The following is a 57,671-nucleotide window of genomic DNA, read 5'->3' as shown; positions in this document are numbered from 1 at the left end:
ACCGCTCCAGTGGCAGCACAACATGGCCGAACGGTTCGGAATCGAGCCGCAGCATATTTTAGACACGTATGGCTCGATTGAAGTAGGAGCAATCGCCTCCTATTCACATGAGCTTGGGCTATATGTCATCGCTGATGGCATTTATGCCGAGGCAATACCGGCGGAGCAAATCGACGACAGCTTTGAACCGCTGAAAGAGAACGAAGCCGTTCTCGTATTGACCTCTTTTGTACGTTCATTGTTCCCAGCTATGAGGTACGTCACCTACGACGTCGTGCGTGATTTTCAAACCATCTGCATAGACGGCAAGCAGCTGCAATGCTTCAGCTGTATCTCCAAGCGAATCGGCACGGATTTGAAGCATGGGGAAAAAATCAGCCTATACGATATCGAAAATGTCGTACACCAATACATCCATGACGCACAGCTTCGAGTAAGACTCCGTGAGAATAAGCTGCTTGTTCATATTCAAAGCAAATCGCTGAAAGATGAAATGCTTGTCCATATTAAGCATGCTATCGAGCATAAAATTGGGGACATTGGACAAATGATTCAAAATCGCATGCTTGAGGGCATTTCGGTAACACGCGCAGCGGAAAATGAACAACTTGAACGCGGGACGGTGAAATCCAAAAAAATTTATTTTTAAGGGGTGTTAGCCTTTGGAGAGAAATTTGTTGTCCATCATCGGGAATACGCCGCTCGTTCAGCTCTCGAAGCTGTTTGCGAACGATCGCGGCATTAAAGTATTCGCAAAGCTTGAATTGCTAAACCCAGGAGGCAGCGCCAAAGACCGATCCGCCGCCCGTATTATTAATAAAGCATGGGATGAAGGCTTGATCGGGCCCGGCTCCGTCATCATTGAGTCCAGCTCAGGGAATATGGCGATTAGTCTCGCTGCCATCAGCTCCTACCTCGGCATGAAATTCGTAAGCGTCATTGATCCGAAGGCGACGCAGCAAAATATCCGCATCATGCGTGCTTATGGCGCAGAGATCGAACTGGTTGAAGAGCCTGATATTGTGACAGGTGAGTTTCTGCCCGCAAGGTTAAATCGAGTACAGCAATTATTAGAGCGCATTCCCAATAGCTTCTGGCCGAATCAATATGCGAATAAAAACAACTATTTGTCTCACAATGAGGGTACGATGCACGAAATTGTTGAAGAGCTGGGCCATGTCGATTTTGTTGTCGGCGGCGTCAGCACCTGCGGCACCATGTTAGGCTGCTCGCAATATGTGCGCGAGCATAAGCTATCCACGAAAGTGATAGCTGTCGATGCGGCAGGTAGCGTTATTTTCGGAGGAGTGAACGGCAACCGCCGCTTCCCGGGACTTGGAACAGGTATCATACCGCCCTTTGCCCAGACGAGGTTTATGGATCAAGCTATAAAGGTAGCCGATAAAGATATGGTCGATGGCTGCAGACTGCTCGTTGTGCAGGAATCGATTTTGGCAGGACCTTCCTCTGGCGCGATTATCCATGCCTTAAAATCGATCGAGCACGAGCTGCCCGATGATGCCATATGCGTCGTTATTATACATGATCGCGGAGAGCGATACATGGATACCGTATTCAACGATGAGTGGGTAAAGCAGCAATTCGGCTGAATCCGCTCTGAAATTTAGCACACTCCCTAATCCAAAAACGAGAGGAACATGACCGTGCTATATCTCGGCGATGAACATATTCGCACTATCGGATTGCACTGGGAAGAGCTTGTTGACAGCATAGAGGTTGCGGTGCAAATTATCGATTCAGGCGATTATGCACAGCCGATAAAGCCCTACCTGCGTTATCGCAATCCAGCTAATCGCATCATAGCTATGCCTGCTTACATCGGCGGGTCGGTAAAGACTGCCGGTATGAAGTGGATCGCCAGCTTCCCAGGCAATATCGACGCCGGTTTGCCAAGGGCACACAGCGTCACACTGCTCAACAACGCAGAAACAGGCATTCCTTACGCCATGCTGGGCACCCCGCTGCCGAGTGCTGCCCGGACAGCTGCAGTCAGCGGTTTATTCATCCGCCATTATCTAAAAACACGCACCGCATCAAAAAGCTTAAAGATTGGAATCATCGGCTTCGGACCTGTAGGCCGGCTTCATTATGATATGTGCTGTCGCCTATTCGGAGAGCATTTAGAGGATATACAGGTGTATGATATACGCGGATGCGAGCTGGATAACCCTGACCTCGCTGCTGTGGACGCTGCTCTGCGCCACCGTACGCGTCTCGCCAGCAGCTGGCAGCAGTTATATAACGAGTGCAATCTCATTATTAATTGCACAGTAAGCTCTCAGCGTTATATCGATACTCCTCCCGCTGAAGGCACTCTTCTGCTCGATGTTTCTTTACGGGATTATACAGCTGCAGCTATAAGCAGCATTAACGCGATTATCGTCGACGATTGGAATGAGGTTTGCCGCGAAAATACTGACATTGAGCTGCTGCATCTTGAGAGCGGCTTAACAGAAGCACAAACCAGCTCCCTAACCGATGTGATCTGCCGCGAAGCGCTTGCCAGCATCTCCGATTCGGAGCCTATATTATTTTGTCCGATGGGTATGGCCGTGTTTGATATGGCGATAGCCGATTATTTCGTCCAGCGAGCGCAAGCGCTTGGAATCGGACTACAGCTTAAGTAATGCTCCCAGCGGCAAGATGGCTATATGCCGCTTCACGGGTATACAAAAAAGGATGACACCAGCGGCACGCATGGCATCATCCTTTTTTTCGTTGGTGCTATGATGTGATAGGAGGCAAGCCTGCTCGATTAAGCAGATTGACCAAGTCGATTGACTGGAAATGAATATACCCTCGAACGTTCTCCAGCCTCAGCCGCTTCTTCGCTAGCTTTCTTCGCATTGGTCAGCTCCATAAACCAAGCCTCGTCCCATGTATCTAAAGCTAAGTCAATTGCATTTTGAAAAACCTGCGCATCATTTATAGTAATTTCGGATACGTTTTTGAGCCATGATGAACGAACGGCTACAGTTTTCCCTATAACCTCTACGTTATCCGACTTTACAACGCTCACGGTTACAAATCCTTGCAAAATATCGATGGTTTCGACAAAACCATGAATGAGCTCGCCATCTTTTGTTTTACCTTGTACCCAATCGCTTATGTTGAATTTCATCTCCAAACACCACCTATCCCTAATAGTAAGAATACCCGTTTAACTGTAACTTTTTTTGGTACACTTGCTTTAAAAAAGTAGACGCTTCTTTTATGATTAAGCTACGTCCTATTGGTGACTTCCATACTGTAAGTTTAATGATTACAGTTACCTTTGTCAAGTTGTTCATGAGAAATGGACGTTATGGCTTTAACGCCCAGCTTCCCACTACAATAATATGCGGTTTAGCTCCAGCCCCAGAAGAAACCGTCTCTCTCCCAAGCGGCCTTTCCCTTATGAAGCTTACGGAACATTTTTTTCACTTCTTTGTCGATTGAAGCGTTGCCGTGCTCATTCACATATATAAACGATTCGCCAAAATGGCTTTTTATATGCTCAACTGCGGCGCTTTGATGCAAAATCCCTTTTTCCTTCAATTCGTTCAGCATCCATTCTGCAACCTCATTAGCAGTATAAGACATCGCTCTCACTCCTCCATTAAATAAACGCTGTAACTATAGCACACTTCGTCCTCCCTCTACAATATAAGGAGTCGCTGTGCGCATTGACAGTGTATTGTCCATTCCTCTATATTATATTTATCACAATTTAATTTTGTTAAACTTAGAACATTAGCTCATTGCCTTTTAAACAAACAAATTCACCTTCCCACGGAGGACAACAACATGGACAGCAACGAAATTTTAAAACTGGACAATCAAATATGCTTCGCTTTTTATGCCTGCTCTCGAGAGATCACTAAGCTTTATCGCCCAATGCTCGAGAAGATCGACCTTACCTACACGCAATACGTTACAATGCTCGCCCTATGGGAGCAGGACCATGTTACGGTAACCGCGCTTGGCAATAAGCTTTATCTCGACTCAGGCACGTTGACCCCGCTTCTTAAGAAGCTGGAAGCTGCAGGACATATTACGCGTACGCGTGACCGCAACGATGAACGCAGCGTATTGGTGGAACTCACAGCGCAAGGCCGAGCATTAAAGGAACAAGCCGTCGATATTCCTCATCAGCTCGCATGCAAGCTTGACGGCACACCTGAAGAAGGTGCTGCATTGCTGGAACAAATGCATCAGTTCCTAGACCGAATACAGCAAGGATCAGCTAGAGCATAACGGAAAAAGACAGCTGCCCATTACTTATTCTGAAGTTCTGAAGGGAGCAAGCCATGACATCATCTACGGTTAGGCCATTTGGCCAAACGAGTTTGCAGTTATCTCCGCTTGGCCTTGGCTGCTGGCAATTCAGTAATGGCAAAGGGCTCGTCGGAAAGTTTTGGCCCGCTCTGAAGGGCGAAATCATTAATGATATCGTAAAAACAAGCTACGAAGGCGGCATTAACTGGTTTGACACCGCTGAAATTTACGGAAACGGCCAATCCGAGCAGCTGCTCGCCAGCGCTTTGCGCGAAGCCCTGCCAGCAGAGGATAAGGTCTATATTGCGACCAAGTGGTGGCCGGCAATGCGTACCGCCAGCAACATTGGCCGTACAATTGATGTGAGAATTAAACAGCTTGAGGGGCGTACAATCGACCTTTATCAAGTCCATCAGCCCTTCTCCTTCTCTTCAGTGAGCAGTGAGATGAAGGAAATGGCGAAGCTGGCCGCTGCCGGAAAAATCAAAAATATAGGTGTAAGCAATTTCTCCGCTAAACAAATGCGCGAGGCCGATCGCGTTCTGCGAGAGCATGGCTTGCAGCTCGCCTCCAATCAAGTAAAATACAGCCTACTTGACCGCCGCATCGAGAAAAATGGCATTCTCCAGACGGCGCAAGAACTTGGTTGTGCAATCATTGCTTATTCTCCACTTGAACAGGGTATATTAAGCGGGAAGTTTCATCATGATCCTTCTTTGATCAAAGCAATTAGCGGCCCGCGCAAATGGAGCTCCGCTTTTCAAACAAACGGCCTAAAACGCTCTAAGCCGCTTATTGATTCGCTTGAGCAGGTAGCTGCTCGTTATGAGGCTACCGCRACACAAATCGCGTTAAATTGGCTCATCCACGCTCATGGAGATACTGTATTCGCGATTCCCGGAGCATCAAAAATTCACCACGCCGAGCAAAACGTGAAAGCTATGCGTTTTAAGCTGACAATAGATGAAATTAACGAAATTAGCGAAGCTTCAGCACTTGCAGCTCGCTAATCCAGCCTCTCGATTCAAAGCAAGGAATGCAGGGTATAAGTACATGTAACCTCATTCTAGCTTAGATACGAGAGGAGAACTCCCCTATGACGACAGCCATTGGAGTATTTGACAAAGAAGAAGGTGTCTTGGAAGCGATCAAACGGTTTCAAGCAGCGAGAACAAATAGACATAATCTTAGAATCGTTCTGAAGAACAAGGAATCGGCTCCGCTTCTTGTTTCCGATTCAAGCATCCCTATTGAGGAAGTTTATGAAATTCGAGAAGCGCAAGAGGTGAACCAATCCGGAACAATTACTCCGCTTAGCGCCGCTCCATTTGCAGCAGGTTCAGGTTATACCGCCGGAAGCACTGGCCTAAACGGCGGCCCTACCGGCATTGCCGCAGGCGCCGTGAAGCTCGATAATGAGCCTGATACTAAAGACGTACTCCACGATATTGGCATAGAAGACAAATTCATCGAACCGTGCAAAGAAGCTGTCGATCAAGGCTACTACTTGCTAGTGGCTGACACTGATAACGAAGCCGCAGCAGGAGCCCTGCTACTTCAGTCGGGTGCATATAAAGTTCTTTATTAAAAGCAAGCCAGAGGCTGTCCCTAGCAAATAGGGGCGGCCTCTTATTCATTTACAGACCAATAAAAACAGCCTCTGGGCACAAGCTAACTCACCTCTATTTATTTCATTTGACACCTCTATATAGATTGAGTACAATTAAATTACAAAAAATATAAAATCGGTTGATGGAGGTTGTTCCTATGTCCTTATACAATATTGAAGTAAAGACCATTAGAGGCGAAAATCAGACTCTAGCCCCTTATAAAGGCAAGGTCATGCTCATCGTAAATACAGCTACCAAATGCGGCTTCGCCCCGCAATTCAAAGGTCTTCAAAAACTTCATGACACCTACAATAAACAAGGCTTTTCTGTACTAGGCTTCCCCTCATCGCAATTCGCCAATCAAGAGCTTAGCGACGACAGCAAGGTTGCAGAAGCGTGCGAAATCAATTTCGGAGTATCGTTCCCTTTATTCTCCAAAGTGGATGTAAACGGCAGCACTGCGCACCCTTTATTCCAGCACCTGACGAATGAAGCACGCGGCTTCCTCGGCACAAGGTCGATCAAATGGAATTTCACCAAATTTCTTGTCGACCAGAACGGCAAGGTATTAAAGCGCTTCGGATCAAAGGATACGCCTGAGAAAATCGAACGATATGTACAGAAGCTGCTGTAAAGTTCTGCTTAGGTCTTAACCGCTTCAGTTAATATATCCCGCAAATAAAGAAGCCTTCTTCCCCACTCAGAGCGTGGATAAGAAAGCTTCTTTTTTAATTGCCGCAATATTCGCGTTACTGCTGCGAGCATGAAAAAACAATCGGATGATCACTTCTTTTAGCGATTAACCACTACCTTTGTCAGCCGTGCAGGAGAGCATGTTTTCGGCACGAATAACTCTAGTAATTAATAAGCGAGGTGATGACAATGGCGTTGTTAAAAACCAAAGAAGCCGCTCAGCTTCTTGCTGTCAGTGAAACAACAGTCAGACGTTGGATATCCCAGTTCCCCTCTTCTTTCGGCAAGGATACGCTCGGTCACTATACCTTTGATGAGACGGCTCTTCATAACCTGCAGCTGATTAAGCAAGAATTGGAGGAAGGGATCAGCCTGCAAGACATTAATCTTTCTCCCATTCCACAAGATCTGCAGGCATCTGTACCTGTATACGAGGATCGCGAGGAACTGCTCCACCGACTGAGCCGTTTGGAAGCTTCCCTGTCTCAGAAAGCGGATGAAGTCGTCACTTACCAGCTGCTCAGCCACCGGCAGGAGCTCGACGAGCTTAGGCTCGTTCTGACTCAGCTAACCGCAAGCATGGACGCACTGCAATACCCTCAGCAGCATATCGCCGCCGCATCGCTCCCAGCAAAGGATCGTACCAAACGACGCAAGCTGATCAGCATCCTATTCCCTTTCCTATAACGACTATTCCTCTAGCTCTCGTAATGTCATGACGGGCAGCCAAGATAAAGAAGACGAGTACAACTTGGCTGCTCCAATATAAAACTTTTTAACTTATCGATCCTCATCCACTTACCTTTTCTAAAATATAAATAGCTTCATCGACGCTCATTTCCCTTTCGACCCGCTTCTCCATATCCTTCAAGCGTACTAAGCCTGCCTTCCATTCCGCCTCTCCCACCAGAAGAGCGTAACGTATACCGCTGTTCGCTACCGAAGCAAGTATATTTTTCAGCTTTCGTCCGCTAGAATCGAGCTTCACTCGAATGCCGCTCGCACGCAAATCCGCTGCGGTTTGCAGCAGTTCTGCCGCCGTTACGCTTACGGGAATGAGCACTACGTTAACCGAAGCCTTCGCTGCAGCTGCGTAACGTTCTTCAAGCAAAGCCATAATTGACTCCATCCCAAACGACAAGCCGACCGCTGCATACTCAGCATCATCCCTGCCTATAAGCTGTCCAATAATGGCATCATACCGACCGCCGCCGCCAAGGCTCGATGCGAAGCCGTTCGAAGCATCAAATATTTCATAAACCGTACCTGTGTAGAAAGATAACCCGCGTGAGAGAAAAGGGTCAAACACACAAACAGACTCTAATCCAAGCTTGCACAAAATATCACGAACCTCGATTACTTCCTGCGCCCCAGCACTATATTGCAGGTCATATTTATCTATCAACGTCTCTAGTGTAGGCTCCTCCAGCTCAATCAACTCTAAAATCGCAGCAATGACCCCGCCAGCCAAACCCTTCTCAGCAAGCTCCGCCTTCACACTGTCTATTCCGATTTTTGCGAGCTTATCCAAAGTCAGCATAACCGACAACGAATCCGCCCCCTCGACGCCAATTGCTGTAAGCATTTCGCCAAGAAACCGCCTATTATTCCATTTTAATTGGATATCCAGCTCCAGGGTGTGAAACACATCGACAGCCAGCTGCATCAATTCCACCTCAGCTTCCGGCCCCTTCACCCCAACAACATCCACATCACATTGCAAAAATTCTCGCAGCCGCCCGCGTTTAACGGGACCGTCACGGAACACCTTCCCCATTTCATATCGCTTGAAAGGCAATTCAATACTCGGATTTAATGCCATCACCTTGGCAAAAGGGATCGTCAAATCATAGCGCAAGCCTAATCGTCGTTTTCGCTGATCTGTAAGCTGGTACATTTCCTTAACAATCTCATCGCCGCCTGCATATTTGGATGTCAAGAAAGCAAGATCAGTCAGCTCGGTAGACACCATCTCATCAAAGTCATATAGCTCAAACTTTTCCCGCAGAGTCTCCTGAATCTTTCTTCTAAGCGCTTGCTCCCTGCCGTAATAATCATAGGTTCCCTTTACATTTTGCATCACGATCATTCCTCTCACTACGTTATTGGAATAAAAAAAACGCGCAGGACCTCTTGGTCCTGCGCGCATCGTATGCTGCAGGGAGGCCAACGCGAGAAGCGCTAGCCCACCCTGAATGTTGATCAGGGGTGCTAACGCTTGGTGAAATGATGAAGCTGATTCAATTGGAATGTGTACATAAGACCCAATCCCTTCGACTGAATTAATGTGATTATAGCGAATCAGCGCTTGTCGCGCAAGACCTTAAGCTTATTAGAGACTTTCAACACAATGATAACTCCAATGGATTCGCATTTAAATCACGCAATATGATATTATACAAGTTGGATATAAAAGGTGAATGCTGCGCGAACCGGATCGTCTCAAGGTCATTTGCATTCGCAAATTTAAGGAGGATATTGAAATGCTGTTTAAGAACAAACGTCTTGGGATCATGCTTCTTCTTGCACTAACTCTGATTATTGTAGCATCAGGCTGCGGCGCAAACGGGAGTAATGAGAAAACAGGATCAGGCAGTGGCAACACAAGCACAACTCCCCCTACTGAAGCACCTGCTGAGGAAGGCCCTGAGCTTCTTGGCTCGGACAAGCATCCTGTTGTAACGATTGAACTTAGCAATGACAAAATCATTAAGCTTGAGCTTTACCCAGAGGTTGCACCTAATACCGTAAACAACTTTATTTCTCTTATTAATAAAGGCTTCTATGATGGCGTTATTTTTCACCGCGTGATTCCAGGGTTTATGATTCAAGGCGGAGATCCAGAAGGTACTGGCACCGGTGGTCCAGGATACAGCATTCCAGGCGAATTTAACAGCAATGGTTTCGAGAACAAGCTGAAGCATACTCGCGGTGTTATCTCCATGGCTCGTACGAATGATCCAGATTCTGGGGGCTCGCAATTTTTCATCATGCATGCTGATGCACCTTCACTCGATAATGAATACGCAGCTTTCGGAAAAGTAACCGAAGGCATCGAAGCGGTCGATGAGGTTGCCAATCAGAAGGTCGGCCCAGGCGATATGCCGGAAACACCGATTTCGATGAAAAAAGTAACTGTAGACACGCTCGGCATGACGTTCGAAGAACCAGTTAAGACGAAATAAGAGAAGGGCTGAGCCCTTCTCTTTTTTTATTACCTAGAATATAATATATTCATTAATCAATTAATGTTTATAGTAATAACCCGATGTTAACCTAGGAGGATTTTCTACTTGAGAAAACAAACCATTATTTTGTTAACGGTATGCATAATGACATTTATGAGCGCTTGCAGTGGAAATAACGCCGGAAATGCAGCTCCACCAGCGGAGAGCAATCAGCCATCCGCAGCTAGCCATACTTCAAACCAACCAAAAACGGAAGCGGTTACAGTGGAGGAGCCTCTATTCACTAACGCCTCCGTTCATGATCCGTCGATTATCAAAGTTCGTGATACCTTCTATATTTTCGGCTCGCATCTCGCTGCGGCGAAGTCGAAGGATCTCATGGCCTGGGAGCAGCTGAACTCCAGTGTCTATGAAGGGAATCCCATCATACCGGATGTACTGACAGAGATGAGCGAGGAGCTAGCTTGGGCCGAGACTGATACGTTCTGGGCAGGCGATGTCATCCAATTGCCGGACGGCAAATTTTATATGTATTACAGCATGTGCAAAGGCGACTCGCCTCGGTCGGTGCTTGGATATGCGGTTGCCGATCAGGTTGAAGGGCCTTATAAAAATAAAGGCACGATTCTCAAATCGGGCATGTGGAATGAGTTGAGCGAGGATGGAACGTTGTATGACGCGGCAGTACATCCAAACGTAGTCGATCCAAATTTGTTTTATGATAAAGACGGCATTCTATGGATGGTTTATGGCTCATACTCCGGCGGTATTTTTATTATGAAAATGAATCCAAAAACAGGTCTGCCCTTTCCCGATCAAGGCTACGGCAAACGACTGCTCGGCAACAATCACAGCCGCATCGAGGCGCCTTATATGATGTACAACAAAGAAACGGACTATTACTATTTATACCTTTCCTATGGCGGACTAGACTCCACAGGCGGATACAACATTCGTGTGGCACGCTCAAAAAATCCCGACGGCCCGTTCCTCGATTCAGAGGGCAAGGAAATGATCGACGCATTTGGCGCCTTCGGAACGCTGTTTGATGATGCTTCTATTGTGCCTTATGGAGTGAAGCTCATGGGAAATTTCCAAATGGACAATGTCGACGGAGAAATTGCTAATATTGGGACGGGTTATACTTCACCTGGCCATAACTCCACTTACAACGAGCCTGACACGGGTAAAATGTTTATTATTTTCCACACTCGTTTTCCATCTCGCGGAGAAAGCCACGAGATAAGAGTCCATCAAATGCTTATGAACACGGAAGGCTGGCCTGTTGTCGCGCCTCATCGTTATGCAGGCGAAACCGCAGAGAAAGTGAAGACCGAGCAAATCATCGGCGAATACAAATACGTGAACCATGGCAAAGACATTACGGCTGATGTAAAACCAGCAACACTGCTTTCTCTCAACAAAGACGGCACAATCTCCGGAAGCACAAGCGGCTCATGGAAAAGCACCGGCGCTGTTACTATCGATCTTACAATTGATGGTTCGCTGTATCACGGCGTCTTACTCCGTCAGTGGAATGAAGGCACACTCAGCTATGTGATGACATTCAGCGCACTATCCAAAGAAGGAGCTGCCGTTTGGGGCAGTCACGTCTCCAAAGAGTAGCTTTTATATTACTTTGACAAGTCACTAACCTGATTCTTTGGCCTGATCCCCGTTAATCTTCATCTCCTTTGGGTGGTGGGAAAGGGCGCATGCGTGTATTAGGATATGGCGTAAAAAAAGCGGTTCTTAAAGGTTCTAATCAACCTTTAAAAACCGCTCTTTTTCTGTTTAAGCCATTATTTGTTTTTAAGCATATTCATAATAACCGTAATCGCGTCTGCCCGCGTTGCTGTAGCTTTTGGCGCAAAGACATTGCCCGTACGGCCCTGAATGATGCCTTTATCGCTAACCGCTTTAATCGCACCCTTCGCCCATGCCGGGATATCCTTGTTATCAGCAAAGCTGGTTGTCGCATTCGGATCTAACGTTAATCCAGCACCGCTTGCAATCATTGACACCATTTCCATACGCAAAATGTTTGCGCCCGGACGGAAGGTTCCATCTGGATAGCCGCTAATAATGTCCGCTTTGACCGCTTGTGCAACAGCTTCCTTTGCCCAAGTCGCAATTTTATCATTATCAGCAAAGGCAAGCACCGAGCCTGCACCATCCGCTTTCAACGCACCCATCAGCATAACGGAAAATTCCGCACGTGTTACGGTTTTATTCGGTTTAAAAGTACCGTCTTCATATCCCTTCACAATTCCGGATGCGACCGCCTCTTTAATAGCAGCCTCTGCCCAGTGCTTTGATATATCTGTAAAAGAAGGCACTTCTTCAACTTTCTTGTCTACAGCGAATACAGCAAACTTAGTAAAATGATCAGATTGTACAGTAATAAAGTTATCCTTTACCGTACCACCCATCTCTACCCATTGCTTCTTCACCTCATCGTAATAGAATACGGACGCCGTCTGACCACTCTTGATCAAAGCGGTATCAAACTTAAAGGTCAGCGTGACTGGAACGAAGAAATCAGCTGATATCGACTTGAGTATTTCAAAAATAGAAGACACTCGCTTGCTCGATGGCTCAACAATGCCGCCCGTTTCAGTCAGTTTCTCGATAGAAAGCAGCATTTGCTCCTTCGTCGCACCCGCTGGAATAGATACAGTAACGCTATCATCCAAGCCAAGCGTACCTGCGCTGCCCGCACCAATCGAGACCTGTCCTTTATTTGGTACATTGCCACCCGAACCACCTGTACCACCTTCTACTGGAGGAGTTGGAGTTGGAGTTGGAGTCGGTGTAGGTGTTTCAGGCGTTTCAGGCACATCAATCTTAATATCTTGCGTCCCTACCGTTTCAAACCAGTTCTTCACTGTAGCAAAATCATTCGAGAATGCCAGCGAAAGCATAAGCATGATGCGTGCATGCTGCGGGTTTAAATTATCTCCGGCAATAATGCCGTTTCCGCCGCCAGTGATCGTTCCAGAACCCGTTCTAGTCGTCGATACGAATGTAACGCCATGATCCTTAATCGCTGCGGACCGCGCCGCGCTCATCTTCGACGAAATACCAGCCGCCCCAGTGCCGGCTGTTACAATCCCTTTGGCTCCATCAGCTACTAAAGCACGAATGGCACCGCCGCCGGCTTCTTGGTAGCTATAAACGATTTCAACGATAGGCAAATTGTCCTTCGAAATATTTTTCAATGCAAACGGCGTTTTCCAATCCGCTTGTCCAGCTTTGAGCGCCCTAGCATTCAGACGATACATACGTACCGCTGCATCATCAACGTAACCAAGCACGCCGAACATCGGTGTCTCAAACGTATCCGTCCGGTGCGAATTGCTCTTTGTTACTTCGCGTGCCGCATGAATGACATCGTTTAGCATAACGACCGTGCCGAACCACTTTGTTTTGCCGCTCCCCGCCACCTTAATTGCTTGATACAGGTTGGCCGGAGCATCCGTTCCAACGACATCCCAAGGCCGCATTGAACCCGTGACAACTACCGGCTTCTCGCTTTGAACAGTTAGATCGAGAAAATAAGCAATTTCCTCCATCGTGTCCGTACCTGTCGTAACAACTGCACTATCATAAATTTCAAGCGCAGCATCCACCGCAAGGGAGAGATCATACAGGTCCTTCATACTGTAGCCGCTCGAGCCCTTGTTGCCGAATTGATAAGTAGAGACATCCGCTATTTTATTTTTCCCAGGCAGCTGAGCTACCATATCCGCCATTTTATACGTTCCTGCAGCATAGCTTTGGAAATTAGTAGGATCATTATTACTCGCTTTACCAGCAATCGTCCCGCCAGTCGCCACTACAATGACATTTGGCAATGGAGAAGCTTTATGCTCCTCGGATAATGCCGGGATATCAAAGGTAGGCAGCTGAGGTGCTGCAGTCTCGGCACGAACTGAGCCGGCATAGCCAGTCAGTATCGTACTGAGGAGAGCCATAATGAGGAGGGGAATGAAAACTTTCTTTGCTGTAGTTGATTCACTTCTTATGGTCATAACCGTACTCCTCCCCCTAATTATGGCGTCACTGGTGCTGTTTCAGGCGTTGTTTCTGTAACAGCCGGAACTTCTGCTTCCGGTGTAGGAACAACAACGACAGGTTCCGTTACAACAGGCTCTTCGATTGGTTCTTCAACCGTCGTGCTTAGTACCGTATTTTCATCAACTGAAATTTCTACATCCTGTGTGCCAAAAGTCGTGAACCAGTTTCTAATCTTGTTTACATCGTTTGTAAATGCTAGGGACAGCAACAACATCATACGAGCATGCGCCGCATTCAAGTTGTCTCCGCCAATAACACTTCCGCTGCCGCTATCATAGATAGAGCCTGAGCCTGTTCTTGTTGTCGATACAAATACGACACCTTTATCCTTAATGGCCGCGGAACGTGCAGCACTTAGCTTCGACGAAATGCCGCCAGCGCCTGTTCCTGCGGTTACAATTCCCTTCGCTCCGTCTTCCACCAAGCCGCGAATAGCGCCGCCGCCCGCCTCTTGATAGCTGTATACGATTTCTACTATCGGAAGACTATCTTTGGAGATGGTTTTCAAATCGAATGGTGAAGCCCATGCTGGTGTGCCTGCTTTTGCCGCTCTAGCAGGAGCACGGTAAATACGAACAGCCGGGTCATCCACATAACCTAGTGCACCAAACATCGGAGCATCAAAAGTATCGGTACGGTGTGAATTTGACTTCGTAACTTCACGCGCCGCATAAATGACATCATTCAACATGACCACTGTTCCAAACCATTTTGTTTTACCGCTGCCAGCTAGTTTAATAGCTTGATAGAGATTAGCAGGCGCATCCGTTCCAATAACATCCCATGGACGCATAGAGCCTGTAACAACAACCGGTTTTTCACTGCGAACGGTTAGATCGAGGAAATACGCGATTTCTTCCATCGTATCCGTACCCGTCGTTACAACTGCACTATCATAAATCTTAAGAGCTTCGTCTACCGCAAGCGATAGATCATAAAGATCTCTAATACTATAGCCGCTCGAACCCTTGTTACCGAATTGGTAGGTAGAAACATCAGCTATTTTATTTTTCCCAGGCAGCTGAGCAACCATATCTGCCATTTTATAAGTACCAGCCGCATAGCTCTGGAAGTTAGTAGGATCATTATTGCTTGCTTTACCCGCAATCGTTCCTCCTGTTGCAACAACAATAACATTAGGAAGACTTGAAGCTTGATGTTCAGCGGATAGGGCCGGAATATCAAATGTCGGCAATTGCGGCGCTTCCTCCGCGCGTACAAAATCCGTTTTTGTCAGTACCCCTACCATCGCTGCAAGCAATGAAAGTACAAGCAGTGGAATTAAAATCTTTTTCGCTATCTCGCTCTTTACAACTCGTGTCATGTTTAACTCCTCCTATGCGATATAATTCTCTCTTTCTTCTACATCAGTCTATTTCATGTTATATAAGTTAACAAATCATTAAAGTAGACAAAAAAGCGTAACCATCGAGGTATAACTCTACTTTTCACTCATTTGTGCTCATATCCTTACTAAATTGAAGAAAACATATGTTAGTTTTATTTACATGAATTAACGAGATTACTAGATTAATGCTCAGTATAAAAAAGGATTCTATAAATCAGTTTCAGTGTAAGAATTAGTAAGATAGACACTGTTTTTTATTCTCTATTTGTATTTAGGAGGGACATATGTCACTTATAATGGCGACACCTATGTAGCCAAATGGTGGACGATGGGAGAAAGGCCTGATCAAGGCGGCGTCTGGAAAAAAGCTAAACAACCCATGTAGCCGAATAGGGGCAGCTTCGTTATTTTAGCGAAGCTGCCCCTATTTTCTTTGTCTAAAATGGATCATTAAATCTCCCTGTTGACACTTATAGTACGCAATGCTATGGTGGACGTCAGAAGGCATTCTGCTATCGACGCGGGGTGCCTATCTGTATATTTATTTGGTAAGGGAGGACACAACGAATATGATTCAAGTAAAAGAATTTATTGATACCGATTCTGTTTTTGCTGAAAAAAGAGCAAATGAGTTTTTGGCAGAACTGAGCGACGATCAAGTCATTAATATTTGCTACGGCTCCATGATCAAAACAGCCACTTCAGGCAACACTTATCAGCGCAGCACTATACTTGTCGTTTATAAGCAAAGCAAAGAGAAGGAATAAAGAAAGCGGGTGATCCCATCATTAAGCCTCGTCAAGATAATCTAGAGCATCATGAGACGCAGGGGAATGAGGACAAGGACATTCGAAACACAAAAAGAGATAAGTGGGAAATTTTTTTCCGTATCCTTTCCTCCACGGCAGCATTTGGTTTGGTAGCTATCGCTATCGGCTATGTCACCTATTCATTTTTCATAAAATAGAGGCTGCTGTCTTGGAACCGTTATCACTTATTTTTAAGGTGGAGGTTTGCCATGAAATATTTTACTTATAATCGATGGCGTTTATTAAAGAGCGGAATATTCACAAAACCTTAGTCCCCCCTTCCCTGTAACAACGGTAAAGAAGCAAGCAGCCGTCGCCTAATCATGGCGCCACCTGCTTGCTTCTTTGCGTTTTTTTCACTATTGCCGCTCAGCTCTTGTTACGCTTGTTCTTGTACCACAGGACGTTTGTTGCGGAAATGCCCTTCGCTTGGACGTTCAAGTCCAAGATGGTCACGAAGGGTATCTCCCGTGTAATCTTCACGAAACAGTCCGCGCTGCTGCAAAATCGGTACGACATAATGAACGAAATCGTCGAGCCCTCCAGGAAGAACCGGAGCCATGATATTGAAGCCATCGCAGCCATAGTCCTCAAACCACAGCTCGATAAGGTCAGCCAGCTGTTCGGGCGTACCAACAAACTGCAAATGTCCCCTCGCTCCTAGCATTCTGCTTCCAAGCTCTCGCATCGACAGCTTATCTTTGCGCGCCATATCCATAATAAGTTGAACACGGCTCTTCATGCCGTTGGATGCTTCAACAGGATCAGGAATATCCGGCAGCTGATCATCAAGCGAATAGCTGCTTAGATCTACGCCGAGGAATCCTGATAAGAAGCCGACAATATGCGCAGCAGGAATAAGCTCCTGCAGCTCTTGGTAACGCTGCTTCGCTTCCTCTTCCGTCGCACCAAGAATCGGGGAGAGGCCTGGCATGATTTTTAGACTGCCGCGTTCCCTTCCACACTCTCCAAGCTTGCTGTTCACACTCTCATAAAAGATTTTTGCCGCTTCCAGCGATTGCTGCGCCGTAAATATAACCTCGCCAATGCTGGCCGCAAAGTCTTGACCTGGACCTGATGAGCCTGCCTGAATTAGCACCGGATAACCTTGAGGAGATCTCGGCACATTCAGCGGTCCTTTCGTGGAGTACCATTCCCCGCTGTAATCAACTGGCCTTACTTTAGACTCATCGGCAAACTGACCCGACACCCGGTCAAGCACAAGCGCGCCATCCTCCCAGCTATCCCATAAGCGGGTTGTGGCATCCACAAATTCACGAGCCATCTTGTAACGCAGGCCGTGCTCGGGATGTTTTGGCTGCCCGTAATTATGAGCTTCCAGATCAAGCTGCGAGGTTACAATATTCCAGCCTGCCCGCCCGCCGCTAATATGATCAAGCGAAGAAAACTTTCGTGCGACATTAAAAGGGGTGTTGTATGTGGTTGAGACAGTTGCAGTCAGCCCAATCTTCTCCGTAACAGCCGATAATGCGGACAATAGCGTAATAGGCTCCAGCATGCCTGCAACCGCTTGCCCCACATTAGTGGCATACAGCAGATCTGCGAAGAAGAGCATGTCGAACTTGCCGCGCTCCGCGGTTTGCGCAAGCTTCTGATAAAACTTCACATCAAACATTCCTTCAACACCCGACTCCGGATGACGCCAGCCTGCATGATGATGGCCTGTATAATAAATAAATGCTCCGAGATGGAGCTGCTCCTGCCGTTTCCCCATAACCCGTTAACCACCTCTCCAAACGATTCATTTTGTCATCCTTTATACGTATCTCGCCAGCGAAGCCATTTGGTTTCTAGCAGCCGAATGGCCGAATCCGACAACTTGCCAAATACAGCGAACAAAATTATGCCTACAAATACAATTTCCGTTTGCGAGTATGCTCTTGCATCCTGAATCATATAACCGATACCTGCACTCGTCCCCATCATTTCTGCAACAACAAGCAGCAGCCATGAAGCGCCAAGCGATAGCCGTACGCCTAATAAAATATTCGGCAAGGCCGCTGGTATAATAAGCTTTGTTACCTGCTGAAGCTTCGTATATTGGAAAATACGCGAAACCTCATACAGCTTCACATCCGTATTTCGAATACCAAGAAATGTGTTCACATAAACCGGGAAAAAAGCGCCAAGCCCAATAAGCAGCACCTTCGAAAACTCTCCGATCCCGAACCACAAAATAAACAACGGAATAACGGAAAGCAGCGGCACCGTTCTCAGCATTTGCAGCGAAGGATCAAGCGTCCTCTCCATCACTTTGCCAAGACCCGCCGATAAACCGAGCAGCAGCCCGAGCGCTCCGCCAAGAAGAAACCCAAAACCAGCGCGGTACATGCTAATACCGAGATGCTTCCCCATCTCTCCCGATTCACACAATGACACAAAGCTCTTCACAATATTTGACGGGGCCGGCAGCAGTGTTTCAGACAACAAACCAAGCCCGCTGACCGCCTGCCAGACAATCACAATGAAAGCCGGAACAATCCAGCCATGAAGCGGCTTCGGAATAACGCTTAACCAGTCCCGACCAGCTGCCTTTGCGCCCATTTCACGCGAAGCGGTTCGTTCGCTCATTACTTGCTGCCTCCTTTGTAGCTGTCCTGCCAATTTAGCAGCCTCTTCTCAAGCAGCTTAACAAGCGAATCCGTCAGCTTACCGACTGCGGCAAAAATAATAATGCCTACAAATACAACCGAAGTAATCATGAGATAACGCGCATCATTAATCAGAAAACCAATTTCTGAGCTCGAACCCATCATTTCCGCTACAACAAGCCCAAGCCATGCCACACCGATAGAAAGTCGCACGCCGAGAAAGATATTAGGAAGCGATGCCGGAAGAACAAGCTTCGCAATCATTTGCCAGCGGCTAAACTGCAGCACACGAGCAACGTCAAACAGATTGCCATCTACGGAACGAATACCAAGAAAGGTATTGACGTACAGTGGGAAAAAAGCACCTTTTGCAATCAATAACACTTTAGATGTCTCATCAAACCCAAACCACAAAATAAACAACGGAGCTACTGCCAAATGGGGCAAAGTACGAAGCATTTGCAAGGAAGGATCAATGAGCCTTTCCGTCTTATAGGAGAACCCCACCCATAATCCCGCAGCTAAACCTAATCCTCCGCCTAGCAAAAATCCAAGCAGCGCACGTCGAGCTGAAATACCGAGATGATAAACCAGCTCACCAGATAAAGTTAAATGAACGAATTCCTCCACAATTAAGCCTGGTGTTGGCAGCAGCGTTGGATTAAGCTTCCCCATCATTCCGGCAATTTGCCAGATAGCTAATAAGCCGACTGGAAGCAGCAAACTGAGCAGCAGATTAACCATTTGAATAGAGAGACGGCTCCTCGGCCGCCTCTTCATTACTTTGATGGGCTTATGCAATGCGCTTTCTGAGCCAGCTCCAACCATAAGAAACGCCCCATTCCTCTTGTTCAGTGTATTATTTCAACGCTTCTTCAATAAATTTGTTATCAAATACGGTGGACACGTCGATTTTCTTGCGAATGACTTTAATGTCGAACTGGAAGTCCGCCGTCTTTTGCTGCTCTGCAATAATTTCATCCGATACAGGGATATTAATTGTCCTGGAGCGATTGAAGATTGCTTCAATTAATGCCGCAGGCACTTTACGCTCTGCCGCATAACGCTCGGTGGATTCGGCACGATTATCATTTTCCCAAGCAAGCGCTTTGTTCCATACTTTCAGATACAGGGTAACGAGCTCAGGATAATCATCAGCAAATTGTTTTCTAACAATGTTGAAGGAAGGAGAAAGCACGCCCAGCTGTTCGCCGTCCGCAAGCACCTTCGCTTTATCCTGCAGCGTGTTCAGCGTAATGTTCGGCTCCCATGTCGCCCATGCATCAACCTTCCCCGTCTCAAAAGCAGGCTGTGCTTCATCCGGCTGCAGTTGAATAATTTCCAAATCCGATGCTTTAAGCCCCGCACCTTCAAGGCCGCGGTAAAGGAAGTTAAATGCGTTGCTCCCCTTGGCAACAGCTACCTTCTTGCCTTTTAAGTCAGCAACCGTTTGAAACGGGCTATCTTTAGGCACGATGATCGCGACATTGTTTTTGCCTTCGAGCGCCTGAGAAATGACTGTGAATTTAATGTCCGCAGCTTGTGCTGCAATGATCGGCATATTGCCAAGTCCAGCGAAATCAAGACGGTTAGAAGCAATTGCCTCTGTCATTGGAGGGCCGCTCTGAAATTCCGCGTACTCCACTTTCACGCCAAGCTTGCCAAATTCATCTTCAAACCATTTCTCCTCAATCGCCTTGCCCATTAAGCCGCCGCTGCCCTGATATCCGATTTTTACAGTAACTCCGTCATAGCTCTTTGCTGCTTTGTTGCCCGCGTTGCCTGTTTCTTTCTTGTCTGAATTTCCATTGCCAGAAGCCGCGCAGCCGCTAATAAATACCGCTAATACAATAATTGCTGCCGTAAGAAGGCGTAATCTGTTCATCTTCATTCTCTCCCCGACGATCTTTATTTTTGGTGAAAAATAGTTTATTAAATATCCGCGCCTTGATCGATTTCCGGCCCCTCAACCTTCTCAAACTCACCCAGCACCTTGTGCCGCATCTCTTGAAAAGCATGGCCTGCTCGTTTCCGAGGATACAGCAAATCAATCGGCAATATTTTTCGAATATGACCCGGACGCGGATTCATAATGACGACTCGCTCGCCCAGAAATACCGCCTCATCCAAATCATGTGTCACAAACAACATCGTCGTTTTGTTTTTCTGCCAAATATCAAGCAGCACCTCTTGCATATGCGACCGAGTAAAAGCATCCAATGCGCCAAACGGCTCATCCAGCAGCAATATATCAGGACTGCGAAGCAGCGCTCTTGCAATAGCTACACGCTGCGCCATGCCTCCAGATAACTCGCGAGGATAAGAGTGTTCGAAGCCCTTCAGCCTTACAAGCTCAATGAGCTCATCCACTCGTTTACGAACCTCCGGCTTGCGAAGCGATAAATTTGCGGCTATATTTTTCTCCACCGTCAACCAAGGGAACAGCCTCGGTTCTTGAAAAATAAATCCTTTTTCAATACTCGGTCCTTCAATCGGTTTCCCATTCAGCAATACCGTTCCTTCATAACCGGTATCGAGCCCTGCTACAATTTTGAGCAATGTGCTTTTGCCGCAGCCGCTCGGTCCAATAATCGTAATAAATTCCCCTTGTTTCACCTGAAGCCCAATGCGATCAAGCGCAATGACATCTCCCGAGGGTGTTGCAAATGTCTTATTAAGTTCATGTACTACGAGCATCTCCGCCGCCATAAGCTGCCCCTCCTATTCAATATTGCATTATTAATACCTGATTACTTGGTATTATGGTAAAATAAAAAGACTTAACGCGTATAATAACTAACGTTAAATCTCCAGTGGTCTGGTCGATTCGCCATATGTCAAACCAATCTACAATTTGAATGTTCATTCGGTTTGTTATGTTGCTTATTTTGCGGCATCATTTCAACTTTGTCAACATTTTTTTCGCATGCCTAAAAAAGCTATTTTTTGATCTCAAATAATCGAATAATCGCCTCAACATTCATCTCCACCTTTACCTCATAATCGGGCGGACGCTGGAGTGTCAGGCCTTGTATAAGGCTTACAAAATAAAAAGCAAGCTGCAAGGGATCTTCATCAATGATGATTCCCCTACGTATGCCGTCACTCATAATATCAGCGACAGGGCCTAGGTTTACTGTAAAACGGTCCGTGATCGCCTTCTTAATGTCTGGCGGAGTAGACTCGGATAACCTTGCCGTATGCATGAGAATCGTGAACGCCCAGTTTGTCTCCAATGAGAGCCAAGAGGTAAGCATTACCCTAAGCTTAGCGATCGGTTCCATATCCATGGCCGCTAAATCGGTTACATACTTCCCATAATTCGTCTGCCCCGAGCGCAGCACCTCGCTGAATATCTCTTCTTTCGAAGCATAGTAGTGATAGACATTACCCACACTAACCTTTGCTTCTTTCGCTATATCTTGAATGCTCGTTAATTGAAAACCATTAATCGCCATAACCTTCAGCGCGCAGTCGAGAATATGCTGCATCTTTTTTTCACGCATCATTTTATCTTTTTCTACATTTCTAGGTGACAAGCTAAGTCCTCCTTACAATAAATCACACTTAACCTGCATTATACATGCAAATACGTTTTGCGGTCATTTTAGCAATAAAAAAGAAGGCAGTCTTGTCCTCACGACAAGACTGCCTTCTGCACCATTTAAGCGCTAATAATGCTCTATTTTACACCTATCCGCATGCGGTAGCTGAACATGACATCAAGTGTTCTTCCCGCAAAATAACGCTCGACACTGGTGCGATAGCTTTGCAATTGCTCTTCCAGCGCCTTCGAGCCAAGCTTGAAGACCGCTTGAATGCCGCCTTGGCTAATAGCCAGACCAATATAACGCTCTGCGTCGCAGCGCTCCATGTTATGGAACACGATTTCTTTGGAGAAACGGAAGAGACCACTGTTATGAATTTGTGTTAAATGCTGTTCCTTATCTCGTTTGCTCGCTTGATCCTTCTCTGGGATATGAGCAGCAATAATCTCCTCAGAACGATCCATAAGCTGCTTATACTCTAATTCAACAGCCCAGTGCAGCGTTGGAGGCCAATCGCAATCATAGGCGGCAAACACACCTTCCGGCTTCAGAACGCGGGCAAATTCAGAGAGCGTGCTGACAGGCTCCATCCAATGAAAAGACTGCGAGCAGGTTACAATATCAACACTGCCCGCATCTAAATTAAGCTGGTCAGAATACCCTTTGATGAACGAAATTGACTGATCCTCGGGGATCTTAGACAAATGAGCAAGCGCTTTGCTTCTCATATCGTCATTTGGCTCAAAACCAATAATTCGCTCCGCATTCCCGAGCCATATAAAGGAGGACAGCCCCGTTCCGCATCCAACATCCGCCACAACGCTTGGCACTCTTCCCAAATAGCTTGTCAAAATATTTACAACTGCGGCAGGGGCTTTCGGACGATGCTGGTCGTAATCGTTTTGAAAGCCTGAGAAACGGTCTACATTATTTTGCGAGCGGTTTTCCAAAATCATTGTACAGCCTCCATTCCAGCGATAGGGAATTTTGCTACTTATTACTCACTACTCATAATAATAGCATTGTATTCACTATCAAAAGCAAACAAAAATGAAGCGGCGTCAGCTAAATATTGCGCATCTACGTATAAAGTGCCTTTTTCAACAATAACCGTATGCTTCGCATTTACTTTTAGTGAAAGCTTCCAGTTGTTTTTGGTCAGCTGCACTTCCTTGGCCGCAGCATTCCACTTTATGTTCGCTCCCCATGCACCAAAGACAGCTCTCACAGGAAGATATGTTTTTTCTCCGCTCTTAAAAGGCTTTTGCAAAGCAGTGAATTTCACTTGCTTGTTATCCAGCCATACTTGAATATCTTTGCTCGCCGGCAGCAGCTCCGTACCTGCAATCAGTTCTTCTTTCGTACGAATAGGATTGAGAGCCTTAGGGTTCACCGCCAGCACCTTAACGCTATTGTTTAACGTGTCGGCTACGTACAGTTTTCCACTCAAATACAGCAAGGAAGACGGTTGATTGAACTGCGCTTGTTCAACCTCTCCAACTTTATCGCCAGGCGCGCCTTGGCCTGCAATTGAAATGACTTTTCCATCCGCTTGCAGAGCACGAATTCGGTTATTCAAGCTGTCTGCAACAAACAAAACCCCATCGGCAAATGCCAGCCCGCGCGGCCGATTAAACCGCGCTTCAGCGCTTATGCCATTCCCATAGCCGCCTGCCATATAACCGGTAAGCGCATCGACAGCTGTCGGTTTTCCAGCTACCGTCTTGACCTTGCCATCATAAATATAACGAATAAGATGATTGCCGCTGTCAGCTACATATAAACCGCCCTTATCATCGAATACAAGTCCCATCGGTTCATTAAATAAAGCTTGCGCTGCGCTTCCGTCCTTGTACCCGCCTGTTTCGCCAGCAACTCCAGCAAAGGTAGATGTTACGCCTTCGGGAGTAATGACACGAATGACATGGTTTAGGGAGTCTGCTACATAGACATTGTCTTTGCTGTCTATTGCTAGTCCCGTCGGAGAGTTAAACTGCGCATCACCAAATTTGCCGTCTTTATTTCCTGGCTTGCCATTGCCCGCAGCCGTGTATACTCGATCGTTTACAATTCTGCGCACAACGTGATTGTCGGTGTCACTTACATAAATGACACCCTTGCTGTTCACTACAGTAGAAGACGGTTGATTGAACGTTGAATTGGCAATCGTCCCATCGAAATAGCCCGCTTCCGTCTTTGTCGTAACAGGAGTAAGCTTCCCATTTTGCCATTTGCTAATCTGATTGCTGCCCGAGCCTACAACAATGATGCTCCCATCAGGGGCAGAAGCCAGCCCCCAAGGTTGGCTTGCTTTCTCGATGACATTGGCAACTTTAGCGACATTCTCCGTCTCTCTTATTTCTACTGGCTGCTCATTCGCCGCGAATGCTGTTGCATGAAACGAAACTAGCATCGTCGCAAGCGCCGTGCTTGCTGCTAGCCATTTAATATTGCTTTTCATAGCATTGCTCCTTTCGATATTTAATCTATAGTTATTGGCCTTATAATATGGAAGGGTATAATTATCTCATCAATTTGTTCCTCTTTTTTCATAATGGGTATTGTGATATTTCCCTCGCCTCTTGCTAGTTCCATACTGAAATAGGTTCCTTTAAGTATGAGTTTTGTATATTCACCATCATTCTCGAGCTCATATGCATCGCTCTCTAGCGGCATATTTTCAAACCCAAAGCAAGATGGCTCTTCCACGCAAAAATTTCCATCAATCACTATCTCTCCCAGTTCATAACCATGTGTGTAGATGAAAAGCTCCTTATCCTTCACTATATCGGGCCTGTTCTCAAAATCTACGTATCTAGGAAAGGCAGTTACTTTGCTATCTAAAGAGAAATGCTGCTCGTTTTCTTGAAAATCACCATTAACTGGGTTCTTCCAAGCATTCGGTTTTACATACACATTAATATTTGAGTTGTATGCAATGGGATCTTTAAGCTTTACAATGAGCTGCGTTTGATTATCTTGGTCAACAGCAACACTCTCAATATCCGTTATGTTGAGGAGGGGCAGCTCCGCATTTCTACATGTTCTGCCCTCTGGAAGCTCTACCGCGTCGCATTTATAAATTAATAAACCATCTTTTGGAAAATAATTCCCAAAAGCAAGGCTCGTAGTAAATGGAAGTACTAACGTATACTCATCCTCCATAAATGCCGCTTTGGATAAAGCCTTCGGAGGATTAGCTACCCGTACCGTAATATCAAGCTCTAGAAAGTTTTCAACCTGACCATTACTGCCATTTTTTAAAGAAATACTTAAGCGATATGCTCCAGGCCTTAAATTACCTTCGGCAAAATAATTTCCTTTTAACATAACATTCGCCGTATCAGGACCCGTTACGCTAAATTGTAAAGCAGCTTTAAGATTATATTCAAAAAACGGATTACACTCCTCCGTTCCTTCAACTGGGCAAACTCTAGTTATTCTGATGTACGGGGAGTTCCCCTCAGAAGGCCATTCAGGCATTCCATAACCAAAAGTTCTAAAGGATATAGTTTTGTAGTAATCGGTTTTCCCTAAAATAAATTCAATTGGCGGGTATTCACTGTTATTTATAAATTGAAACCCTTGTTCCATTTCTCCTCTTGCTGTAACTTGTTCATTCGTCTGCACATCATTGGTTTCCGAATTTTTTAATTTATTTTCATAGACCGTTATACGAATTATTGATCCGTACTGCACAGCTTCTTTTAATTTAACCACCAGCTGATTAGGTTCAGATGGATGTATATCAACCGTCTCAACGATATCTAGACTTTCAAATTCACCAGCGTCATCCTGACGCACCTCAAATTTGACGATATTTGCACTAGAATCATTAAGAGCAAGTGTTGTCGTAAATGGCAAAATAAACGTTTTGTCATTTTTCATATACGATTCTAAATGATTATAAAACATCGTTAAATCTAGCGTTGGCGGCACAGGTTCTGGCGTTGGTGTTGGCGTTGGTGACGCCGTTGGTGTTGGCGTCGGTGACGCCGTTGGTGTTGGCGTTGGCGTCGCGACTGGGTTGCCGCCTCCACCGCTGCTGCCGCCTGTTCCCGCATTGTCCTCATATACAATAGTAGAGTTGGATTGCGAACCTCCACTACCGCCTGCAGCTGCCGCCGCTTCCTCTTGTTTTTTCTTTTCAATTAGTGCTTTAACTTGCTCAATTAATGCCTTATCCGCTTTGGCGTCCTTTTGAAGCAGCAGAAGATAATGCTCCTGGCCGACCAACGGAAGATCGAGATAATTCAGCTTTTCCTTTACTCCTGCCCCATCTTTATTCAGTGGCAGCTGTTCATTCGGATTAACCGTCGTCTCGTCCGTTAGCCCTAGACCATGCTTCGTTTTTACTGCGCCTTCAAATACACCCAAGTAGCTCTCGTTATTCTCATACGTAACGGTAAACTGCGTCCCCATAACGCCCATAATGGCAGTTGGCGTCTCAATCTCAAACCTAGAATCGCCGTCAAGCTTCTTCTTAATCGTGACAAGAACCTTTCCCTTCAGCAGACTTAGACTCGTTTTGCCGCCCAGTGCCTTTGCACTTTTGACCAGTTCACTCACAACAAGCGTGGTATCCGTGCCAATCGTGACTTCTTTATCGCTGTCCAGGTCCATCGTTATTTTCCCATCACTGCCGGTTAGTATCGTATCGCCTTTTGTTATAGCCATTCCTTTAAAAGCATTAAATTTCTTGGACCCGCCGCTCTTTTTCACTTCCGCTTTGCCTGAAATGGTCGTTATTTTCCCCGCCTTTTCCGTATCCTTCGCAAAAACAGATGTCGGCATAATAATGGCCATGACTAGCAAAGTCACAAAAACTAGCTTTAACGTCTTCATTTTAGTCCCTCCAATTCATAGATTGAGATGCCCTGTTCTTTTCCTTTTACCTTGATCTCGCCAAGAGCGTTCGCAATAACACGATCTTTAACCACCTGATAGACCGCATCGCTCATTATTATTTGTCCGGGCTTTGCATTGCTCTCCAGCCTAGCTGTCGTATTAACCGTGTCTCCAATAGCGGTGTAGTCCATCCTGCTCTTCGAACCTATGTTGCCGAAGACGGCTGGCCCCGTATGAATGCCAAGACCAAACTTCACACCAAAGCCAAATCGTTCAATTAACTTACGTTCCAATGCGGCTGAGCCCTCTTTCATTGCCCACGCCGCTTCCACCGCTCGCATTGGATGGTCTTCAAGAAGCAGCGGCGCATTGAAAATTGCCATGGCTGCATCACCGATAAACTTATCCAGCGTACCTTCGAATTTAAAAATGCAGTTGGCGGCAAGATCCAAGTATTCATTTAATATTTCAACGATTTCCTCCGGCTCCGCCTTCTCTGAAAGAGGCGTAAAGCCGCGAATATCGACAAAAAGCACAGTTAACTCACGGCGCGTTCCGCCCAGCTTTAGGCCCTCTTCACCATTTTTCAAAATCTGGTTAACGACCTCAGGCGCCACGTATCTGCCGAATATATCCGTCACTCTGCGCCGCTCCAGCAATTCCTCTACGTAATGGAACCCAACGACAATGATGCAACTAATAATTAGCAGCGGCACCACATAGCCGATTGATATGATGATTCCTTGACCGTACAAGTAGCTGCTTCCTACTACAAACGCAACAAGAATAACCGCAACCGCCAAAAACGAGATAAGCATATTCCACTTCCGGAATAAGAAGTAGGCAAGCGAAGCCGCAAGGAGCAAAATCAACGCATTCCATTTCCAATTAAGCTCATGCTTAAGATCATTTTCGAGCAGAGCCTGTATAATGTTCGCGTGTATTTCCACCCCGTACATCATTTTTTTCACCTGCAATGGCGTCAGGTACTCATCCTTAAAGCCCGTGGCATACGGTCCAATAAGCACAATGCGATCCTGAAAATAATCCGCAGGCACATCTCCGTTCAGTACAGCAGCGTAAGGAATCGCTTCATATTGCCCTGGCCGCTCCGTATAGGGAATATGAAACTGTCCAAATGCATCAAGCGGAAGCATATCCGCACTTGCACTTTTGCCGAGGCGCTCCATGTACATTTTATAAATTGTCCAAGAAAAGCTTTCGACCTGCTCGCCTTCATACATAAAACGATACAAAGAGTTGCGTACAACGTGGTCGCGATCCGGTATCGTATTGATATGTCCAACCGCCGCTGCCGCTTCCTTAAGTGCCGGAAACGGCTCAGATATTTCAAGTGCATCAATTGCGCCCTGCTTGGCTGAAGCTTCAAATGTTCCATATACGGGAAAAACGACATTGCCCGCATTTTCCACTGCGCTGATTAGCACTTCATCCGATGATGGATCGTCTGCCGACGGTGCAGGAAAAGTGACGTCAAACGCAATAACTGCCGGTTTTCCTTCGGAGAGCATATCGACCAATTGAGCATGAACATTTCGATTCCAAGGCCAGCTCCCAAATTCACTCACACTTTCATCATCAATAGCGATAATGGCAATTTGAGTTTCGACAGGGCTTTCCTTTTGCATAAAACGATCTTGGAAAAAATAGTCCATTCGATCAAATGTTCCTCTATACATGAAGAAAATAGCCAGTACAGCAAGTAGGCCCATAATATGTATAAGCTTTATTTTCATACTATCCTCCTTTCCCTTCTTTTCCGTCAAATGAGATGAAGCCACTTCCAATATGGAACACAGAGCACAGCTATAAGCAGAACCGCAAACGCATAACCGAGTGCAAGCTTCCCGGCTTGAAGATGGGTAAACGCTTTCCCCTCCGAGCTGTAATAGGCAGTTAAATAGGTAGGAGACTGATAGGCAAAGAAAAACGGATCTGTTGCAAGCAATATGACAAATACGAGCACCCAAGGGTGAATGCCTACTGTTTCTCCTAAAGGAACAATAGCGGTGATAAGTAAAATAACAGCTGGATCATCTCGAATGACTAGCGTAACGATAAAGGAAACGAGAATGACTGCAACAAGGAATAAGGAAGGCGTGCTGACAAAAACAGACATATACTCTCCAAGAAAGGAGGATAACAGCTCAGCAATTCCTAGCTGCTCGGCAACGCCCGCAAAGCTAAATGCAGCCCCGAGAAACAATAAAAAAGTCCAATCTATTCCGGTAGAAATCGTCTGTTTATCGAGCACGCCGCTAATAACTAAAACCGCAAAACCCATCAACATAATCCATGTACTCTCAATCCCGTGAAGCGGTTGAAGCACCATAAGCCCAATGCAGCATATAATCGTCCAGAGCGATACTCGCTCATCTTTTGTTAGCGGGCCAAGAAGCTTCAGCTGTTCATTGAGCACTTCGCTTGTGACAACTTTGGCAGGCTCGATCTTACGGAACATAAAGAGTAATACGATAATCAACACAGTGCCAAAAATAACAAACCCCGGCAGCGCATACAATAACCATTGCAGCCACGATACCGATTGCTCTGTAGAAGCAAGGCCATAAGCCATAATATTGGTGTATGAGCCTGTCATAACAAAAGGCGCGGTAAAGCCAAAGAAAATCATAGCAATCAGCCCAAGGCCAGCGGCTCCCTTGCTTCTCTCTTCAAAGCCGAGCGATTCCGCGAGCGTCTGTGCCATCGGAACGCCAAGCGATACCTTGGCAGAGGATGAAGGAAGCAGCGGATTAAGCAGGACCCCGCCAGCAATAATGCCCCAAAGCTGTCCGCGGTAATGAGCAGGAAATCTTTTTAAAGCATGGAGCGCAAAGCGATAAGAAATGCCTGATTTTGTTATTACCGCACTTATCGCCATAATAGAAATCATGAAGAGCCACGAGCTTGACGCAAACCCCGAGAGTGCCGTTTCCGGAGGGGCAACGTCCCCCAGCACCCACAGCATAATCATGCCAAGCGCTACAATGTAATCCGGCATAATCGGAACAATCCACATAATGACTGCGGCTAGCGCAATTCCGATAAACCGCATGCCCGCCTCAGATAAACCGCCAATAGGATCTAATAGGAAAGAAAGTATAATGCAGAGCAGTGCCGCCATGACAGCCCCTGCTTCAGCAGCACGATTCCCCTTCAACAAACGTCCGGCGCCTTTCACGAGCACCTCGCTGCGTTTTCTAGCCAGCTTTTGTTTGGCTAATCCATACGCCCGATCAGCATCCGGCAATTCAACTTTATTGAAGGATAAAGTGCTTGCTAATGCATCCGCCAGCTTCAAGTAATCCAGCGCTTGATTGTTTCTGCCCACACGTCTGCTAAGCTCCGTTCCGCACTCGTACAAAAACAAAAGCTCATGCGATTGAAATTTGTTAGGCTGATTTAAAGAGGCTTCTATAACAGCAAGCCCAATTTCCGGCGCATTTTTCTCACAGTAAGGAAGATAGGTTTGCAGCACCGTGTAATTTCCTGCGAGTATATCTCTAGGGCAGCGGCTAATGGTACGAAAAAGCTCAGCACGCTGATGATCCGTAACCTCTCCTTCTATGCGAGCATACGTGTCTAGCGCTGCTGGCCAGTTCCCTTTATCCGCTTGGATCATGATGAATGCCACCCAGTTGCCTTGAGAAACATACCACGAGGTCGCTTTTTCCAGCCAACCAGCCATCTCCTCGTACCCATACCGTTCCTTGCTTATATCATTAAGAACTGGCTTAATACCGCTTGCAAGAGTCAACCATTCCGATGTTAATGGATCATCTTGAAAGCACTCCCGAAGGAAGAGATTGTCTGAAAGCTCCCTTTGCATCGTCATGCCATAGGTATGCTCCACAAGCCCTCTGCTAATAAGAGGAACATGTGCGCACCACTGCAGAAAACGAGCCGATAGCTCGCGCAATTGTCCAAGCTCATACGCAATTCGCTCGGATTCCGTTTTCTTAGATGCTTGAAGCTTCGCATTCGTTGCGATCAATCGTTGCGAAAGCAGCTTGATGAAATAGGATGAGAAAATTGCATTCTCAGCAACAAGGCGATCAAACATCCTGCTGTCAATGATATGCAGTACAGCATCCTCCGCAGCTACGGCCTCAGCAGACCGCGCTTCCCCAGTAAGCAGAGCCATTTCACCAAAAACCTCGCCTGGCCCAAGCACGGCAAGCGAACGCCGAACACTGTCATCCGTTTTTGAGAATAGCTCAATCGTGCCGCTTTCTATGATGAACATTTGATCGCCATGCTCGCCTTGATGGAACAACCTCGTTCCCGCAGGAATCTGTTGTTTATCAAGCATCCCCAGCAGCTTCGCAAGCTCTACATTAGAGAGCCCTTTAAACATATCGATACCTGTGAGCTTCACTAATCTATCTACCTCTTATCAAAGAAATTAGTTCTTTAGTATTATTAATCTATTATATATGAAAATTGAAAAAAATTGGTAGTTATCGAAAGTTGTCATTTAATAATATTTTTGATCGATTAATCAATTGGTTATTGCCAAAAGAGCTTAAATTATCTACTATTAAACTATATAAATCCAATACGGAAAGTTGGTTTTTATAATGAAGGAGATTCCCATTCCATTTGTTCGAAGTAATCAAGTCGGTATCGTTGCCGTACTTCTTCTTGCGATAGGCCTGCAGTTGCCTTGGCTTATTGCAACACTTTGGATTGTTCAAATAGTCGGACTTATTTTCGGTCCCAAAGCTAATTTATTCATTATTGCGGCTCGCCCTTTCCTAAACGGTCGAATTTCTTCCGCACAAACAGAAGCAGCTGAGCTGCAGCGCTTCAACAACTCCCTAGGTGTAGGTTTCCTCACTTTCTCGCTGCTTAGCTTTATGCTCGGCTGGTCTGCAGCCGGTTATATATTTGCTGGGATGATGGGAGCTGCTGCGCTAGCCGCCATTCTCGGCTTTTGCATCGGCTGCACGATCTATTTTCAATACAAACAATTCCGCGCACGGAGATTAAAACGAGGTTAGCTTTAACAAAAAGAGCAATTGCCCGCATGCAGGCAATTGCTCTTTTCTGTCGTTATAGCTTTACAATGGCTCTGCCTTTAGCCTGCCCATTCAAGAGGGTAGCTACCTGGTGGCTCACCTGGTCCAGACTAATTTCCCAGAATAATTCGCCCAGCATACTTGGCTTATAGGCATCAGCCAATAGCGCCCATATTTTGCTGCGAATCTCCATCCCTGCCATGACGGAATCAATACCGATCAGCCGCACTCCTCTTATGATGAATGGGTATACGGTCATCGAAAGGCCCGCTCCGCCTGTCAAACCGCTCGCCGCTACGGCGCCGCCATATTTTAATTGAGACAGCACCGCGGTTAATGTCTCCCCGCCCACACAATCAATAGCTCCTGCCCATATCTGCTTGTCCAGAGGCTGCTTTGAACCAGAGAGAAGCTCTTCTCTAGGCAGAATTCGCTTCACGCCTAAATCAAGCAAATACTGCTGCTTATCCAGTTTTCCCGTACTCGCTGCCACCTCATACCCAAGCTTAGCCGCAATTGCAGCAGCAATACTGCCTACTCCTCCAGTTGCACCAGTAACGAGAATAGGACCGTCCTCAGGCCGAATGCCATTTTGCACAAGCTCATATACGGACAATGCCGCAGTAAAACCTGCCGTCCCCAGTATCATGGCTTCCTTCATCGACAAACCTTGCGGCAGCTTGATTGTCCATTCCGCAGGCACACGGGCATATTCGCTAAAACCGCCGAAATGATTGACACCGAGCCCATATCCCGTGACCACAATTTCGTCGCCCTCTTGGAATCTCTCATCTTCACTTGATACAACCGTGCCCGCCAAATCAATGCCCGGTACAAAAGGATAGCTTTTCACAATACCGCCATTAGGCAAACAAGCTAACGCATCTTTGTAATTCACACTGGAATACGCAACCTTAATAAGCAATTCACCCTGCGGCAAATCGTTTAAGTCCAACTGCTGCGTGTTTGCGATAATTTCATTTTCTACTTTGTTAATCACAAGCGCTTTAAAAGATGACATATACGCAACCCTCCATTATATAAGCTTATAAACAAGCTGAAATTATGCTTAACCTATACCTAACTTATAGTTTAATTCTAATGTAACAGTTATTGCTGGCGATTGCGACTGAGCTTACTAAGCGCAAAAAAAAGACGTCTCTCACCCTATTCGGCGAAGACGTCTTCGTTCATTCATATTCTGCTTACTCTGCAAAAAACTGCGGCAAATACGCTTTGTTCTGCTCCAGCATTTCATCCAGCATACGCTGCGCGTCATTCGTTGAATCAACGAGCGGGTGATGCGCTAGTGCCAGCAATGCCGCATCCCTATTGCCGGATACCGCTGCCTCAATAGCCAGCTGCTCATACACCTTCACAGCATGAATGAGTCCTTTCGCTGCCGCTGGCACAATAGCTACAGGCTGCGGAATTGGACCTTCCTTCGTAACGACACAGTTTACTTCAATACAAGCGTCATCCGGCAGAAAGTCCAGCACCCCTTGATTTGGCACGTTTAACGTTTGAATATCACCGCTGTCGTTATATAGCGAGTTCATCAGCTTTACAGCCGCCTCCGAATAATAAGCACCGCCGCGCTGTTCAAGCTGCTTTGGCTTCTCCGACAGATTCGGGTCCTTGTAAATTTCGAACAGCTCATCCTCAAGCCGCTGAACCGTCTCCGCCCGAGTTTCACCTTTGGCAGCTGCTGCTTGCTGCTCGGCCAAGATTTCGCGCTGCAAATAAAAATATTTTAAATAATAGGACGGGATTGCTCGCAATGAACGAAGCAGACTGCCATTCCAAGCGTATTGAGGTACGTTTTTGGCGGAATACCCGTCTTGGTCATTAAGCAGCTCATCCAGCTTGGATTCACCATTAACTGTAATGGAGCTAATCCAGTGCAGGTGATTAAGCCCAGCGAATTCGCATTGGATTTGCTCTACCGGTACTTGGTACAACGATGACAGCCATTTATATGCAGCTATTGGAGAGTTGCATAGCCCAATCGATTTGATGCGTGAATGCTTATGGATAGCCTCTGTGACCATGCCGGCCGGGTTCGTGAAATTAAGCAGCCATGCCTCTGGGCAAAGCTCCTCCATATCCTTGCAGATTTCAAGAAGCACAGGAATGGTTCGCAGAGCCTTCATCATCCCGCCTGCACCCGTCGTCTCCTGCCCAATCATATTGTATTTGAGTGGAATAGACTCATCCCATCCGCGCGCTTCCAATCGGCCGACACGCATTTGCGTCGTTACAAAGTCAGCATCCGCCAGCACCGAGCGTCGATCCAGCGTCAAATCCAGCTTAATAGGCAAGCCTGATTTCTCAATCATGCGTTTGGCAAGCTGACCGACAATAGCCAGCTTATTCCGCCCCTCCGGTATGTCTACCAGCACAATTTCCGTCACAGGAAAGGTTGCATAATTTAATATAAAACCTTCAATCAACTCTGGCGTATAAGAAGATCCTCCGCCAATAACGACTACCTTTAATCGATCACCCATTCTGCTTGCGCCTCCTTCACTGATAAACATTGTTGTAAACAAGCATATACAGACTCTTCAATAGAAGAAGTCGTTTTATCCATAGCTAATAAAATCGCGCCTGCCACAGGCTCCATCGTCAACACGGTCAAGCTGCAATTTGGAGCTGCCCGTTTCACATGCTCCTCCAAATAAGGCGCAACGTAGCGGCTGTCGCCGCGGGTCAGCACACTGCCAACCATAACGAGATCAAATACATCATGATTCATATTCAGCTTCGAAATGACAGCACTCGCCGTCATGCCAAGCTCCTCACCCTGCCTCTGCAGAATGCTGCAAGCTACCTCATCCTTTTGCTCCGCCGCTTCAAACAGCAGCTTCGCAAGCTGGTGAGGAATCATCCTGCCCTGATTCAAGTAGTCGTGGAACATATTTTCAACGGTGTCGTAGCCTAGTTGTTCAAGGGTTAGATCCGTAAGCAAGGTAGCTTGCCCTCTGCCCTCCCATGAGCGTATAACTGAACGAAAAACTTCCACTGCCAGCAAGCTTCCTCCGCCAAAATCACCGAAAGCATAACCGAATCCGCCGCATTGCAAGCTCTCGCCATGGCGATTAACGCCAAAGCTGTTTGTCCCGCTGCCGCATATGACAACAACCCCATCCGGCTGCTTCGTACCGGCCCTCAGACCAATTACCGTATCGCAAACGATCTCGTAGTTTTCAAACCCAAGCTTCGCGATCATCGGCCTTAATATTTGAAAGTCAGCCTCGCGATCTGCTCCCGCCAAACCAAATACCGCATACGCAATTTGCTCCTGTGTTACCTTTGCATGCATCATGGCATGAATAACAGCTACCTGAATATTGCTTCTAGCAAGCTCTACTCCTAATTGATGATTGCCGCAGCCGCTCTCACTAGCGCCCACAACCCTCCCCATTTCGTCACATACAACAGCGATCGTTTTACTGCCTCCACCATCCACACCCAAATAATATGTCAATTATATTCTCTCCCATGTGAATACTTGGTTTTAGAGGCTATTCTCTTCTCGCCATGTATGCAAACTTATCGCTTTAGCATGAACAATAGAGAATATAGCCTCCAATCCCACTGCTGCAGTTGTAGCCAGCTAGCCTGTAATTAAAACCACTATTTTTTTAATTTGCTTACGTTTTCTTGCCACTTCTCTGTCTTGTATTTCAAAAGCTTCTCATAACCAGCTTGCTGTGCATCGGCTTCAGCCTTATCCAAAATTTGATTAACTTCTGCATCGGAAGATGCATTCATAATCGCTTTCGCTCTCGACTTCTCATAGATTGAGAATACGCTTGAACCAACGATGCCCTCATCTGTATCTCCAGCAGGGTCCAAGTTAACGAACTCTGTCGTATCGAGCTGCGTTTTCCACGTAATTTCCGATTGCCAGTACGTTTCCCAGCTCCGTTTCTCCACAGGCAGTGTGGATTCAAACTTCATCTTCGAGTTGTCTACATATACCGTATTTCCTACCCATTGAAAGTTAACGATTGAAGCCATTAATGCCTCGCGCTCTTCCACGTCATTTACAAACTTATCGGTGAATAATGGCGCTTCATCAGCATCCACTCCATCCCAATAAATCCCCTCTGGTCCCCACATACTTAGGCGCTGTCCTTCTGGACCCGTAAACCAATCCAAAAATGCGAAGATCGCTTCTGGGTTTTTGGCCGCTTTCGTAATGACACTGACGTTCCAGCCTAGCTGCTTGTAATCGCCAGGGAATATTTTGTTTTTATCAAGTCCCGCTTTATGAACCGGCCATGTAATGAAATACCCCGCACTTGGGTCCTTTGCCGCTAAAAGCGCATTCCCCTTCGCACCATACTCCGTTGGGCTGGAAGCCGCGTAAACCGCTATTTTTCCCGTTACAATCTTCTGCTCGACCTGCTCCGCCTTTTGCGTAAAGCTATCCTGCGAAATCAGTCTTTCACGGTATAATCTGCTTGCGTATTGAATCGATTCCCGGTAGACAGGATCTGTAAAGATCGATACCAGCTTATCGCCTGACGGTACAGCCATCATTGCATTGTACGTATAAGGACGGTTTTCAGCAAAAGCGGATGCCATAATATCGATACCCGAAGCGCTTTGTCCTACTTCCAGAGGGACTACATCCGGATATTTCTCTTTCACCAGCTTCAAGTAAGCATAAAGATCGTCCGTTGTTTCCAAGCTCGGCTTGCCAAGCTCATCATGGATCTTCTTGTTTACCAAATAACCTGCATTGCCATTAGGCTGCGTCGTATACCAGTTCGGAAACTGATACAGCTTGCCGTCGGATGAGCGAAGCATATCCAGCGTAGCCTCACCAGCCCATTTCTTCAAATTCGGATATTTATCTAAGTAATCGTCAAAAGCAACGAGCATTCCTTCTGAGCGCAGCTTCTCTACGTCTGCGTTGCGCTCCATCCAGATCACATCAGGCAGCTCTCCCGCTACAATCATCGTGTTGAACTTTTGTTTCGCATTGCCTCCTGAGCTGATTGGCACCACATTTACTTTCTTATTCTCCTTAATCCATTTCGTCGATAAATCGTCGCCCCAAGGAGGCATCGTATACCAATCATAATGGCCGTAAAAAGAAAACTCGAGCGGTTGATCCCCAAGCACAAACGCAGCTTTGCTAGAATCCGGCTTGTTGTCGGTTCCTTCCTTTACCCCGGAATTCGCCCCATTATTGCTTGAACATCCTGTTAGTGCAAGTACAACGACAAGTGTGATTGACAATGCTGCATGAAAAGCTTTACTGAATTTAGCCATCGCTTAAACTCCCTTCTGCTTGTCTATCTATGGTTAAAGCTGACGCTTTAAACCCTTGGTTATTCCTTCAAAGAACCAACGAGAACACCCTTCACGAAATACTTTTGTACAAAAGGATACACGCATAAAATCGGAACGGTCGCCACCATCATGGTTGCCATGGATAACGACTTTGAAGTTACCGCTTTCATTGCACTCATTCGGCCTTGTGCCGCTGAATCCATTTGGGRCATTTGCTCCAGCATAATATTGGAGTTCAATATTTGCTGCAGCTTCGTTTGAATCGGCAATAGGTTAATATCTGAAATATAAAGACTCGGTGAAAACCAATCATTCCAGTGATACACCGCCGTGAACAACGAAAGCGTTGCAATGACAGGTCCCGATAGAGGAAGAACAATGCGAAATAGAATACCCCAGTTGCTGGAGCCGTCAATTTGTGCTGATTCCTCAAGTCCATTCGGAATGCCAAGAAAGAAGGTCCGGAATATGATCATGTTCCATACGCTGATAATTCCCGGTATGATCATAACCCAGAACGAATTCATCAAATGAAGCTCACGAATGAGCAGGTAGCTCGGAATTAATCCGCCGCTAAAGTACATGGTCAACACGCAAAAGATCATGTAATACTTTCGTCCAACTAAATTTCGCTTACTCATTCCGTAAGCAAAAATCGCTGTTGCTGCAATGGATAGGAGCGTACCTATGACCGTACGAAGAATAGAAATAATAAATCCATCTATAAGTCGTTTGTCCTTGAAAACGACCTCATAATTGTCTAACGAGAAGACGCGCGGCCAAAATGTAATTCCACCGAGCATCGTATCGGTTCCCGCATTAAAGGAAATCACTGCAGCATTCCAGAATGGATAGAAGGCTGTGAAGCCTAACACAAACAATAGAAAATAGTTGACTGCCATAAATGTTTTGTCGCCAAAGGATAATTTCATCGTTTCGCCGCCCTTTCTCTCTTTACCACAAGCTGTTGCCTGACCGGCGAGCCAAATAGTTTGCTCCTGCTAATAAGCCGACGCTAATAATTGCTTTGAATAGACCGGCAGCCGTTGCATAAGAGAAACGGGAATTTTGAATACCCAGCCTATACACATAAGTGTCGATAACATCACTTACGTCGCGCAGCACAGGGTTTCCAGCTAGCAGCAAAATATCTTCAAATCCGGCATTCAACAGGTTGCCAATTGCTAATATCGAGAACACAACAACAACGGGCATAATCGATGGAATCGTAATCGTAACAATTTGTCTCACTCTGCTGGCTCCATCAATTGAAGCCGCCTCATACAAATGCGGGTTAATGCCTGCAATAGCAGCTAAATAAACGATAGAAGCAAAGCCAATTTCCTTCCAAACACCGGTTGTGACAAGGATCGCCCAGAAATACTCCGGTAAGGATAAGAAATTGATTGGCTCTTTAATGAGATTCACGGATTCCAGCAGCATATTTAAGCTTCCGTTATCGGTGGATAACATCGATATAACGAAGCCCGATACGATAACCCATGACAAGAAATGAGGCAAATAGCTAACCGTCTGAATAATTCGTTTAAACGTACGGTTATTAATCTCATTCAGCATCAGTGCCAGCACGATTGGCGCTGGAAATCCAATGCCCAGCTTCAGCAAACTGATGACGAGTGTATTTCGCATAACCACCCAAAACTCAGGAGCATTAAAAAACATTTCAAAATGTTTAAACCCTACCCACGGACTGTGCATGAACCCTTTGAAAATGCTGTAATCCTGAAAAGACATCAGCACCCCATACATGGGAATGTAGTTAAAGACAAAAATGAAGAGCAACGCTGGTATAACCATGAGCTGAATATCCCATTGTTTGATAAAGCGTTTCGTCTGCCCGGGCTGCTTGTACACACGCTGTTTGGTTTGTAGATCTGTTTGCAGCATGCTCCCCCCCTTTTTTCTAATGTTAGTTAAAGTAACATAAATGCGTTATCCATTCGTCATGTGTTTATTTTATCTTTTCCGCTGTGTTGATTCTCCTCTTAAACGATTGATAACTAACACTATCTTACTGTTTCCAAATGATTTAGCCTCTTGCGATTTTCGGGCAGGAGCCAATGTGCTTCTTAAATAAACGGTTGAAATTAGATAAGCTGCGAAAACCGCATTCCAGTGCGATTTCTGTAATTTTCATATCACTGGTTTCGAGCAGCATGACGGCATGCTCTAAGCGAATATGAATCAAATAAAGTAGCGGAGGCGTCCCTACTGTACGCCGGAAAATATCGCTAAAACGGGAGGGGCTTAAGTAAACAAGTCCTGCGAGTTCCTCAAGCGTCCATGGATATGCAAAGTTTTTTTGCATGTCGTAAATGACCTTGCGCATTTTGTCCAGCTGCCTTGCGCCGATGCTGTCCTTTCCCCGATTTAACCCCTCTCTGCGGAAGTAACGATTTACGCATGCATGAAAGCGGATTAAATTTGAATAAACCAAAGAACCGTAAGAGGTTTGCTCCTGATCATGTTCATCCTGAATTTCAAGAAGCAGGCTTCTAAGCTCGTTCATATGAGGCTCATTGCGGTCCAGCAAATTAGTGAAATGGACCCCCATTTCCTTATAGGGATGCAAAATTTCTGAATCATAACGGACAATATTTAGCAGCCAAGAAGCATCAAAGCAGATCACTTGCATGACCAAATCCTTGGTTTCGTAAGCGCAGTGCAAATCATTCGAGTTAATAAGCAAAATATCACCCTCTTGAAACTCAAACGTTTGCCCGTTAATGATGTAATAGCCGGTTCCTGATTTAATTAAATTGATTTCAAGCACATCATGCCAATGAAGCTTCTGATAGGTCGCATTGACGCCTATCGTTTCCAATACTTGAATGGGATAATGCTTAGCCAATATGAGCTTTTCTTTCGGAATATCCATATTTAACAACTCTGTCATAAAAACCACTCCTCGGCATGAAAATGAGCTTCACAAAGCATGTAAATGACATAAAACTAACATAAGATTAAACAATTAAAAACCTTTTTTATTCATGTTACAAGATTTGCAACCGAATAACCTCACATAAAAGATACATATTTACAAAATAAAAATACCTCATTCCCCTTATATTTAAAGGAATGAGGCATTTTCTACATTGACAACCATAATTACATAAAAACTTATGCTCGCGGAAGGGTAACGGTAACCGTTGTTCCAACTGCCCGCTTGCTTTGAATAGCGATACTGCCTTGATGCAAAGCCACCAATTTCTGCACGATAGAGAGCCCAAGCCCGCTGCCTGAAGTAGCATCATTGCGAGCTTTGTCCGCCTTATAGAAACGGTCAAAAATGAATGGGAGATCATCCTCTGATATGCCTGTTCCCTGATCTTCGATGACAACAGTAACGACGTCGTTCTCCACTATTTTAATGCTGATCGGCTTGCCTGCATCCGAAAACTTAATGCTATTGGCAATCAGGTTTAACCACACCTCATAGAGCAATTCTTGATCAGCATGGATCGTCGTATCCGGCAGCTCAAGTTCCAAGTGCAAATTTTTCTCCGACCATTGCCACTCGAGTGTAATTAACAGCTGGCGAAGCTGTTCGTCTAAACGAAAGCTTGTCTTATGGAGCGGCTTATTATCCTTGTCGAGCGCAGCAAGTGTCAGAAGCTGCTTGCTCATGCGGGATAGACGCTTGCTTTCTTTTTCTATAATGGCCATATAGCTATCCGTCTGTTCCGGCGTCSTTTCCTTATCGAGCACAGCCCGAGCTAATCCCTGCATGGATGTAAGCGGCGTCTGAAATTCATGCGAGACATTCGCCACAAATTCTTGCCGCATCTGGTCCAGCTGCTTTATCGCCACCGACATCACCGAGAAGTTGCGAGCCAGCTCGCCGATCTCATCCTTGCGCGAGAGCTGCAGCCCCGCCTCAAAATCACCTGCAACGATCTTTTTCGTTGCTCTAGTAAGCTCATTGACTGGCTTCACAATGAGGCGTGATAAGAACACAATTAACAGCAAGCTGATGACGAAGGTAGCACCGATCAATATCGCTGCAATAATACGTATTTCGCCAATTTGCTGCTGCAAGTCAGGGCGGATAAACAGCGCTGCATACCCATCCTGCGTCTGAACTCTCATACCCGCTGTGTTCAAAACACTATTTTTGAAATAAGAGAACAGCTCCAGCCGTCCCTTCTGCTCCTCCAGCCCCCGATAAATAGCTCCGTCCAGCACCGATTGCATTTGCTGCTCGCTCAGCTTTCCATGCTTGAACGGCGAGCCGTAGGCTTGTCCTTGCAAATGGTCATGAACCAAATAAATTTGAAAGCCAAGTGCTGCAATATGTGTCAGATAGCTATCCAGATCCATTTGCGGATTTTGCTCATATTGGGTGCTGATGTTTTGAGCGATCGCGATCATTTTTTGCTCATTGCTGGATTGCTGATTATTTTGATAGTACAGCCCCGTAAATAGCAAGCCTAGAATGAGGCTAATCATAGCAACCATCACAAACGTGAACACAATTCGAACATACAGCGACTTCATCCCTCATGCACCTCCAGCTTATAGCCGAGACCCCTGATCGTTGTTATCGTGAAATCGTCCTGACAATCCGCGAAGCGCTCGCGCAGCCTTTTAATATGAACATCAACCGTGCGGCTGTCTCCTTTAAAATCCGCGCTCCAGATGAGCTGAATAAGCTGTTCCCGTGTATAAATGCGGCCTGGGTGGCTTGCAAGCTGTGACAGCAGCTCAAATTCCCGCAGCGGCAGGGTAATCACTTCATCGCCTATTTTAATTTCATAGCCTCTTCGATCAATGGAGACGTTCCCGAGCTTAATAACCTCAGAGGATACAAGGCGATAGCGGCGCAGCAGCGCTTTTATACGAAACAAAAGCTCCTTTGGCTCAAACGGCTTAACTAAATAATCGTCCGTCCCGGAGTCAAACCCTTGCTCCTTGTCCTCCATCTCCGCTCTTGCAGTCAGCATCATAACGGGAATGTCATAATGCTCTCTGATTTCGCGGCACAGCTCGTACCCATTTTTACCGGGCATCATAATATCGACGACAGCAAGATGTACCTGTTCATTCTCAAGCAAAATGGACGCTGCTTGTCCATTTTCCGCTTCGAGAACGACATAGCCGTCTTTGCCCAAAACAAAACGCAAAAGCTCCCGAATGGAAGGATCATCATCTACAATTAACACATGCATTCTCATTGGCTTGCTCCCTACAAATGATCATATTTATCATAGCTGTTTCCATTATACTCCTCCATGCACGCGAAGCGAAAACACCTGTATTCGAGAGCAGCAAACGCATCTCCTACAGGTGTCTTTTCACCTATCTCAAAGACCCGAATCATTTTAATATCTAGCCGAACCCGTGCCTATTCTTGCCGCAATGCCGAGCTGTTCGGAACCGCTTCCCCCATCCCACCAAACGTCCCTAACGTTTAAGCCGCGCAAGTATTCATAATCTGGATGTACCACAATATCCTGCAAGTAGGCAGATATAGAGGCATTCTCATAGCGCATGCGATTCAGCGCATTAATGATATCTAGGCTGGATTCAATACCGATGCCATGGCCGAAATACAAATCATCATCCAGCATAATGACATTCTCACCTTGCCATTCCGGTGTATCCGGATCATGGTGAGGGTTCTTGAAGTAGAGCGCGTCGCCGGGGTAGGCTTCATTTTTATCATAGGTAGTTATTAAGCTTAAATCACGGTCGTATTGCCAGTCTCTTAAGAACAGGTTTTTAAAATAAGCGTTGAACACAGCATCGCCAACCGTATCAAGCACTGCTTTATAAAAGATAATGATAATGGCGCCTGCGCATTCAAAGCCATACAAATGCCCATTTTCAAAAATATCGTTAATGCCAACCGAAGGCAGTACGCCTCCCTTTAGCTGAAAGCCGCCGTTTTCCGTACGCGTCCAGTATTGCTCATTGCATTTTGATCCTGCGAAGGTCGCAAAGCTCACTCCACTGGCATAAAGCGCTTTGGCTGCTTCAACCGTATGCATGCGCGTTTTCAGCTCAAATTCGAGCGCATCAACTGATGGATAGCGATAGACAACCTGGCTCTTCTGCTTCTCTTGCAGTATTTTTCGTTCAATCTCCGATAACGTCAAAGGATTAATCGAAAACGTAGGACTACCCGCAACAAGTATCACCTTAGTTTTCCTCCATTTCATTCCAAATCGATTAGGTTATTGTACGTGTAAATAGAAAAAATGTGAGTATGGATGCGGAATAGGGACGCTGCAAATGTTGTCGAATACACAATCAATCTTCTGTTCATTGTCAGATCATGGTATAATTTGGTCATTATCTTGAAAGAAGGTAATTAAGCCTATGAGCTATTATTTCAACATTTGCTCTACTGCCAAGTATCAAGAGGCCTACATCACTTTTTTGCTGGAACATTTCGTCCAGCTAAACCTGCCCTATTCCTTTCCTGTCTCTCTCAGCTACCTTTCAAGCCCTCTGTTTATGGAGAAAGAATCTATTTTATTTCGCAATCCCGATGATGAAATCATAGGCACAATAGGGTACATACACGGCACCGGAGATCAAAACTATGAAAATGAGCATATCGTTCAGATTCAGACGTTTTTTATTAAGGAAAGCTATCGAAGCACCCGATTGTTTCTCCAGGCTYCACAGTTTCTCGCTCAATACTTAGCCCAGTTGAAACAGCCTGTTACAGAGCTTCGGTTCTGGATACCCGCACAGCCGAATCTTCAGCGCCTTTGCGCGAAGTCAGCTAGGAAAGTGTCGGTTCAGGATTCGGATCATGGCGTTATTGAAGAGTATGTAATGGATTTCACCCATTGGCACGATGATGTGATGAAATACCCTCATGAAAATTATTTTTAAGCTCAGAAGGAGCACAATCCGTCATGGTATTTATTGTTCTTAAGCACTTAGCAGGCTATATGCGTGCCTACAAGCCTCTGGCTATATTTTTTTTCGTTACGCTATTTTTAGATCTCATCTTCATGTCACTAGCGCCATTGAGCTTTCAATTTCTAATCGACAAAGCCATCCTTCCTAAGGACCTGCATGCCTTTTCTCTTATCATCATCATTTTGGCGGCTAGCGGCATCTTCTGCCTCAGCGCTGGCGTTTTCAGCGATTATGCTCTTGCCAAGCTGAGTGCAAGGGTGCAGCAGGATTTGCGCAAACAATTATTTGAGCATATGCAGCAAGTGAACCTCGCTTTCTTCCAGAAGACGCGCTCAAGTGAGCTGCTTTCCTATTTCACAGTCGATCTTCCTTCCATTGAGCGAGCAATGAATGCAATTCTCGCGGTAGGAATACAATCTTTTTCCGTTGTAGTCATTAGCACCGCGGTTTTATTTTATTTGCAGTGGAGTATGGCACTAGCCATATTGTTTGGGGCAGCCCTTATTTTTGCCGGTCCTTACTTGCTGGGCGCTCGCGCGCAAGCCATTAACGTCGCTCATAAGGAGCAACTCGATCATTTAACAGGCGACATACAGGAAAACATTAGAGCGCAAAAAGTAGTCAAAGGTTTTAATCTCCAGCAGGCGATGACACATAAATTTGTGGGCAGACTGCAAACGATGTATCTCATTCACTATCGAAAAAATGTGATTAACGCTCAGCTGGAGCGAATTCCGCTGATCAGCTTACTCCTGATCAATTTATCCATTATTGGGCTTGGCTCTTTTCTCGCACTTCACGGGCATATTACGATCGGGGCTTTGGTTGCCTTTTTCACGATGTATACTTCAATGGGAAATTCCGTTTTTAATTTAACCGCAACGATTCCAGTCTTCACGGATGCTTCCGTCAGCATTGAGCGAATGAACAAGCTGCTGCAAGCGCCTAAGGAAACAACGGGTAAAGCACTTATGACGAGCCCCCTAAATCATTTGCCGGATATTCGCTTTTCAGACGTTTCCTTTCGCTATAACGAGGAGCAGGAAGCACTTAAAAAGATTAATTTACATATTAAAGCTGGAACAACGGCTGCATTCGTAGGCTCTAGCGGCTCTGGCAAGAGCACGCTCGTACAGCTGGTGCTGGGCTTCTATGACCCGAGTGCAGGTCAACTCGAAATCAATGGTATTCCCATGCAGGAACTAAGTCGAAGTTCTTACCGAGATCAGCTCGGCGTTGTATTTCAAGATAACTTTCTCTTTCGAGGTTCCATTATGGACAATATTCGCATCAGCAAACCAACGGCAACGAGGGAAGAAATCATAGAAGCTGCTAAACAAGCTGAAATTCATGTGTTCATCATGACGCTGCCAAATGGTTACGATACGCTGGTGCTGGATGATGGGTCTAATTTGTCTGGAGGGCAGCGGCAGCGGCTCGCCATTGCTCGCGCGATATTAAAAGATCCCCAACTATTATTGTTGGATGAAGCTACCTCTGCGCTAGACCCGATAGCTGAAGCATCTATTAACCGTACATTTAGGGATTTGTCACGCAATCGAACCGTAATAACCGTTACGCATCGTTTATCTTCTATAACAGGTGCAGATTGCATTTTTGTGTTTGATAAAGGTGAGCTGGTCGACATTGGGACTCACGAGGAAATGCTTGCACGCGGAGGCTATTATAAAGAATTATGGGAAAAACAGAATGGTATGCTGATTTCAAATAGCGGGCAGGAAGCTGATATTGATGAGGAAAGGCTCGCAAAGCTTCCATTCTTTCAAGGTATTGATAACGAAGTACTGAAAGAAATTAGAAGTCTGTTCAACACGGAGACATTTAGCGCAGGCCAACCTGTCATTCATGCCGGAGATCAGGGTGAGAAATTTTACTTAATTGCACGCGGCCGGGTTGAAGTATCACGCAAGGACGCAAATGCGATTGATGGAAAGCTTCGACTTGCCATATTAGAGGACGGAGACCATTTTGGTGAAATTGCTTTGCTTAACAATGTGCCGCGTACAGCCGATATCACAGCCATTACACCTTGCGTGTTCCTTACATTGCAGCGGAAAGGGCTTCATTACGTGTTATCTAAACATCCTGAAATCAATAACCGAGTCAGGCAAACGCTGAAGGAACGAAAATAGAAGGAGGCTGCTTATCGATGCTTGCGCAGTACCGCGTTTGTAAGAATGATGCTGATTTAGCACAGTATGCCCTATATTTCATCAGGCATCGCACCGATTTCAGCAGCAAGTTCTCGCTTCCGGATACCTTATATCATATTTTACAGTCTCTACAGCAATCCAAAGTAATGCTAATCCTAAGCCTGGAGGGCGACACGATTGGATGGGCGCATTATAGATATTTGTCTACGGAATATGAGCCTGTTCGAGAAGGGGAAATTGCTTTCGTAGATTCCGTCATTATAAACGACGCCTATCGAAGCGGCCAATTGTTCATTAACGGCTTTCATTTTCTAGCAAACCATATCGCCGCTGAGAATCCGAAGGTCAGGACATTTGAATTTCACGCGCTTGCAAGCCATGCCTATCTGAACAGACTTTATTCCAAATTTGCGACTATAGTAGGACAAAGAGATGGGTACCATGAAATAGAAAACGCCTATTCCACTGATTTCAACCAACTTCTTCACTACTTAAATAGAACAAAAAATGACAATTGACGCCACTTTATTCCATATGTTACTGTAAATATATTCTATTATTAAAGGAGGTATTTACATGTATCCACCAAGAATAAATGCAAACAATAAAACCGACCGCAAACCACTTCAATTTTCAAACCTGCTTAAGCTGAATGAACAAGCTAGAGTAACTACTGCGAAGTAATCGTTATAGGCAGCAAAAGAGCCATCCACCTTTGTAGGTAGAGAGCTCTTTTTTTGTTGCTTATTAGTTGGACAATCCGCCACTTGCTGCACCCGCTCCGCTGGAGCTGTACGAGTCGGAATATTCCGTGTTGGTTTTATCCCATACATCCTCATATGCTGGATTCCGCTTGAACTCGGCTAGCGCATAGGAGCAAGAAGGAATAACCCGTCTGCCCTTCTCCCTAGCCTCTTCTACTACAAAATCAAGCAGCTGCCGCCCCAAATGCTGGCCGCGATAGTCGCCATCCACATACGTGTGGTCAATGACCCAGGTGTTTACGTCGACCATCGTGTAAGTGATCTTACCGATCGTTCCTTTGGTTGTTGTCAGAACGTAGCTGTTGCCTTGCTTTTGTGCCAATATTTCCTCTTCTACTTCGCCATACAAGTCTCTATCTGTATCCATTGTTGCCTGCACCTCCTAGAAAGCTGTTAGTTATAGCTTCTTATGGTCAAGCTATCGGTCTACTACTTCTTACCCCGATAGAGGAACAATGAATCGTATGGGCAATCTATTTGCTATTTTCCGAAGAGGAATTAGGCGCTTCCTTCACCATGTATAACACTAGTTCATCGTCGACACGAACCATGCTGCCGGGCTTCACAATAACATTCTCGTACGAAATCCCTCTACCGTCAGGAATATAGCCTCTGCGAGCGTAAATGCGCTGTGCACTGCCATAGCTAGGGTAGAGCCCTACACCGATGCCGACAATTCCGTATTTTTCAAATGCGATCTGCTCAATGCCATCCATCAAAGCATTCCCAATCCCCTTGCGCCGCAAGGCTGGGATCACATCAAAATTGTTTATTTCAGGAATGTTGTTTTGCTGAAAATAGGGATAATACGATTGTGACAGCAGATGCAGCCATCCAGCGAACTGACCCTTGTAGAAAGCGACAAGGGTGACGCGCTGTCCCGTTTTATTTTCTTCCCAGCATCTTGCGATATAATCTAATCGCTTACTAATATCTTGATGTTCAATCGCATGAAAAATGACATTGACATCATCATTTTCCATCGCTCTTATTTGCATGTCTTCACGCATTCGATCATCCCCTTACTCTTCTGCTTTTTCCATATTTTCTTCTTCCCATAACAATCTCATTTCCGCTGAAACCGCAAGCAAATGCTGTAGACTGCCTTGCGCTTCTATTTTCCCATTTTTCATGACGATAATATGATCGGCACGTTGCAAAGCGGCTTTGCGGTGGGAAACAATCAAGCATGCCGCATGCGGCGTCTGTTCCACTCGTTCCCAAAGCAGCTTCTCTGTCGTCACATCCAGCGCACTCGATAAGTCGTCAAATACGAGCAGCTCCGGCTCACGAACGAACATGCGGGCAGCCGCTGTACGTTGTGCTTGACCGCCAGACAGCTTCACGCCGCGTTGCCCAATCATCGTTTCGAGTCCATGCTCAAGCTGTAAAATATCTTTGTCTAACACAGCGGTGCGAATGGCTTTCTGCGTGCGGCTTGGTATATCTGGCATACCAAGCAAAATATTCGTTTCAAGCGTTTCGCTAAACAAATTAGGAACCTGCGAGGTATAGGCGCTGCGCGGCGGAATAAAAAAAGAATCCGGATCTGCTACGCGCTCGTCATTCCACCAAATTTCCCCCGCCTGAGGAGGCAGCAGCCCAAGCACAGAGCGGAGCAGCGTTGTTTTGCCAGAACCTATCCGCCCCGTTACAACGGTGAAGCTGCCTCTTGTCAGCTCCATGCTTATATCTTCAATTCCTCTGCCGGAATCCTTATACCGATAGCTGAGTCCCCGTACTGAAAGCGTACGAAATGGAGCCTCCTCCTGCTCCTTTGAAGCGCGATGGTTTTCAGGAAATGCACCGCCCAGCTGCAATTGGGTATGCTCGGTAAGCTTTTCGGTTGATGCGCCTTGCAGCAGCTGCACCATTCGCTTAAACGAAATGCCTGTTTGCTGCAGCGTAGCTAAAAATCTGCCAAAAAACGCAGTGAAATCGGTCACGAACGTTAAATAATAGACGAATAATGCAAAGTCACCAACACTCAGCTCCGAGCGCTGCATGGCAGAAGCGCCCAGCAGCAAAATAAATCCTGTTCCTATATTCACGATATTAGAAAATACCGAATCAAGTATAGATGTAAATAATCGATCCTTAAGCGCGGCCTGCCTGCGCTGCTTATTCAATAAGCGAAGTCTGTCGATAAACCGTTTCTCCGCGCCAGCAAGTTGAATGGCCTGCACCGAGCTGAACATTTCACCGACCATACCCGTAACTTTGCCCGTAGCATCGCGGCTGGTGGCACGGTAGGCCTGCAGGCGCTTGGAAGCAAGCTGGGTGACTGATACAACGAGTATAAGCGGCAGAAATACATAACAAGTAATGCTGACGTTAACCCGCAGCAAAATGAAGATTGCCGCTGCCGCAAATAACAATTTGCCAATGAAATCAAGCGTCCAGCTGATGGCATCCTCTGCTTGATTGGCATCGTCGCGAAATTGTGTGACGGCTTCGCCTGGCGAGATCGGAATGGCCGCCGCTGCCGGCTGACGCAAGATCCAGCGCAGCATGTTCCACCGAAGCAAAGAGCCCATACTAAAGCGGTGGATCGTATCTGTCAAAGCACCCGCATAAATCGTAACGATTCTCGCAACAGCTACAGCCATTAACAAGATGGCTAGATTTGATGCGCTAAGCGACCAGCTGGCATGACCTGTGAGCGAATCAAAAAATTGCTGAATGATTAAGCCGGGCAGCAATGGGAATAGATGAATGGTCGCCCAAAGGATAGCATTGGCAGAATAGAGAACCGGGCGATAGCAAATAAGCCGCCACATGGCTTGCACCGTTGTCATTTCTTTGCTGTTCATACAAGCACCTCCACAGCGCCGGTTTGCAGTAATTGGTATAGCCTTGAGCTTGGATCAGCCGCTAATTGCGATCTATTGCCGGATTCCACAGGCGTTCCAGCATCTAAAATAAGGATGTCATCCGCTCGTTTAATTGTTGCAAGCCGGTGGGCAATAATAATGGCAGTGCGCCCTTCAAGCAGCTTATCGATCGCTCTCTCAATATGCGCTTCCGTAGCAGGATCGAGCCTTGAAGTCGCCTCATCAAGAATGACGAGACCCGGATTAGAGAGAAAAGCACGGGCAAATGCAAGCAGCTGCGCTTCTCCAGCCGACAAACCGCTTCCTCCTGAGGCCAGCTGAGTATCAAGCCCTTCGCCAAGCGAAGCTAACCAGGCGCCTAGCCCTAAATCTTCTAATACATCATGCAGCCGCTCATCCGAAATTGTTGGATCGTAAAGCGTGAGATTATCTCGCACGGTCGCTTGAAACAGCTGAATATTTTGAGATACCATCGCGATTCGGCCTCTCAGGTCAGCTAGCGTATAATCCCTAATATCTGTACCGCCCAGCTCAATAGACCCTGCTTTCACATCATAGAAGCGAACAAGCAGTCTAGCCAACGTACTTTTACCGCTCCCCGTTCGACCAAGCAAACCGAGCACTCGGCCGGGCTGAAGTTTAAAATCGACATCGTGGAGCACTCGCTCCCCGTCCCCGTCCTCACCTGTGTAAGCGAATGCGACATTCGAAAAGCTTACTGAAAGCGCGCCTTCAGGCATATCAACCGCTATCTCTTTCTCTTTTAACTTCGATTCCGTAGCGAATAGCCCGCTAACCCTTACAATACTAGCATCCGCCCGTTGTAAATCTTGAATTTGTGTACGGATTTGCTCAAGCGGATGATTGAGCAGCTCGGTATACGTAAAGACCAAATAAATCGTGCCTAGGCTCATCGAATCCGTTGTCCACAAATATGCGCAATATAATAATGCAAGTGATCGTCCAAGCGTAAATACAAAAATAGTGGATACCCACATCGAATATCCGCCTATGCTTGCTTTCAGCGTAATCGGAAATATTTTGCGGAGCAGTCCATGAAATCGCCTCATTACGAATTCACTTGCTCCATTTGCGCGTGTATCCTCTGTTCCAGCCAAATGCTCGCCAACAAACCCATAAAACTCCGCCTGCACTTCGCTTGATTTTACCCAAAAAGGCGAAAAAGCCGTTCGTATTCGTTGAAGCACGAATATCGTCAATACAACGAACACCGTCATGCCTGCCCCTAAGCGCCAATCCTCGCGGAACATCAATACGAGTACACCTGCTATGAGCAGCAGATTCGCAACCAACACAAATATGAAATTGGAGAAAAAATGCGACAGCTCATTCACATCGCCATCGATCCGCTGAATTAATTCACCGCTCGTTCTCTCCTTATGAAAGCTCTGATCGAGGTGCAAGCAATGCTTCGCCAAATCACCTCTTAGCTCATTCGTTGCTGTCCAGCCGACTTGTTCTCCAATATAGCCTGAGGAAACGCTAGCGAGCTGATGCAGTAGCGCAACTGTAATAAACAGCAAAGCGCTGCCGATAAGATCATTAATTTGAATGCCAGGCTGCAGCGCGCTATCAATAAAATGCCGTATGATTTGCGGATTCCAAAGCTGCAAACCAATGCTGGCAAGCAGCAGTATAGAGAGCAGAACGAGCTTGTGCCGCTCATGCTTTAAATAAGTGCTTAACAGTCTCCAATATTGTTTAATGGGGATATTCATTTTCTATTGCCTCCAAACACACCATCCATATATTTCATATTTATCTTAAAATGAGGAGAGGACTGGTGGCAAGGTAAAGAACAGTTATAGCCGCTTAGCACAGAAAGCGATTATTAAAGGTTATAACGGGTAAGGGGCTAATAAGGAAGCGAAAGGATTCCACCGTTTCTATCTGAGGATGTAGATTCAAGCGGCTACTAATAAGAAAAAGCCAACGCTATAAGTACGCGTCAGCTTTTTTTGTTTACTGCTATTTTTGCATATAATCACACAAATCCAGTCTTATCCCTTTAACAAACCAGCCTTGATTAATCCGTTGCGAATCCCCTGATCATCCACATGCGTTGTCACATAATCTGCGAATGGTAGCAGGTCTGGATGCGAGTTGCCCATTGCGATGCCTAGGCCTACTGTCTCCAGCATTTCAATATCATTCAAGCCATCGCCAAAAGCAACCGCATCGGCAGTCGTATAGCCGAGTTTCTCGAGCAATGCCTCAATTCCTTGAGCTTTGGAGCCGCCTGCGGGAAGAACATCAATCGCTTGAGGGTGCCAGCGAATAAGCTTCAGCTCGTCATGCAATCCATCATACAGATGCTCGTCGTGGCTCTCACAGTGTAGAAACACTTGGAAGATATCGTCCGTTTTCCAAAATTCCGGATTATAGCCTGGCAGATCTACCTTTAATGAATTTACCGAATCTATAATAAAGGGATGATCCTCTTTGTCCGCAAAAAAGTTATGCTCCCCTTCAAATACGAGTCCATGATTATGCTCAGCTGCAACCTTTACAAGTCGCTCCAAACGGCCTTTTTCGATCTCTCGTCTGTATAGCGGAGTTCCTTTGTACACAACGTATCCGCCGTTTAGACATACGAATGACTCGATGCCAAGCTGCTCAGCAAGCGGCTTTATAAAGTAAGGCGCTCTGCCTGTTGCAATAACCGGCTCCACTCCACTTTCCTTCAGTTCCGCAATAGCTTTGATCGTATCTGCCGGAATTTCCTTATGCTCATTAATCAGCGTGCCATCGATATCAAAAAAAACGATTTTATACCCCATTCTCTGTTCTCTCCTATCCGTAGTCGCAGACGTATGACGCCTGTCCTTTTTATACAGTATAAAGAATTAAGCCATGAAAAGAAATCTTTCGCCTTATTTTGCAAGCTCGACCCGCCATTAAAAGCCTTGCCTCACAGCGCGCAGCGTGCAGCATGGCACTTATCATCTAACGGACATAGAATCCGCTATTTCATGAAATATAGGCAAAAGTGGCGGGGTAACGGACATACGATACGCTAATCGGGCGGATTAGGTTGTTAAATGAGCTTTTTAACCCAAATAAGGGCCTATATGTCCGTAAGCATAGCAATAAGTGGGGAATTTCGCAGAATAACGCATCTCATGTCCGTTGACCTTATTTGTTGTTAAGAGTTTCGACAAGCGTTTACCGAATTCTACAAAAAAATAGCACCAGCGGCTGCTGATGCTACTAAATTTTTAATATCGTTACCAACCATAATCCAGTCCCTTGCCCGTCTCAACAAAGGTTTTCAAATTGCTTAGAATCATCCACCACTGACTATCCGTCGTTGGAATCGAAGGATGGTCTTCAGTAAATTGGTCATTAACCAAAGTCAGCTTCGTCGTAGCCCCAACCTCTTCTAGCGTAAAAGTGATCCTTGACTCCAGCTCTGCATGATTCGACCGATAAGAAGGACCTGGATGCTCCAAAAAGCTAAGTATTTTGCTTGGCTCATATGCTAAAATAGTACCATAAATATGAACGGTTTCATCGCCTTCCGTACCTGGCCCAACATATTTAAGCGATGAGCCTACTTCGAAAGTTGATTCAATAATACAGCCAAAAAATGTTTGACGCGTTCCCTCAGGCGATACGAATGCATCCCATACTTTCTCGGGCGCTGCACCAATATAAAACTCATATTTAAACTCCATGTGTTACACTCCTTTTTCTATTTAAAATGGTTGATGTTTTCTACTCGTAGTATAAAACTATCTGCTAGGATCGTATTGTAAAAACGCGACAAATTGATCAATAGGAGTGATATAGTAATGAACACTATCGACCAAAAACGCAGTTTGGGTATTTTACAGCGGAGTGAGAGCGAGAAAAAATTTCAGCTTTCCCGTTATGCTCCTTCCGAACCTCTCCTTCCATTCATTAAACATTACTGGATAATAAACTGGGATTTAGAAGGCCATGCTCCTTATTTTCAGGATGTCGTCCCGAATCCTTGCGTCAATCTCGTTATCGAAGACCACCAAAGCGGCATTTATGGCGTTGCCAGTCAAATGTATACAAAAAAAATTGAAGGCAAAGGACGAGTATTCGGCATAAAGTTTCAGCCTGGCGGTTTTTATCCTTTTCTAAACTCGCATTTAGCAGAGCTTACGGACCAAGCGTTGTCGATTCAGGCTGTTTTTGGGACGGATGCTATCGCGTACGAGCAGCAGCTAAGGTTGGCAGCAGATCCTACTGGCATGATCGCACTTACCGAGGCCTTACTTCTTCGTCATCTCCCGCAGCCGGATGAGTCGATTACACTCGTCAATCAAATCATTTCACGGATACATGAGGATCAAGAACTGACCAAGGTAGAGCAGCTATGCGAAACCTTCGATATTAACAAAAGGAAGCTACAGCGCCTCTTCAGTCAATATGTCGGAATAACGCCAAAGTGGGTGATTAAGCTGTACCGACTGCAAAATGCGGCGGAAGCGATCGATAAGAGCACTCATTATGATTCACTTAAACTCTCAGCAGAGCTTGGCTATTATGATCAATCACATTTTATTAAAGACTTTAAATCCATTATTGGGAAAACGCCAGATGAATATGCAAAGCGACAAGCTTTGTAGTTTGCCTGTTGCTTAGCCAATTTGACTGAGGCTTGAATGATCCTGTATATTTATAAAAATTAATAAAATAAGCACGGCTTACGATGGAAGCACCCGTAAGAGAAGGCGTATACCGCCTATCTTGCAGGTGCTTTTTTTGCGTTGTTTGCCCAAAACCAAAGGAGGTTTTATCGATCATGCCATCTGCTTCCAAATTAACTGTAGTTTTGTTTGTTCTCTTGCTTGCGTTTCTAAGTCCAACTACTATTGCTGCCGCACCGTTTGAATTCAGCGTTACTGCCAAAACAGCTTTTGACAAAATGAAAGGAACCGCGGATAAAGGTACCTCTGCCAAGTTAACGTCTCAATACACGGAATTGCAAGAAATTCAGAAGCTGACCCTTGATTGGGATGTGCGGATAGACAAGCTCCATTACCAAAACGAGGAGACCGTTCTCGCTACTCGCAAGCGGATTAAGGAAGTTGGTGCGGAGAAGCTGGTTCAGCTAGAGGCAGCTGTCGTGCAAACCAAAAAGAAATACGAAGCCCTATTCAACCTTTATGATTCCTTGAATCAACAGCTGAGCCTCGCCAAATCGTTCAAAGATAAATGGCTTACGAATGCGCTGAAGCCGCAGGTCGAAACGACTAAAGCTGCCGTTCAGCTCGCCAAGCTAGATATACGCAGCAAAGAAACGGCGCTTAGAACAGCCAAAGCGAGCACCGCCAAAACGATTAAAGATTTGCGCGAGCTGCTGAGCGGCATCGACCCGCTTAAGGTGAAAATCAAAGCATCCAAGAGCACCATCAGCAGTATAAAGAAACAGTTCACGACGGAGACATCTATTTTGAATCAAGTGTTGAAAAAAGGCGATTCAACAGCAACCTCAAGCTCTTTTACTCGCATGCTCGCTTACACAAAGCAAATTAACGAGCAGAAACAAAAAACATACAACTATGAGCAGCAGACGATGAGCATTATAGCTAAAGTCGACGCGCAAATAGCAGCTATCAAGTAAGTAAAGCACAGCAAAAAAGCGCGTCTCGGCATCCGAAACGCGCTTCCATCTATGATTCGTCATCTTTATACAGTAGGGAGCCATACCTCAACAATAGTGCCTACACCAAGCTCGCTGGACAACGATAATCGTCCCCCATGCGACGATACTATTTTATCTACAATCATCATGCCTAAGCCGTTCCCGTCCCGCCTTGTCGTATGGAACGGTTGTCCAATACGCCGCATCACTTCATCCGTCATACCTACACCGTTATCGATAAATTGAATGCGTTGATAATTATCCACCACATCGAGCTTAATGTTCACTTCTCCGCCGAAGGGCAGAGCTTCCATGCAATTTTTTAAAATATTTAAAAATACCTGTTTGACTTGATCACGGTCGCATAGAATTTTTGTCTCGCCTACTTTTGCGCTCCGTATTTGAATGCCGTTCATCTCAAATTGAAGCTCGAATACCGAAATGACCTCTTGTAAAATAACATCACAATCTTCTTCTTTATACTGAATCGCTTGCGGCCTTCCCAATATTAAATATTCGCCCACAATCGCATTCATCCGCTCCAGCTCTGACATCATCAAGTTGTAATGATGGGGATTCGTCGTTTTGCTGGACAATTGAAGCATGCCTTTTACTGTAGTCATAGGGTTTCGAATCTCATGCGCGATGCTGACGGCTAGCTGGCCTGCAAACACAAGCTTCTCACTATTGCGAAGCAGTTCTTCCGCGATCTTCATTTCCGTAATATCCCGCAAGCTGCCGACAACCCGCGTAAGCTGGCGCTCGCTGTCGTAGATAGGAACCACATCCAGCATGTAGTAGCGCAGCTTCTCTTCAACTAGAATAGATAGCTCGATTCCTACACAGGACTCACTGCGTTTCATAACGCGTTCAAAATACGTCCCAATGATGCCGACTTCAAATACACTTGTGCCTAAGCAGCCATTTTTTTCATGATCCGAATTGTTCAATATCGCAGCGCAGTATTTGTTTATTTCTACAATTGCACCCTGCGCATCGGCAATAATGACACCATAATAATCCGTTTCCAGAAGAACCTGATTTAAGATTTGAAGCTGTGTATTGTGTTTACGGAGCAGCAGCTCTCGCTCGATAGAATCAACGATTGTGCATAAAAGTGCAAGCAAATGAGGATGGGCAAACTGAATTTCCGTCATGATCGAAATCGAACCAAGCAGCTGACCGCTGTCCTCCATAAAAAAAGGAGCTGTATAACAAGCTAGCTGATGTAGTACTTTCTGATAATGATCTTCGCCTACGAGCTGAATAGGCAGCTGTTCACGCAAACATAGATCAACCGAGCTCGTACCGATCTCTTCACAGTATCGCACGCCTTCAACAATACCTAGCTGGCGCACCTGATTAATAATAGAAGCATTGCCTCTGAACTCAAGGATATACCCCTCATTGTCTGATATGGCAAGGAAAAAAGGATCATCTGCAACGGTCGATAAAAATTTTTCAACAAACACGCTGATAACTTCAATCGTTTCTTTATAATGGCCCTGCTGAGCTTTAAGCTCCGCATCCGTAAACCGCTGGGTAAATATAGGCAGTTCATCACGATTAAGTCCATACCGCTCGCATTTTCGATGTGATTCTATGATTAAATCGTTATTTATCATATGGTATACCAATTAACCTTTCCAGGACAGCTAGCTTCCATTTTGTTGGACATTATCCAATATTCTAGTTTAACCTGGCATATTCCTTCCCAAATTCATTAAAAATCACTTATTATCTACAATAATCTCCAAAATCAGCGTCGAGACCCCAAAAAGCGACATTCCTTCGTTCGAAATTTGCACCAAATCAATCCTAAAATAAAAAAAAGCGATGCTTAATAGGGACTGACCCCCATTTGTGAGACAGGGATCAAAACACCTTCAAGTTTAAACGGCCAGTCGCCTGTAATCAATCGGCGACTGGTTCTTTAGTTTCGTTTGAATACGAATTGCGTTATAGTAAGTGATGTAGTCTCGAACGGTCTGTTCA

At 45.8% G+C, this 57,671-nt stretch carries 52 protein-coding genes (1 of these 52 running past the window's edge); 18 read left to right on the top strand and 34 right to left on the bottom strand.

Annotation, left to right across the window (positions count from 1 at the left end):
* The 3 genes in view from AB4Z50_RS07745 to AB4Z50_RS07735 are tightly spaced (at most 48 nt apart) and all read left to right on the top strand, a layout consistent with a single transcriptional unit that may run on beyond the window.
* Window positions 1–649 carry the 3' portion of a hypothetical protein gene (locus AB4Z50_RS07745; protein WP_441877697.1) on the top strand. Its footprint begins 602 nt before the window's first position, so only the last 649 of its 1,251 coding nucleotides appear in the window; its start codon lies beyond the left edge, outside the window; its stop codon occupies window positions 647–649.
* A gap of 13 nt (window positions 650–662) precedes the next feature.
* Complete coding sequence (gene sbnA / locus AB4Z50_RS07740) at window positions 663–1,610, top strand: 2,3-diaminopropionate biosynthesis protein SbnA (protein WP_441877695.1); 948 nt, start codon at window positions 663–665, stop codon at window positions 1,608–1,610.
* A 48-nt stretch (window positions 1,611–1,658) separates the two neighbouring features.
* Window positions 1,659–2,648: a 2,3-diaminopropionate biosynthesis protein SbnB gene (locus AB4Z50_RS07735; protein ID WP_441877693.1), complete on the top strand. Its 990-nt coding sequence runs from the start codon at window positions 1,659–1,661 to the stop codon at window positions 2,646–2,648.
* A 128-nt stretch (window positions 2,649–2,776) separates the two neighbouring features.
* On the opposite strand, the gene AB4Z50_RS07730 is transcribed toward AB4Z50_RS07735, so the two are convergent.
* Window positions 2,777–3,142 carry an IDEAL domain-containing protein gene (locus AB4Z50_RS07730; protein WP_441877691.1) on the bottom strand — a complete coding sequence of 122 codons (366 nt, stop codon included), beginning with the start codon at window positions 3,140–3,142 and terminating at the stop codon, window positions 2,777–2,779.
* 224 nt (window positions 3,143–3,366) lie between these two features.
* Entirely contained in the window at window positions 3,367–3,603 is a 237-nt protein-coding gene (locus tag AB4Z50_RS07725; RefSeq protein WP_441877689.1) for a DUF6953 family protein, read from the bottom strand.
* 204 nt (window positions 3,604–3,807) lie between these two features.
* On the opposite strand from AB4Z50_RS07725, the gene AB4Z50_RS07720 reads away from it, so the two are divergent.
* The 5 genes from AB4Z50_RS07720 to AB4Z50_RS07700 all read left to right on the top strand — a co-directional run bounded on the left by AB4Z50_RS07720 (window position 3,808) and on the right by AB4Z50_RS07700 (window position 7,268).
* Window positions 3,808–4,257, top strand: a complete 450-nt coding sequence (locus AB4Z50_RS07720) for a MarR family winged helix-turn-helix transcriptional regulator (RefSeq protein WP_339206344.1) — start codon at window positions 3,808–3,810, stop codon at window positions 4,255–4,257.
* 53 nt (window positions 4,258–4,310) lie between these two features.
* Window positions 4,311–5,288: an aldo/keto reductase gene (locus AB4Z50_RS07715; protein WP_441877687.1), complete on the top strand. Its 978-nt coding sequence runs from the start codon at window positions 4,311–4,313 to the stop codon at window positions 5,286–5,288.
* Between the two features lie 86 nt (window positions 5,289–5,374).
* The gene (locus AB4Z50_RS07710) at window positions 5,375–5,866 is read left to right on the top strand and encodes a hypothetical protein (RefSeq protein WP_441877685.1); all 492 of its coding nucleotides are present in this window, start codon (window positions 5,375–5,377) and stop codon (window positions 5,864–5,866) included.
* Window positions 5,867–6,045: 179 nt separating this feature from the next.
* Complete coding sequence (locus AB4Z50_RS07705) at window positions 6,046–6,522, top strand: glutathione peroxidase (protein ID WP_339206340.1); 477 nt, start codon at window positions 6,046–6,048, stop codon at window positions 6,520–6,522.
* A 248-nt stretch (window positions 6,523–6,770) separates the two neighbouring features.
* Window positions 6,771–7,268, top strand: a complete 498-nt coding sequence (locus tag AB4Z50_RS07700) for a MerR family transcriptional regulator (protein ID WP_441877683.1) — start codon at window positions 6,771–6,773, stop codon at window positions 7,266–7,268.
* Window positions 7,269–7,371: 103 nt separating this feature from the next.
* Here AB4Z50_RS07700 and hisS read toward each other — a convergent pair whose 3' ends face one another.
* Entirely contained in the window at window positions 7,372–8,661 is a 1,290-nt protein-coding gene (hisS, locus tag AB4Z50_RS07695; RefSeq protein ID WP_441878019.1) for a histidine--tRNA ligase, read from the bottom strand.
* A gap of 403 nt (window positions 8,662–9,064) precedes the next feature.
* Here hisS and AB4Z50_RS07690 point away from each other — a divergent pair, with 403 nt between their 5' ends.
* Together AB4Z50_RS07690 and AB4Z50_RS07685 are read left to right on the top strand one after the other, a co-directional pair.
* Window positions 9,065–9,766 carry a peptidylprolyl isomerase gene (locus AB4Z50_RS07690; RefSeq protein ID WP_441877681.1) on the top strand — a complete coding sequence of 234 codons (702 nt, stop codon included), beginning with the start codon at window positions 9,065–9,067 and terminating at the stop codon, window positions 9,764–9,766.
* A gap of 147 nt (window positions 9,767–9,913) precedes the next feature.
* Window positions 9,914–11,395, top strand: coding sequence for a glycoside hydrolase family 43 protein (locus AB4Z50_RS07685; protein WP_441878017.1), 1,482 nt, complete (start codon window positions 9,914–9,916; stop codon window positions 11,393–11,395).
* 176 nt (window positions 11,396–11,571) lie between these two features.
* On the opposite strand, the gene AB4Z50_RS07680 is transcribed toward AB4Z50_RS07685, so the two are convergent.
* Together AB4Z50_RS07680 and AB4Z50_RS07675 are read right to left on the bottom strand one after the other, a co-directional pair.
* The gene (locus tag AB4Z50_RS07680; RefSeq protein ID WP_441877679.1) at window positions 11,572–13,803 is read right to left on the bottom strand and encodes an asparaginase domain-containing protein; all 2,232 of its coding nucleotides are present in this window, start codon (window positions 13,801–13,803) and stop codon (window positions 11,572–11,574) included.
* 20 nt (window positions 13,804–13,823) lie between these two features.
* Entirely contained in the window at window positions 13,824–15,173 is a 1,350-nt protein-coding gene (locus tag AB4Z50_RS07675; protein ID WP_441877677.1) for an asparaginase, read from the bottom strand.
* 289 nt (window positions 15,174–15,462) lie between these two features.
* Between AB4Z50_RS07675 and AB4Z50_RS07670 the strand changes: the two genes are divergently transcribed.
* Window positions 15,463–15,582: a carbohydrate-binding protein gene (locus AB4Z50_RS07670; RefSeq protein WP_441877675.1), complete on the top strand. Its 120-nt coding sequence runs from the start codon at window positions 15,463–15,465 to the stop codon at window positions 15,580–15,582.
* A 184-nt stretch (window positions 15,583–15,766) separates the two neighbouring features.
* On the top strand, window positions 15,767–15,964 hold the full coding sequence (locus tag AB4Z50_RS07665; RefSeq protein WP_076268509.1) for a sporulation protein Cse60: 198 nt from the start codon (window positions 15,767–15,769) through the stop codon (window positions 15,962–15,964).
* A gap of 421 nt (window positions 15,965–16,385) precedes the next feature.
* On the opposite strand, the gene AB4Z50_RS07660 is transcribed toward AB4Z50_RS07665, so the two are convergent.
* From AB4Z50_RS07660 to AB4Z50_RS07610, 11 genes are all read right to left on the bottom strand, one after another.
* On the bottom strand, window positions 16,386–17,741 hold the full coding sequence (locus AB4Z50_RS07660; protein WP_441877672.1) for an LLM class flavin-dependent oxidoreductase: 1,356 nt from the start codon (window positions 17,739–17,741) through the stop codon (window positions 16,386–16,388).
* Window positions 17,742–17,776: 35 nt separating this feature from the next.
* Window positions 17,777–18,598, bottom strand: coding sequence for an ABC transporter permease (locus AB4Z50_RS07655; protein WP_441877670.1), 822 nt, complete (start codon window positions 18,596–18,598; stop codon window positions 17,777–17,779).
* A complete protein-coding gene (locus tag AB4Z50_RS07650) occupies window positions 18,598–19,362 on the bottom strand; it encodes an ABC transporter permease (protein ID WP_441878015.1) in 765 nt (254 codons plus the stop codon). The genes AB4Z50_RS07655 and AB4Z50_RS07650 overlap by 1 nt, the downstream gene beginning before the upstream one ends.
* 115 nt (window positions 19,363–19,477) lie before the next feature.
* On the bottom strand, window positions 19,478–20,503 hold the full coding sequence (locus AB4Z50_RS07645; protein ID WP_441877668.1) for an aliphatic sulfonate ABC transporter substrate-binding protein: 1,026 nt from the start codon (window positions 20,501–20,503) through the stop codon (window positions 19,478–19,480).
* Between the two features lie 47 nt (window positions 20,504–20,550).
* The gene (locus tag AB4Z50_RS07640) at window positions 20,551–21,327 is read right to left on the bottom strand and encodes an ABC transporter ATP-binding protein (RefSeq protein WP_076268513.1); all 777 of its coding nucleotides are present in this window, start codon (window positions 21,325–21,327) and stop codon (window positions 20,551–20,553) included.
* A 230-nt stretch (window positions 21,328–21,557) separates the two neighbouring features.
* Window positions 21,558–22,157: a TetR/AcrR family transcriptional regulator gene (locus tag AB4Z50_RS07635; protein ID WP_441877665.1), complete on the bottom strand. Its 600-nt coding sequence runs from the start codon at window positions 22,155–22,157 to the stop codon at window positions 21,558–21,560.
* Window positions 22,158–22,300: 143 nt separating this feature from the next.
* Window positions 22,301–23,122, bottom strand: coding sequence for a class I SAM-dependent methyltransferase (locus tag AB4Z50_RS07630; protein ID WP_441877663.1), 822 nt, complete (start codon window positions 23,120–23,122; stop codon window positions 22,301–22,303).
* 41 nt (window positions 23,123–23,163) lie between these two features.
* On the bottom strand, window positions 23,164–24,627 hold the full coding sequence (locus tag AB4Z50_RS07625) for a stalk domain-containing protein (protein WP_441877661.1): 1,464 nt from the start codon (window positions 24,625–24,627) through the stop codon (window positions 23,164–23,166).
* Window positions 24,628–24,647: 20 nt separating this feature from the next.
* Window positions 24,648–27,011 (bottom strand): FecR family protein, encoded by a 2,364-nt coding sequence (locus tag AB4Z50_RS07620; RefSeq protein WP_441877658.1) that lies wholly within the window; start codon window positions 27,009–27,011, stop codon window positions 24,648–24,650.
* Entirely contained in the window at window positions 27,008–28,771 is a 1,764-nt protein-coding gene (locus AB4Z50_RS07615; RefSeq protein ID WP_441877655.1) for a CHASE2 domain-containing protein, read from the bottom strand. Before AB4Z50_RS07615 ends, AB4Z50_RS07620 begins: the two co-directional genes overlap by 4 nt.
* A gap of 26 nt (window positions 28,772–28,797) precedes the next feature.
* A complete protein-coding gene (locus AB4Z50_RS07610; RefSeq protein ID WP_441877652.1) occupies window positions 28,798–31,413 on the bottom strand; it encodes an SLC13 family permease in 2,616 nt (871 codons plus the stop codon).
* 202 nt (window positions 31,414–31,615) lie between these two features.
* Here AB4Z50_RS07610 and AB4Z50_RS07605 point away from each other — a divergent pair, with 202 nt between their 5' ends.
* Complete coding sequence (locus tag AB4Z50_RS07605) at window positions 31,616–32,038, top strand: DUF4395 domain-containing protein (protein WP_441877649.1); 423 nt, start codon at window positions 31,616–31,618, stop codon at window positions 32,036–32,038.
* Window positions 32,039–32,090: 52 nt separating this feature from the next.
* Here AB4Z50_RS07605 and AB4Z50_RS07600 read toward each other — a convergent pair whose 3' ends face one another.
* From AB4Z50_RS07600 to AB4Z50_RS07555, 10 genes are all read right to left on the bottom strand, one after another.
* Complete coding sequence (locus AB4Z50_RS07600) at window positions 32,091–33,077, bottom strand: oxidoreductase (RefSeq protein WP_441877646.1); 987 nt, start codon at window positions 33,075–33,077, stop codon at window positions 32,091–32,093.
* 184 nt (window positions 33,078–33,261) lie between these two features.
* The gene (locus tag AB4Z50_RS07595) at window positions 33,262–34,566 is read right to left on the bottom strand and encodes a 6-phospho-beta-glucosidase (RefSeq protein ID WP_441877643.1); all 1,305 of its coding nucleotides are present in this window, start codon (window positions 34,564–34,566) and stop codon (window positions 33,262–33,264) included.
* The gene (locus AB4Z50_RS07590; protein ID WP_441877640.1) at window positions 34,551–35,546 is read right to left on the bottom strand and encodes an N-acetylglucosamine kinase; all 996 of its coding nucleotides are present in this window, start codon (window positions 35,544–35,546) and stop codon (window positions 34,551–34,553) included. The genes AB4Z50_RS07595 and AB4Z50_RS07590 overlap by 16 nt, the downstream gene beginning before the upstream one ends.
* 149 nt (window positions 35,547–35,695) lie before the next feature.
* Window positions 35,696–37,345: an extracellular solute-binding protein gene (locus AB4Z50_RS07585; RefSeq protein ID WP_339206308.1), complete on the bottom strand. Its 1,650-nt coding sequence runs from the start codon at window positions 37,343–37,345 to the stop codon at window positions 35,696–35,698.
* A gap of 59 nt (window positions 37,346–37,404) precedes the next feature.
* A complete protein-coding gene (locus tag AB4Z50_RS07580; protein ID WP_441877637.1) occupies window positions 37,405–38,298 on the bottom strand; it encodes a carbohydrate ABC transporter permease in 894 nt (297 codons plus the stop codon).
* A 22-nt stretch (window positions 38,299–38,320) separates the two neighbouring features.
* On the bottom strand, window positions 38,321–39,274 hold the full coding sequence (locus AB4Z50_RS07575; protein WP_441877634.1) for an ABC transporter permease: 954 nt from the start codon (window positions 39,272–39,274) through the stop codon (window positions 38,321–38,323).
* A 142-nt stretch (window positions 39,275–39,416) separates the two neighbouring features.
* Window positions 39,417–40,283, bottom strand: a complete 867-nt coding sequence (locus AB4Z50_RS07570; RefSeq protein WP_076268526.1) for an AraC family transcriptional regulator — start codon at window positions 40,281–40,283, stop codon at window positions 39,417–39,419.
* A 224-nt stretch (window positions 40,284–40,507) separates the two neighbouring features.
* Window positions 40,508–41,884: a sensor histidine kinase gene (locus AB4Z50_RS07565; RefSeq protein ID WP_441877630.1), complete on the bottom strand. Its 1,377-nt coding sequence runs from the start codon at window positions 41,882–41,884 to the stop codon at window positions 40,508–40,510.
* The gene (locus AB4Z50_RS07560; RefSeq protein WP_076268528.1) at window positions 41,881–42,561 is read right to left on the bottom strand and encodes a response regulator transcription factor; all 681 of its coding nucleotides are present in this window, start codon (window positions 42,559–42,561) and stop codon (window positions 41,881–41,883) included. The genes AB4Z50_RS07565 and AB4Z50_RS07560 overlap by 4 nt, the downstream gene beginning before the upstream one ends.
* A 147-nt stretch (window positions 42,562–42,708) precedes the next feature.
* Window positions 42,709–43,527 carry a protein-glutamine gamma-glutamyltransferase gene (locus AB4Z50_RS07555; RefSeq protein WP_441877627.1) on the bottom strand — a complete coding sequence of 273 codons (819 nt, stop codon included), beginning with the start codon at window positions 43,525–43,527 and terminating at the stop codon, window positions 42,709–42,711.
* Window positions 43,528–43,708: 181 nt separating this feature from the next.
* On the opposite strand from AB4Z50_RS07555, the gene AB4Z50_RS07550 reads away from it, so the two are divergent.
* From AB4Z50_RS07550 to AB4Z50_RS07540, 3 genes are read left to right on the top strand one after another with little or no spacing between them, the layout of a single operon-like run.
* Entirely contained in the window at window positions 43,709–44,233 is a 525-nt protein-coding gene (locus AB4Z50_RS07550) for a hypothetical protein (RefSeq protein WP_441877624.1), read from the top strand.
* 23 nt (window positions 44,234–44,256) lie between these two features.
* On the top strand, window positions 44,257–46,416 hold the full coding sequence (locus AB4Z50_RS07545) for an ABC transporter transmembrane domain-containing protein (RefSeq protein WP_441877621.1): 2,160 nt from the start codon (window positions 44,257–44,259) through the stop codon (window positions 46,414–46,416).
* A gap of 17 nt (window positions 46,417–46,433) precedes the next feature.
* Window positions 46,434–46,955: a GNAT family N-acetyltransferase gene (locus tag AB4Z50_RS07540; protein WP_441877618.1), complete on the top strand. Its 522-nt coding sequence runs from the start codon at window positions 46,434–46,436 to the stop codon at window positions 46,953–46,955.
* A 229-nt stretch (window positions 46,956–47,184) separates the two neighbouring features.
* On the opposite strand, the gene AB4Z50_RS07535 is transcribed toward AB4Z50_RS07540, so the two are convergent.
* The 6 genes from AB4Z50_RS07535 to AB4Z50_RS07510 form a co-directional block, all read right to left on the bottom strand.
* The gene (locus AB4Z50_RS07535; protein WP_441877615.1) at window positions 47,185–47,568 is read right to left on the bottom strand and encodes a GNAT family N-acetyltransferase; all 384 of its coding nucleotides are present in this window, start codon (window positions 47,566–47,568) and stop codon (window positions 47,185–47,187) included.
* 106 nt (window positions 47,569–47,674) lie between these two features.
* Window positions 47,675–48,211 carry a GNAT family N-acetyltransferase gene (locus tag AB4Z50_RS07530; protein ID WP_441877612.1) on the bottom strand — a complete coding sequence of 179 codons (537 nt, stop codon included), beginning with the start codon at window positions 48,209–48,211 and terminating at the stop codon, window positions 47,675–47,677.
* A gap of 12 nt (window positions 48,212–48,223) precedes the next feature.
* The gene (locus AB4Z50_RS07525; RefSeq protein WP_441877609.1) at window positions 48,224–50,014 is read right to left on the bottom strand and encodes an ABC transporter ATP-binding protein; all 1,791 of its coding nucleotides are present in this window, start codon (window positions 50,012–50,014) and stop codon (window positions 48,224–48,226) included.
* Window positions 50,011–51,774 carry an ABC transporter ATP-binding protein gene (locus AB4Z50_RS07520; RefSeq protein ID WP_441877606.1) on the bottom strand — a complete coding sequence of 588 codons (1,764 nt, stop codon included), beginning with the start codon at window positions 51,772–51,774 and terminating at the stop codon, window positions 50,011–50,013. The genes AB4Z50_RS07525 and AB4Z50_RS07520 overlap by 4 nt, the downstream gene beginning before the upstream one ends.
* A gap of 282 nt (window positions 51,775–52,056) precedes the next feature.
* Window positions 52,057–52,836: a Cof-type HAD-IIB family hydrolase gene (locus tag AB4Z50_RS07515; protein ID WP_430055858.1), complete on the bottom strand. Its 780-nt coding sequence runs from the start codon at window positions 52,834–52,836 to the stop codon at window positions 52,057–52,059.
* Window positions 52,837–53,283: 447 nt separating this feature from the next.
* Window positions 53,284–53,733 (bottom strand): SRPBCC family protein, encoded by a 450-nt coding sequence (locus AB4Z50_RS07510; RefSeq protein ID WP_430055861.1) that lies wholly within the window; start codon window positions 53,731–53,733, stop codon window positions 53,284–53,286.
* Window positions 53,734–53,850: 117 nt separating this feature from the next.
* Here AB4Z50_RS07510 and AB4Z50_RS07505 point away from each other — a divergent pair, with 117 nt between their 5' ends.
* On the top strand, window positions 53,851–54,657 hold the full coding sequence (locus tag AB4Z50_RS07505; RefSeq protein WP_441877602.1) for an AraC family transcriptional regulator: 807 nt from the start codon (window positions 53,851–53,853) through the stop codon (window positions 54,655–54,657).
* Window positions 54,658–54,833: 176 nt separating this feature from the next.
* Complete coding sequence (locus tag AB4Z50_RS07500; protein ID WP_441877599.1) at window positions 54,834–55,655, top strand: hypothetical protein; 822 nt, start codon at window positions 54,834–54,836, stop codon at window positions 55,653–55,655.
* 65 nt (window positions 55,656–55,720) lie between these two features.
* Here the strand turns inward: AB4Z50_RS07500 and AB4Z50_RS07495 are convergent, their stop codons facing one another.
* Both AB4Z50_RS07495 and AB4Z50_RS07490 read right to left on the bottom strand, forming a co-directional pair.
* A complete protein-coding gene (locus tag AB4Z50_RS07495) occupies window positions 55,721–57,301 on the bottom strand; it encodes an ATP-binding protein (RefSeq protein WP_430055866.1) in 1,581 nt (526 codons plus the stop codon).
* Between the two features lie 267 nt (window positions 57,302–57,568).
* Window positions 57,569–57,671 (bottom strand): IS3 family transposase (locus AB4Z50_RS07490; RefSeq protein ID WP_441878013.1); only part of this gene is annotated, 103 nt, incomplete at its 5' end.

It is taken from the genome of Paenibacillus sp. 2TAB26 (assembly GCF_052115145.1).
Taxonomy (GTDB): domain Bacteria; phylum Bacillota; class Bacilli; order Paenibacillales; family Paenibacillaceae; genus Pristimantibacillus.
Note: the sequence above shows the minus strand (reverse complement) of the source record. Positions and strands in the feature narration are given on the sequence as shown.

Bases quoted from the DNA above. Each gene is read 5' to 3' on its own strand.
- AB4Z50_RS07645 (WP_441877668.1), bottom strand. From the start codon at position 20,503: ATGAACAGATTACGCCTTCTTACGGCAGCAATTATTGTATTAGCGGTA.
- AB4Z50_RS07620 (WP_441877658.1), bottom strand. From the start codon at position 27,011: ATGAAGACGTTAAAGCTAGTTTTTGTGACTTTGCTAGTCATGGCCATT.
- AB4Z50_RS07600 (WP_441877646.1), bottom strand. From the start codon at position 33,077: ATGTCATCTTTTAAAGCGCTTGTGATTAACAAAGTAGAAAATGAAATT.
- AB4Z50_RS07505 (WP_441877602.1), top strand. From the start codon at position 53,851: ATGAACACTATCGACCAAAAACGCAGTTTGGGTATTTTACAGCGGAGT.
- AB4Z50_RS07665 (WP_076268509.1), top strand. From the start codon at position 15,767: ATGATTCAAGTAAAAGAATTTATTGATACCGATTCTGTTTTTGCTGAA.
- AB4Z50_RS07585 (WP_339206308.1), bottom strand. From the start codon at position 37,345: ATGGCTAAATTCAGTAAAGCTTTTCATGCAGCATTGTCAATCACACTT.
- AB4Z50_RS07500 (WP_441877599.1), top strand. From the start codon at position 54,834: ATGCCATCTGCTTCCAAATTAACTGTAGTTTTGTTTGTTCTCTTGCTT.
- AB4Z50_RS07680 (WP_441877679.1), bottom strand. From the start codon at position 13,803: ATGACCATAAGAAGTGAATCAACTACAGCAAAGAAAGTTTTCATTCCC.
- AB4Z50_RS07535 (WP_441877615.1), bottom strand. From the start codon at position 47,568: ATGGATACAGATAGAGACTTGTATGGCGAAGTAGAAGAGGAAATATTG.
- AB4Z50_RS07720 (WP_339206344.1), top strand. From the start codon at position 3,808: ATGGACAGCAACGAAATTTTAAAACTGGACAATCAAATATGCTTCGCT.
- AB4Z50_RS07710 (WP_441877685.1), top strand. From the start codon at position 5,375: ATGACGACAGCCATTGGAGTATTTGACAAAGAAGAAGGTGTCTTGGAA.
- AB4Z50_RS07530 (WP_441877612.1), bottom strand. From the start codon at position 48,211: ATGCGTGAAGACATGCAAATAAGAGCGATGGAAAATGATGATGTCAAT.
- AB4Z50_RS07525 (WP_441877609.1), bottom strand. From the start codon at position 50,014: ATGAACAGCAAAGAAATGACAACGGTGCAAGCCATGTGGCGGCTTATT.
- AB4Z50_RS07650 (WP_441878015.1), bottom strand. From the start codon at position 19,362: ATGGTTAATCTGCTGCTCAGTTTGCTGCTTCCAGTCGGCTTATTAGCT.
- AB4Z50_RS07595 (WP_441877643.1), bottom strand. From the start codon at position 34,566: ATGGGTGATCGATTAAAGGTAGTCGTTATTGGCGGAGGATCTTCTTAT.
- AB4Z50_RS07705 (WP_339206340.1), top strand. From the start codon at position 6,046: ATGTCCTTATACAATATTGAAGTAAAGACCATTAGAGGCGAAAATCAG.
- AB4Z50_RS07625 (WP_441877661.1), bottom strand. From the start codon at position 24,627: ATGAAAAGCAATATTAAATGGCTAGCAGCAAGCACGGCGCTTGCGACG.
- AB4Z50_RS07520 (WP_441877606.1), bottom strand. From the start codon at position 51,774: ATGAATATCCCCATTAAACAATATTGGAGACTGTTAAGCACTTATTTA.
- AB4Z50_RS07660 (WP_441877672.1), bottom strand. From the start codon at position 17,741: ATGGGGAAACGGCAGGAGCAGCTCCATCTCGGAGCATTTATTTATTAT.
- AB4Z50_RS07655 (WP_441877670.1), bottom strand. From the start codon at position 18,598: ATGAGCGAACGAACCGCTTCGCGTGAAATGGGCGCAAAGGCAGCTGGT.
- AB4Z50_RS07685 (WP_441878017.1), top strand. From the start codon at position 9,914: ATGACATTTATGAGCGCTTGCAGTGGAAATAACGCCGGAAATGCAGCT.
- AB4Z50_RS07615 (WP_441877655.1), bottom strand. From the start codon at position 28,771: ATGAAAATAAAGCTTATACATATTATGGGCCTACTTGCTGTACTGGCT.
- AB4Z50_RS07560 (WP_076268528.1), bottom strand. From the start codon at position 42,561: ATGAGAATGCATGTGTTAATTGTAGATGATGATCCTTCCATTCGGGAG.
- AB4Z50_RS07735 (WP_441877693.1), top strand. From the start codon at position 1,659: ATGACCGTGCTATATCTCGGCGATGAACATATTCGCACTATCGGATTG.
- AB4Z50_RS07495 (WP_430055866.1), bottom strand. From the start codon at position 57,301: ATGATAAATAACGATTTAATCATAGAATCACATCGAAAATGCGAGCGG.
- AB4Z50_RS07545 (WP_441877621.1), top strand. From the start codon at position 44,257: ATGGTATTTATTGTTCTTAAGCACTTAGCAGGCTATATGCGTGCCTAC.
- AB4Z50_RS07690 (WP_441877681.1), top strand. From the start codon at position 9,065: ATGCTGTTTAAGAACAAACGTCTTGGGATCATGCTTCTTCTTGCACTA.
- AB4Z50_RS07510 (WP_430055861.1), bottom strand. From the start codon at position 53,733: ATGGAGTTTAAATATGAGTTTTATATTGGTGCAGCGCCCGAGAAAGTA.
- AB4Z50_RS07700 (WP_441877683.1), top strand. From the start codon at position 6,771: ATGGCGTTGTTAAAAACCAAAGAAGCCGCTCAGCTTCTTGCTGTCAGT.
- AB4Z50_RS07570 (WP_076268526.1), bottom strand. From the start codon at position 40,283: ATGACAGAGTTGTTAAATATGGATATTCCGAAAGAAAAGCTCATATTG.
- AB4Z50_RS07540 (WP_441877618.1), top strand. From the start codon at position 46,434: ATGCTTGCGCAGTACCGCGTTTGTAAGAATGATGCTGATTTAGCACAG.
- AB4Z50_RS07605 (WP_441877649.1), top strand. From the start codon at position 31,616: ATGAAGGAGATTCCCATTCCATTTGTTCGAAGTAATCAAGTCGGTATC.
- AB4Z50_RS07640 (WP_076268513.1), bottom strand. From the start codon at position 21,327: ATGGCGGCGGAGATGCTCGTAGTACATGAACTTAATAAGACATTTGCA.
- AB4Z50_RS07725 (WP_441877689.1), bottom strand. From the start codon at position 3,603: ATGTCTTATACTGCTAATGAGGTTGCAGAATGGATGCTGAACGAATTG.
- AB4Z50_RS07575 (WP_441877634.1), bottom strand. From the start codon at position 39,274: ATGCTGCAAACAGATCTACAAACCAAACAGCGTGTGTACAAGCAGCCC.
- AB4Z50_RS07675 (WP_441877677.1), bottom strand. From the start codon at position 15,173: ATGACACGAGTTGTAAAGAGCGAGATAGCGAAAAAGATTTTAATTCCA.
- AB4Z50_RS07730 (WP_441877691.1), bottom strand. From the start codon at position 3,142: ATGAAATTCAACATAAGCGATTGGGTACAAGGTAAAACAAAAGATGGC.
- hisS (WP_441878019.1), bottom strand. From the start codon at position 8,661: ATGCAAAATGTAAAGGGAACCTATGATTATTACGGCAGGGAGCAAGCG.
- AB4Z50_RS07515 (WP_430055858.1), bottom strand. From the start codon at position 52,836: ATGGGGTATAAAATCGTTTTTTTTGATATCGATGGCACGCTGATTAAT.
- AB4Z50_RS07630 (WP_441877663.1), bottom strand. From the start codon at position 23,122: ATGATTTTGGAAAACCGCTCGCAAAATAATGTAGACCGTTTCTCAGGC.